At 52.3% G+C, this 46,987-nt stretch carries 48 protein-coding genes, 15 tRNA genes and 2 rRNA genes (2 of these 65 cut by a window edge); 55 read left to right on the top strand and 10 right to left on the bottom strand.

Annotated elements, in window-relative coordinates:
- From ACZ5N7_RS08195 to ACZ5N7_RS08130, 14 genes are all read left to right on the top strand, one after another.
- A 23S ribosomal RNA gene (locus ACZ5N7_RS08195) occupies nucleotides 1-1,288 on the top strand; it begins 1,638 nt to the left of the window's first position.
- 135 nt (nucleotides 1,289-1,423) lie between these two features.
- Nucleotides 1,424-1,540 (top strand): 5S ribosomal RNA (gene rrf / locus ACZ5N7_RS08190).
- Nucleotides 1,541-1,585: 45 nt separating this feature from the next.
- Nucleotides 1,586-1,657, top strand: a tRNA-Lys gene (locus ACZ5N7_RS08185).
- 75 nt (nucleotides 1,658-1,732) lie between these two features.
- Nucleotides 1,733-1,808 (top strand) — tRNA-Val (locus tag ACZ5N7_RS08180).
- A 16-nt stretch (nucleotides 1,809-1,824) separates the two neighbouring features.
- Nucleotides 1,825-1,898 (top strand) — tRNA-Met (locus tag ACZ5N7_RS08175).
- 8 nt (nucleotides 1,899-1,906) lie between these two features.
- Nucleotides 1,907-1,983, top strand: a tRNA-Asp gene (locus ACZ5N7_RS08170).
- A gap of 52 nt (nucleotides 1,984-2,035) precedes the next feature.
- A tRNA-Gln gene (locus ACZ5N7_RS08165) sits at nucleotides 2,036-2,107 on the top strand.
- A 28-nt stretch (nucleotides 2,108-2,135) separates the two neighbouring features.
- Nucleotides 2,136-2,211, top strand: a tRNA-Lys gene (locus ACZ5N7_RS08160).
- Between the two features lie 14 nt (nucleotides 2,212-2,225).
- Nucleotides 2,226-2,305, top strand: a tRNA-Leu gene (locus ACZ5N7_RS08155).
- Between the two features lie 140 nt (nucleotides 2,306-2,445).
- Nucleotides 2,446-2,520: transfer RNA gene (locus ACZ5N7_RS08150), tRNA-Gly, on the top strand.
- A 62-nt stretch (nucleotides 2,521-2,582) separates the two neighbouring features.
- A tRNA-Arg gene (locus ACZ5N7_RS08145) sits at nucleotides 2,583-2,659 on the top strand.
- Between the two features lie 14 nt (nucleotides 2,660-2,673).
- Nucleotides 2,674-2,756: transfer RNA gene (locus ACZ5N7_RS08140), tRNA-Leu, on the top strand.
- A gap of 10 nt (nucleotides 2,757-2,766) precedes the next feature.
- Nucleotides 2,767-2,840, top strand: a tRNA-Pro gene (locus ACZ5N7_RS08135).
- Nucleotides 2,841-2,854: 14 nt separating this feature from the next.
- Nucleotides 2,855-2,928 (top strand) — tRNA-Gly (locus tag ACZ5N7_RS08130).
- A 315-nt stretch (nucleotides 2,929-3,243) separates the two neighbouring features.
- Here ACZ5N7_RS08130 and nfsA read toward each other — a convergent pair.
- Together nfsA and ACZ5N7_RS08120 are read right to left on the bottom strand one after the other, a co-directional pair.
- Nucleotides 3,244-3,981, bottom strand: a complete 738-nt coding sequence (gene nfsA / locus ACZ5N7_RS08125; RefSeq protein WP_464658615.1) for an oxygen-insensitive NADPH nitroreductase — start codon at nucleotides 3,979-3,981, stop codon at nucleotides 3,244-3,246.
- A gap of 245 nt (nucleotides 3,982-4,226) precedes the next feature.
- On the bottom strand, nucleotides 4,227-5,084 hold the full coding sequence (locus ACZ5N7_RS08120; protein WP_464658614.1) for a helix-turn-helix domain-containing protein: 858 nt from the start codon (nucleotides 5,082-5,084) through the stop codon (nucleotides 4,227-4,229).
- 73 nt (nucleotides 5,085-5,157) lie between these two features.
- On the opposite strand from ACZ5N7_RS08120, the gene ACZ5N7_RS08115 reads away from it, so the two are divergent.
- Complete coding sequence (locus ACZ5N7_RS08115; protein ID WP_464658613.1) at nucleotides 5,158-5,979, top strand: phytanoyl-CoA dioxygenase family protein; 822 nt, start codon at nucleotides 5,158-5,160, stop codon at nucleotides 5,977-5,979.
- Between the two features lie 45 nt (nucleotides 5,980-6,024).
- On the opposite strand, the gene ACZ5N7_RS08110 is transcribed toward ACZ5N7_RS08115, so the two are convergent.
- The 3 genes from ACZ5N7_RS08110 to ACZ5N7_RS08100 form a co-directional block, all read right to left on the bottom strand.
- Nucleotides 6,025-6,918 (bottom strand): metallophosphoesterase, encoded by an 894-nt coding sequence (locus tag ACZ5N7_RS08110; protein ID WP_464658612.1) that lies wholly within the window; start codon nucleotides 6,916-6,918, stop codon nucleotides 6,025-6,027.
- A gap of 118 nt (nucleotides 6,919-7,036) precedes the next feature.
- Nucleotides 7,037-8,074, bottom strand: coding sequence for an anthranilate phosphoribosyltransferase (locus ACZ5N7_RS08105; RefSeq protein WP_464658611.1), 1,038 nt, complete (start codon nucleotides 8,072-8,074; stop codon nucleotides 7,037-7,039).
- Nucleotides 8,071-8,712, bottom strand: coding sequence for an ANTAR domain-containing response regulator (locus ACZ5N7_RS08100; protein WP_464658609.1), 642 nt, complete (start codon nucleotides 8,710-8,712; stop codon nucleotides 8,071-8,073). The genes ACZ5N7_RS08105 and ACZ5N7_RS08100 overlap by 4 nt, the downstream gene beginning before the upstream one ends.
- Nucleotides 8,713-9,052: 340 nt before the next feature.
- Between ACZ5N7_RS08100 and ACZ5N7_RS08095 the strand changes: the two genes are divergently transcribed.
- From ACZ5N7_RS08095 to ACZ5N7_RS07985, 23 genes are all read left to right on the top strand, one after another.
- On the top strand, nucleotides 9,053-10,318 hold the full coding sequence (locus ACZ5N7_RS08095; protein WP_464658607.1) for a nitrate/nitrite transporter: 1,266 nt from the start codon (nucleotides 9,053-9,055) through the stop codon (nucleotides 10,316-10,318).
- 30 nt (nucleotides 10,319-10,348) lie between these two features.
- Nucleotides 10,349-12,778 (top strand): nitrite reductase large subunit NirB, encoded by a 2,430-nt coding sequence (nirB, locus tag ACZ5N7_RS08090; RefSeq protein WP_464658605.1) that lies wholly within the window; start codon nucleotides 10,349-10,351, stop codon nucleotides 12,776-12,778.
- A 25-nt stretch (nucleotides 12,779-12,803) separates the two neighbouring features.
- A complete protein-coding gene (gene nirD, locus ACZ5N7_RS08085) occupies nucleotides 12,804-13,151 on the top strand; it encodes a nitrite reductase small subunit NirD (protein WP_464658603.1) in 348 nt (115 codons plus the stop codon).
- 32 nt (nucleotides 13,152-13,183) lie between these two features.
- Nucleotides 13,184-15,250: a molybdopterin oxidoreductase family protein gene (locus ACZ5N7_RS08080; protein WP_464658601.1), complete on the top strand. Its 2,067-nt coding sequence runs from the start codon at nucleotides 13,184-13,186 to the stop codon at nucleotides 15,248-15,250.
- Between the two features lie 277 nt (nucleotides 15,251-15,527).
- Nucleotides 15,528-16,286 (top strand): IclR family transcriptional regulator, encoded by a 759-nt coding sequence (locus ACZ5N7_RS08075; protein ID WP_464658599.1) that lies wholly within the window; start codon nucleotides 15,528-15,530, stop codon nucleotides 16,284-16,286.
- Between the two features lie 21 nt (nucleotides 16,287-16,307).
- Nucleotides 16,308-17,081, top strand: a complete 774-nt coding sequence (locus ACZ5N7_RS08070; protein ID WP_464658597.1) for an SDR family NAD(P)-dependent oxidoreductase — start codon at nucleotides 16,308-16,310, stop codon at nucleotides 17,079-17,081.
- Nucleotides 17,082-17,124: 43 nt separating this feature from the next.
- Nucleotides 17,125-18,030, top strand: coding sequence for a fumarylacetoacetate hydrolase family protein (locus ACZ5N7_RS08065; protein ID WP_464658595.1), 906 nt, complete (start codon nucleotides 17,125-17,127; stop codon nucleotides 18,028-18,030).
- Between the two features lie 143 nt (nucleotides 18,031-18,173).
- Nucleotides 18,174-18,521 carry a DUF3243 family protein gene (locus tag ACZ5N7_RS08060; protein WP_464658594.1) on the top strand — a complete coding sequence of 116 codons (348 nt, stop codon included), beginning with the start codon at nucleotides 18,174-18,176 and terminating at the stop codon, nucleotides 18,519-18,521.
- A gap of 149 nt (nucleotides 18,522-18,670) precedes the next feature.
- A tRNA-Ser gene (locus ACZ5N7_RS08055) sits at nucleotides 18,671-18,763 on the top strand.
- A gap of 29 nt (nucleotides 18,764-18,792) precedes the next feature.
- Nucleotides 18,793-18,868: transfer RNA gene (locus ACZ5N7_RS08050), tRNA-His, on the top strand.
- A gap of 5 nt (nucleotides 18,869-18,873) precedes the next feature.
- A tRNA-Gly gene (locus tag ACZ5N7_RS08045) sits at nucleotides 18,874-18,945 on the top strand.
- Nucleotides 18,946-19,092: 147 nt separating this feature from the next.
- Nucleotides 19,093-19,509 (top strand): organic hydroperoxide resistance protein, encoded by a 417-nt coding sequence (locus tag ACZ5N7_RS08040; protein ID WP_464658592.1) that lies wholly within the window; start codon nucleotides 19,093-19,095, stop codon nucleotides 19,507-19,509.
- Nucleotides 19,510-19,772: 263 nt separating this feature from the next.
- Nucleotides 19,773-20,633, top strand: coding sequence for a hypothetical protein (locus ACZ5N7_RS08035; protein WP_464658591.1), 861 nt, complete (start codon nucleotides 19,773-19,775; stop codon nucleotides 20,631-20,633).
- Nucleotides 20,634-20,691: 58 nt separating this feature from the next.
- Complete coding sequence (locus ACZ5N7_RS08030) at nucleotides 20,692-21,537, top strand: class D sortase (protein ID WP_464658589.1); 846 nt, start codon at nucleotides 20,692-20,694, stop codon at nucleotides 21,535-21,537.
- Nucleotides 21,538-21,619: 82 nt separating this feature from the next.
- Nucleotides 21,620-22,045, top strand: a complete 426-nt coding sequence (locus ACZ5N7_RS08025) for a Fur family transcriptional regulator (RefSeq protein ID WP_464658587.1) — start codon at nucleotides 21,620-21,622, stop codon at nucleotides 22,043-22,045.
- Nucleotides 22,029-22,271, top strand: coding sequence for a membrane protein insertion efficiency factor YidD (gene yidD / locus ACZ5N7_RS08020; RefSeq protein ID WP_464658585.1), 243 nt, complete (start codon nucleotides 22,029-22,031; stop codon nucleotides 22,269-22,271). Before ACZ5N7_RS08025 ends, yidD begins: the two co-directional genes overlap by 17 nt.
- 633 nt (nucleotides 22,272-22,904) lie before the next feature.
- Nucleotides 22,905-24,890 carry a methionine--tRNA ligase gene (metG, locus tag ACZ5N7_RS08015; protein ID WP_464658583.1) on the top strand — a complete coding sequence of 662 codons (1,986 nt, stop codon included), beginning with the start codon at nucleotides 22,905-22,907 and terminating at the stop codon, nucleotides 24,888-24,890.
- A 264-nt stretch (nucleotides 24,891-25,154) separates the two neighbouring features.
- Nucleotides 25,155-26,090: a metal ABC transporter substrate-binding protein gene (locus ACZ5N7_RS08010; RefSeq protein WP_464658581.1), complete on the top strand. Its 936-nt coding sequence runs from the start codon at nucleotides 25,155-25,157 to the stop codon at nucleotides 26,088-26,090.
- Between the two features lie 109 nt (nucleotides 26,091-26,199).
- Complete coding sequence (locus ACZ5N7_RS08005) at nucleotides 26,200-26,988, top strand: metal ABC transporter ATP-binding protein (protein WP_464658579.1); 789 nt, start codon at nucleotides 26,200-26,202, stop codon at nucleotides 26,986-26,988.
- Nucleotides 26,989-27,000: 12 nt separating this feature from the next.
- Nucleotides 27,001-27,813 carry a metal ABC transporter permease gene (locus ACZ5N7_RS08000; protein WP_464658577.1) on the top strand — a complete coding sequence of 271 codons (813 nt, stop codon included), beginning with the start codon at nucleotides 27,001-27,003 and terminating at the stop codon, nucleotides 27,811-27,813.
- Nucleotides 27,814-27,832: 19 nt separating this feature from the next.
- On the top strand, nucleotides 27,833-28,543 hold the full coding sequence (locus tag ACZ5N7_RS07995) for a cytochrome c biogenesis CcdA family protein (protein ID WP_464658575.1): 711 nt from the start codon (nucleotides 27,833-27,835) through the stop codon (nucleotides 28,541-28,543).
- A 284-nt stretch (nucleotides 28,544-28,827) separates the two neighbouring features.
- Nucleotides 28,828-29,253, top strand: coding sequence for a transcriptional regulator MntR (mntR, locus tag ACZ5N7_RS07990; RefSeq protein ID WP_464658573.1), 426 nt, complete (start codon nucleotides 28,828-28,830; stop codon nucleotides 29,251-29,253).
- A gap of 120 nt (nucleotides 29,254-29,373) precedes the next feature.
- Nucleotides 29,374-30,348, top strand: coding sequence for a patatin-like phospholipase family protein (locus ACZ5N7_RS07985; RefSeq protein WP_464658571.1), 975 nt, complete (start codon nucleotides 29,374-29,376; stop codon nucleotides 30,346-30,348).
- A gap of 14 nt (nucleotides 30,349-30,362) precedes the next feature.
- Here the strand turns inward: ACZ5N7_RS07985 and ACZ5N7_RS07980 are convergent, their stop codons facing one another.
- Nucleotides 30,363-30,638: a hypothetical protein gene (locus tag ACZ5N7_RS07980; RefSeq protein WP_464658570.1), complete on the bottom strand. Its 276-nt coding sequence runs from the start codon at nucleotides 30,636-30,638 to the stop codon at nucleotides 30,363-30,365.
- Nucleotides 30,639-30,642: 4 nt separating this feature from the next.
- Nucleotides 30,643-31,515 (bottom strand): DUF1385 domain-containing protein, encoded by an 873-nt coding sequence (locus ACZ5N7_RS07975; RefSeq protein WP_464659195.1) that lies wholly within the window; start codon nucleotides 31,513-31,515, stop codon nucleotides 30,643-30,645.
- A gap of 214 nt (nucleotides 31,516-31,729) precedes the next feature.
- On the opposite strand from ACZ5N7_RS07975, the gene ACZ5N7_RS07970 reads away from it, so the two are divergent.
- The 5 genes from ACZ5N7_RS07970 to ACZ5N7_RS07950 all read left to right on the top strand — a co-directional run bounded on the left by ACZ5N7_RS07970 (nucleotide 31,730) and on the right by ACZ5N7_RS07950 (nucleotide 36,032).
- A complete protein-coding gene (locus ACZ5N7_RS07970) occupies nucleotides 31,730-32,284 on the top strand; it encodes a YqhR family membrane protein (RefSeq protein ID WP_464658568.1) in 555 nt (184 codons plus the stop codon).
- 83 nt (nucleotides 32,285-32,367) lie between these two features.
- On the top strand, nucleotides 32,368-32,820 hold the full coding sequence (gene aroQ, locus ACZ5N7_RS07965; RefSeq protein WP_464658567.1) for a type II 3-dehydroquinate dehydratase: 453 nt from the start codon (nucleotides 32,368-32,370) through the stop codon (nucleotides 32,818-32,820).
- Entirely contained in the window at nucleotides 32,817-33,890 is a 1,074-nt protein-coding gene (locus ACZ5N7_RS07960) for a M24 family metallopeptidase (RefSeq protein WP_464658566.1), read from the top strand. Before aroQ ends, ACZ5N7_RS07960 begins: the two co-directional genes overlap by 4 nt.
- 126 nt (nucleotides 33,891-34,016) lie before the next feature.
- A complete protein-coding gene (efp, locus tag ACZ5N7_RS07955) occupies nucleotides 34,017-34,574 on the top strand; it encodes an elongation factor P (protein ID WP_464658565.1) in 558 nt (185 codons plus the stop codon).
- A 201-nt stretch (nucleotides 34,575-34,775) separates the two neighbouring features.
- A complete protein-coding gene (locus ACZ5N7_RS07950; protein WP_464658564.1) occupies nucleotides 34,776-36,032 on the top strand; it encodes an aspartate kinase in 1,257 nt (418 codons plus the stop codon).
- A 5-nt stretch (nucleotides 36,033-36,037) separates the two neighbouring features.
- Here ACZ5N7_RS07950 and ACZ5N7_RS07945 read toward each other — a convergent pair whose 3' ends face one another.
- The 3 genes from ACZ5N7_RS07945 to comA are packed head-to-tail and all read right to left on the bottom strand — an operon-like array spanning nucleotide 36,038 to nucleotide 38,126.
- Nucleotides 36,038-36,502 (bottom strand): DUF441 domain-containing protein, encoded by a 465-nt coding sequence (locus ACZ5N7_RS07945; RefSeq protein ID WP_464658563.1) that lies wholly within the window; start codon nucleotides 36,500-36,502, stop codon nucleotides 36,038-36,040.
- Between the two features lie 37 nt (nucleotides 36,503-36,539).
- Entirely contained in the window at nucleotides 36,540-37,283 is a 744-nt protein-coding gene (locus ACZ5N7_RS07940) for a 2-phosphosulfolactate phosphatase (RefSeq protein ID WP_464658562.1), read from the bottom strand.
- Nucleotides 37,284-37,301: 18 nt separating this feature from the next.
- On the bottom strand, nucleotides 37,302-38,126 hold the full coding sequence (comA, locus tag ACZ5N7_RS07935; RefSeq protein WP_464658561.1) for a phosphosulfolactate synthase: 825 nt from the start codon (nucleotides 38,124-38,126) through the stop codon (nucleotides 37,302-37,304).
- A 252-nt stretch (nucleotides 38,127-38,378) separates the two neighbouring features.
- Between comA and ACZ5N7_RS07930 the strand changes: the two genes are divergently transcribed.
- From ACZ5N7_RS07930 to ACZ5N7_RS07875, 12 genes are all read left to right on the top strand, one after another.
- Entirely contained in the window at nucleotides 38,379-38,654 is a 276-nt protein-coding gene (locus ACZ5N7_RS07930; RefSeq protein ID WP_464658560.1) for a YqhV family protein, read from the top strand.
- A gap of 76 nt (nucleotides 38,655-38,730) precedes the next feature.
- Complete coding sequence (gene spoIIIAA, locus ACZ5N7_RS07925) at nucleotides 38,731-39,714, top strand: stage III sporulation protein AA (RefSeq protein WP_464658559.1); 984 nt, start codon at nucleotides 38,731-38,733, stop codon at nucleotides 39,712-39,714.
- Between the two features lie 16 nt (nucleotides 39,715-39,730).
- On the top strand, nucleotides 39,731-40,249 hold the full coding sequence (gene spoIIIAB, locus ACZ5N7_RS07920) for a stage III sporulation protein SpoIIIAB (RefSeq protein ID WP_464658558.1): 519 nt from the start codon (nucleotides 39,731-39,733) through the stop codon (nucleotides 40,247-40,249).
- A gap of 64 nt (nucleotides 40,250-40,313) precedes the next feature.
- Nucleotides 40,314-40,517 (top strand): stage III sporulation protein AC, encoded by a 204-nt coding sequence (gene spoIIIAC / locus ACZ5N7_RS07915; protein WP_464658557.1) that lies wholly within the window; start codon nucleotides 40,314-40,316, stop codon nucleotides 40,515-40,517.
- A gap of 11 nt (nucleotides 40,518-40,528) precedes the next feature.
- Complete coding sequence (spoIIIAD, locus tag ACZ5N7_RS07910) at nucleotides 40,529-40,918, top strand: stage III sporulation protein AD (RefSeq protein ID WP_464658556.1); 390 nt, start codon at nucleotides 40,529-40,531, stop codon at nucleotides 40,916-40,918.
- Between the two features lie 61 nt (nucleotides 40,919-40,979).
- Nucleotides 40,980-42,161, top strand: a complete 1,182-nt coding sequence (spoIIIAE, locus tag ACZ5N7_RS07905) for a stage III sporulation protein AE (protein WP_464658555.1) — start codon at nucleotides 40,980-40,982, stop codon at nucleotides 42,159-42,161.
- 24 nt (nucleotides 42,162-42,185) lie between these two features.
- Nucleotides 42,186-42,884, top strand: coding sequence for a stage III sporulation protein AF (spoIIIAF, locus tag ACZ5N7_RS07900; protein ID WP_464658554.1), 699 nt, complete (start codon nucleotides 42,186-42,188; stop codon nucleotides 42,882-42,884).
- Nucleotides 42,885-42,953: 69 nt separating this feature from the next.
- On the top strand, nucleotides 42,954-43,586 hold the full coding sequence (gene spoIIIAG, locus ACZ5N7_RS07895; protein ID WP_464658553.1) for a stage III sporulation protein AG: 633 nt from the start codon (nucleotides 42,954-42,956) through the stop codon (nucleotides 43,584-43,586).
- A gap of 55 nt (nucleotides 43,587-43,641) precedes the next feature.
- A complete protein-coding gene (locus ACZ5N7_RS07890) occupies nucleotides 43,642-44,538 on the top strand; it encodes a SpoIIIAH-like family protein (protein ID WP_464658552.1) in 897 nt (298 codons plus the stop codon).
- A 169-nt stretch (nucleotides 44,539-44,707) separates the two neighbouring features.
- Nucleotides 44,708-45,208, top strand: a complete 501-nt coding sequence (gene accB, locus ACZ5N7_RS07885; protein WP_464658551.1) for an acetyl-CoA carboxylase biotin carboxyl carrier protein — start codon at nucleotides 44,708-44,710, stop codon at nucleotides 45,206-45,208.
- A gap of 36 nt (nucleotides 45,209-45,244) precedes the next feature.
- Entirely contained in the window at nucleotides 45,245-46,603 is a 1,359-nt protein-coding gene (gene accC, locus ACZ5N7_RS07880) for an acetyl-CoA carboxylase biotin carboxylase subunit (protein ID WP_464658550.1), read from the top strand.
- Nucleotides 46,604-46,748: 145 nt separating this feature from the next.
- On the top strand, nucleotides 46,749-46,987 hold the 5' portion of the coding sequence (locus ACZ5N7_RS07875; protein ID WP_464658549.1) for an Asp23/Gls24 family envelope stress response protein. Its footprint extends 172 nt past the window's final position; only the first 239 of its 411 coding nucleotides appear in the window; the start codon lies at nucleotides 46,749-46,751; the stop codon falls past the right edge of the window.

Raw genomic sequence — 46,987 nt, 5'->3', positions numbered from 1 at the left:
AAGGTGCCCGTACCGCAAACCGACACAGGTAGGCGAGAAGAGAATTCTAAGGCGCGCGGAAGAACTCTCGTTAAGGAACTCGGCAAAATGACCCCGTAACTTCGGGAGAAGGGGTGCCCCGGTAAGGTGAATAGCCTGAGGGGGCCGCAGTGAAAAGGCCCAAGCGACTGTTTAGCAAAAACACAGGTCTGTGCGAAGCCGCAAGGCGAAGTATACGGGCTGACGCCTGCCCGGTGCTGGAAGGTTAAGGGGAGTGGTTAGGTGCAAACCGAAGCTGTGAACCGAAGCCCCAGTAAACGGCGGCCGTAACTATAACGGTCCTAAGGTAGCGAAATTCCTTGTCAGGTAAATTCTGACCCGCACGAATGGCGTAACGACTTGGGCGCTGTCTCAACGAGAGATCCGGTGAAATTTTAATACCTGTGAAGATGCAGGTTACCCGCGACAAGACGGAAAGACCCCATGGAGCTTTACTGCAGCTTGATATTGAATTTGGGTACGATCTGTACAGGATAGGTGGGAGCCTAAGAAGCATGAGCGCCAGCTTGTGCGGAGGCGACGTTGGGATACCACCCTGATCGTATCTAGGTTCTAACCTGGGTCCGTGATCCGGATCGGGAACAGTGTCAGGCGGGCAGTTTGACTGGGGCGGTCGCCTCCTAAAGAGTAACGGAGGCGCCCAAAGGTTCCCTCAGAATGGTTGGAAATCATTCGAAGAGTGCAAAGGCAGAAGGGAGCTTGACTGCGAGACAAACAGGTCGAGCAGGGACGAAAGTCGGGCTTAGTGATCCGGTGGTACCGAATGGAAGGGCCATCGCTCAACGGATAAAAGCTACCCTGGGGATAACAGGCTTATCTCCCCCAAGAGTCCACATCGACGGGGAGGTTTGGCACCTCGATGTCGGCTCATCGCATCCTGGGGCTGAAGTAGGTCCCAAGGGTTGGGCTGTTCGCCCATTAAAGCGGTACGCGAGCTGGGTTCAGAACGTCGTGAGACAGTTCGGTCCCTATCTGTCGCGGGCGCAGGAAATTTGAGAGGAGCTGTCCTTAGTACGAGAGGACCGGGATGGACGTACCGCTGGTGTACCAGTTGTTCCGCCAGGAGCACCGCTGGGTAGCCAAGTACGGAAGGGATAAGCGCTGAAAGCATCTAAGCGTGAAGCCCCCCTCAAGATGAGATTTCCCAATTCAGTAAGACCCCTTGTAGACGACGAGGTAGATAGGTTCGGGGTGGAAGTGCAGCAATGCATGCAGCTGACGAATACTAATCGGTCGAGGGCTTAACCCTAATACCCAAGAAAGTGAAGAGGAAGCTGACGAAGCGGAATCCGAAATACTTTCTCGGGGCCCGAAAGAACAAACAAGCTTACGTTGAATTCGCTGCTAGTTTTCAGGGAATAAACACCCTGAAAGAAATAAAACGTTTGGTGATCATGGCGAAGGGGAACCACGCGTACCCATACCGAACACGGCCGTTAAGCCCTTCAGCGCCGATGGTACTTGGACCGCAGGGTCCCGGGAGAGTAGGACATTGCCAAGCGTTTCTTCTTTATGCCTTTATCAAGTGGGTCCGCTTTATCAAGTTGGTCCGTTGGTCAAGGGGTTAAGACACGTCCCTTTTACGGAGGTAACAGGGGTTCGAATGCCCTATAGATCAGATTGCCTGCCAAGTGGCATGATATGGAATCCAATAAAGTTTGTTTGCCGCCTGTTGCCAGTACTTCAAATATAAGGAGGCTTAGCTCAGCTGGGAGAGCATCTGCCTTACAAGCAGAGGGTCGGCGGTTCGATCCCGTCAGCCTCCACCATAGAACTTTTTAACGACGCGGGGTGGAGCAGCCCGGTAGCTCGTCGGGCTCATAACCCGAAGGCCGCAGGTTCAAATCCTGCCCCCGCAATATATTATGGAGCTGTGGTGTAGAGGCCTAACATGCCTGCCTGTCACGCAGGAGACCGCGAGTTCGAATCTCGTCAGCTCCGCCATAACTTGTCACAGATGCGAGAGTGATAAGTTCGTTGATGCGTTACCGTATAATGGGGATTAGCCAAGCGGTAAGGCAACGGACTTTGACTCCGTCATGCCTAGGTTCGAATCCTAGATCCCCAGTATCCTTACTCTATTATTCCTAGAGCATGAGCCATTAGCTCAGTCGGTAGAGCACCTGACTTTTAATCAGGGTGTCGAAGGTTCGAGTCCTTCATGGCTCACCATTTAATTTTAATTGGCGCGTATGGCGGAATTGGCAGACGCACTAGACTTAGGATCTAGCGGGCGACCGTGGGGGTTCAAGTCCCTCTACGCGCATCAATAAGAGAGAGCTTTTAACAAACCCATGTTCAAAGCTTCTTTTCTTTTTTAACAGTTATCAGCCTGTCATAAAACATTTGCAATTTCTTAAAAAAGCTGATATATTATTTCTTGCCGCTGTTAAACAGCGTGCTTATGCGGAAGTGGCTCAGCGGTAGAGCATCGCCTTGCCAAGGCGAGGGTCGCGGGTTCGATTCCCGTCTTCCGCTCCATTTATTGCTTCGCAAATGTGAAGCCTGTTATTTCAAATGACATTTGCCTCGAAGATGCCTGAGTGCCCTTAGCTCAGCTGGATAGAGCTTTTGACTACGAATCAAAAGGTCAGGAGATCGAATCTCTCAGGGCACGCCACTTTAACTCAATTTGCCGGTATGGCGGAATTGGCAGACGCGCGCGACTCAAAATCGTGAGGGAAACCGTGGGGGTTCAAGTCCCTCTACCGGCACCACATACTATATCGGGACGTAGCTCAGCTTGGTAGAGCACCTGGTTTGGGACCAGGGGGTCGCATGTTCGAATCGTGTCGTCCCGATGTTTAGTTACAATGCGGATGTAGTTCAATGGTAGAACTTTAGCCTTCCAAGCTAATAGCGTGGGTTCGATTCCCATCATCCGCTCCATACATATGCGAAAGAATCTTCGAACGATTGCTCGTTCGGGGATTTTTTAACTTCATAGAAAGTTTTGGAGGAAACAGTAGCTTCCACGCCACATTCACATTCTGTTCGGCTTACTACGTCGCGGTAAAATTGCTCCTCAGCAGGGCTGTTTTGGAACATCACACGGCGCTGGCTGTCAAACCCGCGCCACTGATGAACGAAATGGTTGAAATCGATTATACGGAACTAAAGTTTGCAAGTAGATCCGGTTACTCATCAAGTAACAGGAAAAGCTCCCTGTAATCTGCTTTCTTAATGTGTTGTCGTCCCCAGCCTTTACTGCAAAAGAAAACCTTGGCTCTCGAGGTATGATTTCATATGTGCTCTGGCCTTTACCTTCATCTTTTCCGCCATTTGCTCGGACCAGGAACGCTCCACTTTGCCGCCGGTCCGCTCCTTCATGTAATGGCGTACCACCCAATCATAGTCGTTTATATGCTCTTCTATGGAAGCCTTATTGTAACCGTTGAGGTGAAATACGGCTTCTTTGGCTAAACGGGGACGCAGCAGCGTCTGCTGGTCGGGATAGCCCATACACATTCCAAAGACAGGGTATACAAGCTCAGGCAGTTTAAGCAGCTTGGTGACCTCGGCAATCCGGTTGCGAATCCCGCCGATGTAGACTATTCCGAGTCCCTGTGCTTCTGCGGCGACCGCGGCGTTCTGGGCGGCAAGCGCGGTATCAACCGTGCCTATTATGAAATTCTCAGTCGTTTCCGCGATAAATGGTTCGCCATGCATTCGGCTTGCTTCGCGTAGTCTATACAAGTCGGCACACCAGACGAGAAAAATGGGGCATTGCTCTATGTAGGCTTGATTTCCGGACAGGACTGACAATTCTTTTTTAAGTTTGGGATCGGTGACTCCAATGACGCTGTATGCCTGGACGTTGCTCGAAGTGGAGGCCATCTGGGCCGATTGTAAAATAAGCTCCAGTTTCTCGGGTTCGACAAGCTGGTCTTTGAATTTTCGCACGGAACGATGCCGGAGCATGGTAGTGATCGTCGAATTCATGGGGTGGAGCCTCCTTGTGACTGAAATGGAATGTTTATAAAATAGCACTAATGCCTGCCGGATTCAAATTCACCTTCAAAGGAGCTTGCAACCTCGTGCGAAAATGCCACATTTCAGCTATGGTCATATACGGGGAAGTTAGAGACTGAGCCCCGTGCGAAGATGCCCCATTTCAACGATGATGGTCTTAAAAAGAGCCGGCATAGACTGAGTCCTGCGTAAATACGACAGTTTGAATCTCGTTGTTAACGGGATACTCCCTTATTTTTTCGGTAAGATGTCGGATTCATTCCATAAAACGCGGTAAACTGCTTTGCGAAATAAAAAGGGCTCTGAAATCCCACGTCTTGTGAAATCTCTCCAATCGACCGGTTCGTATATTCGAGAAGACGGGCGGCATGGCGCAGCCTAAGCTTGATGAGCGTTTCCACAATCGAGTCGCCGACCTGCTGCTTGAACAGATGAGCCAGCCGGGACGGTGACAAGGATACCATTCGCGCGAGCTCAGAGACCGATCTGTTATGCTGCAGGTTCTCCGTAAGAAATGTGAGCACTTGCTCGACCCTTGGGTCTATACTCTGCCGGGCGCGGGATGCCAACTGCCCTGAAGCGACCAGCAAGGCCTCCTCTAAGGCGTTGAGCGCGAGCTCCTCATGAAAAGCACCGGTCCTTCGGCTGTCCCCTATCATACGCAGGAAGCATTGCCTGACACGTGTAAAAAGATGCGGCTCCTGAATGTTCACATGAAGCAGACCTTTTGTGAGCTCTGGCCACTGCAGGTACCGGTTCCATCCAGGCAGAGGAACAAAATGCGCCCACATAAAATCCCACGTTATGCCTCTTTTTGTATGGTAATGGTGAGTAGTGCCAGGGAGCAGGATGATGAGATCTCCTTTGGTGCAGGGATATGCATTGCCGTCTAATAAATAGGTGCCTTCTCCGTCAAGCGTAAAGGTGATCAGCCAGTCCCTCGTTCCTTTGGAACGGTAGGTTTCATATTCGCCGCCACGAATAAAGTGGTCCGCCACCAGCAATCCGGGAGCAGGGGCCAGCGTATCCTCTAATGGTGGAAAAGCAGCAGGATCGTTATGGTTTTCAGCCATTCGCATCATTCCTTTCCCGTTTCTTTCATTTTACAATGAATATAGAACTGATAAAAGAATGAGGAGATTTAAAATGAATAACGTGAACCGGCAAAATTCCGTGTGCGAGCAGCAATTGCAGCAGTTTCAGCAGGAGGGGTATTTGGTTGTGAAAGGGCTTTTCAGCCCGCAGGAAGTGGAAGAGATCAAAATTAACTTTATGGACATGCATGCAGGCGGGCCTATCGAAGGCTGTTTTAAGCCTTCCACTCCGGAAGAAGCCAAAGGGGACATCCTCAAGCTGTATCCCCGTATGATGCACCCGCACCGTGTGAATGATTTGGCGTTCCGGTACATGATTCATCCCAAAGTACTGAATGTGCTGGAGTTATTGTTCGGTGAAGAAGCGTTGGCCGCGCAGAGCATGTTCTATTTCAAACCACCCGGCGCGAAAGGGCAGGCGCTGCATCAGGATAATTTTTACCTGAAGGTGGAACCGGGAACCTGCATCGCCGCCTGGACCGCGGTAGATGCTGCCGATGAAGAGAACGGGGGCCTGATGGTCGTTCCGAGGTCGAACGGGCTTGACATCGAGTGCCCGCACGAGGCGGACCCGAACGTATCTTTTACAACCGATGAAGTGACCGTTCCGGAAGGGATGCCGGTGATACCGGTGAATATGGCCGCGGGGGACGTTCTTTTCTTTAACGGGAGCATCATACACGGATCTTATCCGAACCAGTCGGCCGACCGTTTTCGGAGAGCGTTCATCTGCCATTACACCGGCGCTTCCACCAGTCGCATAGGTAAATATTACAAGCCGCTGTTCGATGCGGCGGGTAATGAGGTAGACATCGAGTCCAACACGGATTCGGGTCCTTGCGGAGTGGAGTATGCGGCCATGGGACCCCATTAATAGGAAAAGGACAGCCCCGTGCGGCTATCCTTTTCCTAGACCCCGCTACGCCCGATGTAAAGTGAAAACCGTCAGCTCCGGACGGCAGAGGAAGCGGACAGGGAAGACCGAAACGCCGATTCCGCGGTTGGTATACACTTGCAATTTTCCTCCGCCCAGCGTATATAGACCGTCCACATATTTGCGGCCGTACAAAGGAAGAGCCGAGGTATTGCCGATCAAAGGCAGACGCACCTGGCCGCCGTGGCTGTGTCCGGACAGCTGCAGGTCAACCGGATGCCGTACGGCGACATCAGCAAAATCCGGCGCATGGGAGAGAAGCAGCACGAATTCGTCAGGCTTGGCGGATTGCAAGGCCACCTCAAGATCCGGCTTTCCTTCCCCCATATCGTCGACACCGGCAACCCTGATTGCAGCCCCTCCGCGTTGTATGGGGAGCGATGCATTGGTGAGCGTATTAAACCCCGCTGTCCTCAGCACGCCGGCAACTTTTTTGGCACCGGCGATATAATCATGATTTCCCACAACCGCCCATTTGCCCAGAGGAGCATTCAGCTTGGCCAAGGCACCGATAACTTCCTGCGCATCCGAACCAATGGACGAGTCATACAGATCACCGGTCATGCAGATCAAATCCGCCTGCAGAAGGTTGATTTTATCCACCAGACGGAGGAGCTGCTCTTGGCCAAAGTGGAAGCCGTAATGAATATCGCTGAATTGGACGACTCGAAGTCCGTGGAAGGCTTGCGGAAGTTTTGCGAAACTCAGTAACACCTCATTCGTGACGATCCAGTTGATCTCGGCAAATCGGGCATAACCGAAGCCCAGAAAGGGGACTACTGCCAGGGCTGCGGCCCATTTAGCCCCTTTTTTCAGAAACGTCCTTCTGGTTATCTTAGAATTGAATTCCGCTCCGTTCGCATCGGTCGAGTTGTTCATCTGCAATCCTGCCCTTGTGTCTTTTTTTGTTTAGTGTAGAGAGAGGAGCGGATTGTGTCAAATGTTGTTTCCATAAAGACAAACCGCCGTACCCGGCCCGGGAAACGGCGGCTCCATTCTAAGGCTTTTGCATAATCTGCTCCTTCAGACTCTCCGTCCAACGGTTATATTTCTCAAGGGCCAACCCCTCCGCCAAAATATGCCGCGCCTTATACGCGCCTTCCTCGATGGAGTTCGCTTTGCCCGCAATCCACAGCCGTACGGCACTGTTAAGCAGCACCATATTCATAAAAGGCGTCTCCGCTTCCCCGCGGAGGACCGACAGCGTAACGGCTGCCTGCTCCTGTGCGGTCCACTCTTTTTCCGGGCAATCGGCATCCAGCTCCAAGAGCTCCGGGTCAATGATAAAAAGCTCGCTGGTTCCGTCATGAACGAGATAGGTGCGGGTCTTTCGATCTACGGCAAGGTCTTCCGAACCTTCCATTCCCTGAATAATAATCCCTTTCTGCACACCGAGCTCGATCAGCATTCTGGCCATTTTTTCAAATACGGTTCCGTGAAACACTCCGACAGCCATAAAATGCGCATCCGTCGGGCGAAGCAGCTTCTCTACACTGTTATACACGGTGCGCAGTCCCATCTCGATTCTGACGGGCCTGATTGACGCTAGCGGCGGACACCATTGTTCCGTAGGAACGAATAGAAAGCCGGATTGCCCAGCGGCCTTAATCCACGTTTCTTGCGATAGCCGCCCGGTTTCAATTCCCATCTCATGAAGCACATCCACAAAAGTGACACCCCACTTGGGGGGGAGAGAGGGGCTGCCGTGCAGCACTGCAGGTACCCCAGAAGTCGAAAGCACAAAAGAACTGGCCAGTGTAGCCATAAAAGAACGGTTTCGGCCGTCGTACGGTCCAGCAGAGTCAAAGCTTCCTTTGACGGGAAACTGCTTGGAATGCGAGCGGTAGGTGTCTATAAACGCCCTGATCTCCTCAACCGATTCCATTTTAATCCGTTCGGCTGCAAGGAAAGCCCCTATCTGTACAGGGGTTGCCGTTCCGGTCAAGATCGACTCGGCAGCCTGCAGAGCTTCCTCATAGGTCAAATCCCTCGCCCCGCGCTTGCCTCTCCCAACTTCTTTGAGCAGTGAAATCATGATCTGTACCCTCCTTTTTTCTGATCCTGCAGCAGCTGGTACACCTTCACAATAGAGGCTGCCACATCGACGATACGTTTTCTTTCATTCATAGCCTGTTTGCGTAAAAATTCGTAAGCTTCGGCTTCGGGAATTTTCTTGATTTCGCTAAGAATCCGCTTGGCCTGCTCGATCCATTTCCGTTCTTCCAGCTTCGATAAAAGCTGCTCCCGTTCCTGCCTCCACTCCGAACGCTGAAAATAGTGATTGAAAGAAAGCATCAGGGCGCAGTGAATATCGGCGGGACTCATACCCGGGGACAGCATGCCGTCAATATCCGTATCCAACGTGCACTCTCCGGGAACATAGGTCCATTCGTCACACCACCAAAGGATGGGGACTCTTCCGTTCTCCTGAATTTTCTGCCTCCATCCGGAAATATGCTGTGCCGGTACGGAAAGAATAGCGGCGTCCGCTTTGTGAAGATGCAGGTTGATCTCTTTATAGGAAGTAACCATATGAATACGATACCCCAAATGGCTTAATTTCGCTTTCGGCGAATAATCCGCGGTGGGCGGCTGCTTCCCGGACGAACGGGAAGACACGGTCTGGAGCCGGGTTACCGCTAAATCATCGATAAGTACTAAAGATTGAAGCATATAATAACCCCCAACAAAAGATTTGGTGCGGGAAGACACGGCCTGTTGAAGAAGCATAACAGTAGATGTTAATTTTTCTACAAATAATAGTAACATAAGGCTTCTTTTTGTCAATTGAAATCAATTTATATTATTTGCAATCAAAATTTATGTTATATTTATTGACATAAACATGATGCGCACATATAATAAAAGTGTCACAACAATCGTGACCACAACTGTTATAAACGATATTGGCACACCGGCGTGTCATTTTTCGGGCAACGAAGCCTAATTGTGTGAGTTTTATTCACGCGTGAGGGCTTTTTTTGTTAACTAAAAGATAAAGGAGAGAGTGGAGATGGAGAGTAAAGGCTTTCTGCAAAGCGGTCACAAAGGGTCTTTGTTCAGCGCGTTCTTATATTTCGACCTGAGCTTTATGGTATGGGTGCTGCTGGGGCCTTTGGCCGTCATTATAGCGAATGAATTTCATTTGGATGCGGCCCAAAAGGCTAATCTTGTCGCTCTTCCAATTCTGGGCGGTTCTATCCTGAGGCTTGTGTTAGGTTACTTGACAGACGCCATAGGTCCTAAACGGACTGGGCAAATCGGATTGAGTTTGACTTTGCTGCCGCTCATATTGGGCTGGCAGTTCGCCAACACCATGTCCGGGCTTTATGCGGTGGCCCTGCTTTTGGGAATAGCCGGCGCCAGCTTTGCCGCTGCGCTTCCGTTGGCAAGCCGATGGTATCCGCCGCAGTATCAGGGCTTGGCAATGGGGATTGCCGGAGCGGGCAACAGCGGAACGATTCTGGCGACCTTGTTCGCCAACCGGATCGCTGAGCACTACGGCAGCTGGCATGTTGTTTTTGGTCTGGCTATGATTCCGATCGTTTTGACGCTGGTCGCTTTTACATTGCTGGCCCAAGACAGTCCTAACCAACCGGCCCCCAAGAAAATGAAGGATTACGCGAATGTCCTGAGGCAAAAGGATTCCTGGCTCTTCTGCATTCTATACAGCGTCACCTTTGGAGGATTTGTGGGGATGTCCAATTATTTGACGATCTTTTTCAATACCCAGTATGGGCTGTCTCCGGTTAAAGCGGCGGATTTCGCTACTTTGTGCATCATCGCGGGGAGCTTTTTCAGGCCGGTGGGAGGCTGGCTGTCCGATAAATTGGGCGGAATCCGGATGCTGATCGTGCTCTATGCGGTGGTATGCGTCATGATGGCCGGAATTTCCACCTTGCCGAATATGACTTACACGACGGTTATGCTCTTTATCGCGATGATGTGCCTCGGAATGGGCAACGGCTCGGTGTTCCAGCTCGTGCCTCAGCGTTTTGGCGAACAAATCGGGATTGTGACGGGAATTGTGGGAGCCGCAGGAGGGCTGGGAGGCTACTTTCTGCCCAAAATCCTGGGCAACCTGAAGCTCGCCACGGGCAGCTTTTCCTCAGGTTTTATGATCCTTAGCGGGATTGCGCTGCTGTCAGTGTTTATAGTAGCTGTTGCCCAGGTGAAGTGGAAGCGTGCCTGGATCGGCGAAGGGGGAAAGGTGAAACAGGCGGGCGAAGGTATTTTAAAAGACGGTTCTCTCGGGCAGGATTCGAAAGCTGTTGTCTGACATCGTTACCTATAAAGGGAGGAATTCATCATGGCAAACAAAGAAAAATTGGTTCTCATCGGCAACGGTATGGCAGGCATGAATACGATCGAGCATCTGGTGAAGCTTGCGCCGCACAAATATGAGATTACGGTTTTCGGGGCGGAGCCGCATCCCAATTACAACCGGATTCTGCTCTCCCATGTGCTTGTCGGGGATTCCAAAGTAGACGACATCGTGATTCATCCCTATGAATGGTACGAGGCCAACGGGATACGGCTGTATACAGGGCAAAAGGTGACGGACATTGACACGGAGGCCCGTACGGTCACCGGCGAGGAAGGTGTGACGGTATCTTACGATAAGCTCATTCTCGCTACGGGATCGAATCCGTTCATGCTTCCACTGCCCGGTGCGGATAAGGAAGGCGTAATGGCTTACAGGACGATAGGCGATTGCGAACGGATGATGGCTGCGGCCAAAAAATACAAGAAAGCGGTCGTCATAGGCGGCGGACTGCTTGGGCTGGAGGCGGCCAGAGGCTTTCTCAACCTGGGAATGCAGGTCGATGTCGTACACATTACGGACATGATCATGGAGCGCCAGCTGGATCCGCCCGCATCGAGAATGCTCCGGGAAGCGTTGGAATCGCAGGGAATGAACTTTTTGCTGGAAAAACAATCTGCGTCAATAATCGGCGGGCAGAGGGCAGAGGGGTTGAAATTTAAGGACGGCACCGTGGCAAAGGCCGATTTAATCGTGATGGCTGTAGGAATCCGGCCGAATGTGGAGCTGGCAAAGCGCGCAGGCTTGGCTTTGAATCCGGGAATTGTCGTAGACGATTATTTGCAAACGAGCGATCCGCACATCTACGCTGTAGGAGAATGCGCCCAGCACCGCGGTGTCGCCTATGGCCTGGTAGCACCGCTTTACGAGCAGGGCGCCGTCCTGGCGAAGCGTCTGGCCGGAGCGGAAACAGCTCCATATGAAGGCTCCATCGTCTACACGAAACTAAAGGTATCCGGCGTGGATGTGTTCTCCGGAGGACAATTCAACGACAGGGAGGGAACCAAAGCGATTCGCGTGCACGATGAATTCAGCGGCATTTATAAAAAAGTAGTGATCAAGGATAACAAAATCATCGGGGCGGTCCTTTTCGGCGATACCTCGGACAGTACGCGACTGATGCAAATGATCCGCAGCGGCACGGATGTCGCCGGTATGGAGAAAACGTCCATTCTTCAGGACGGAGCGGCAGGGAGCGCGGGAGGTTCGAATGCGGCCGGTTTGCCGGATGATGCGATCATCTGCGGCTGCAACGGAGTCAGCAAGGGAACGATCTGTTCCGCAATCAAGGACCAGGGATTATCTTCGGTGGAAGAGGTCAGAAACTGCACGTCCGCTTCCCGGTCCTGCGGAGGCTGTAAGCCGCTTGTCAGCGAACTGCTGGCGGCCGCGCTCGGAGACGGATTTAAGCAATCGGTGAAGGAAACGATGTGCGGCTGCACGGATCTGTCGCGTGAGGAAATTGTGGAAGCGATCCGGACGAAGGAGCTGTCGCATGTCAGAGAAGTGATGAATGTACTCGGGTGGAAGAAAGAAGAAGGCTGTTCCAAATGCCGTCCTGCAATCAATTACTACCTGGGCATGGTTTCTCCTGAAACATACAAGGACGACAGGACATCCCGCTTCGTCAATGAGCGGATGCACGCCAATATTCAGAAGGACGGCACTTATTCCGTAGTTCCCCGTATCTACGGGGGTGTCACGAACCCTTCCGAGCTCAAGCGGATCGCCGAGGTGGCGGAGAAGTACAATATTCCGACGGTGAAGTTTACAGGGGGGCAGAGGATTGACTTGCTGGGAGTAAAGAAAGAGGATCTTACAGCGGTGTGGGAGGATCTCGGTATGCCTTCCGGATACGCGTACGGCAAGGCGCTGCGCACCGTGAAAACCTGTGTGGGCGAAGACTACTGCAGGTTCGGCACCGCCGATTCCATGGGTATGGGAATACGGCTCGAGAAGCGGTTTGAGCGGTTGAATACGCCGGCCAAGGTGAAATTGGCTGTATCCGGATGTCCCCGAAACTGCGCCGAATCCGTGATCAAGGACCTTGGAGTAGTGGCGATCGACGGAGGCTGGGAGCTTTATGCGGGCGGCAACGGCGGCGTTAAAGTGAGAGCGGGCGACCTGCTGCTGACGGTTAAGACGGAGGACCAAGTCATGGAATACAGCGAGGCTTACCTGCAGTATTACCGGGAAACGGGAATTTACGGCGAACGCACATCGGAATGGGTGAAGCGCCTTGGAATCGAACAGATAAGGAACACGATACAGGACGAGGAACAGCGCAAAGCGCTCCGCGCCAGAATGGATACGGCATTATCGGTTACGCAGGATCCATGGAAGGAAGCGGTGGAGAGCAGCAGGCTGCGCAAGGAACTGTTCGAAGTGGTCGAGCTCGCAGGCGACAAACAATAAAGAAATTACGAAAGGGGAAATTAGTATGAGTAAGCACTCCGATTTGAAATGGATCAAAATCAGCGCCATAGACGATCTGCCTATCAATCTGGGAAAAACGTTCCGACACGACAATATCGAAATTGCCGTCTTCCGGATGGCCAGCGGCAAAGTGCATGCGATACAGAACCGCTGTCCGCATAAGCAGGGAGTATTGGCGGAAGGCATAGTGTGCGACGATCACGTGTTCTGCCCGATGCACGACCGTAAAATCCATCTGCCAAGCGGTTTGGTGCAGGCTCCGGATACCGGATGTGTGGAAAAGTATCCGGTTCAGATCAATGAAGGAATCGTGTATATTGCTTTCCCGGTAAAGAAAGAGCTTGCGAGCTGACAAAGAGAGATGCAGTCGGAGGAGTGATGGAAATGGGGAGCCTAACGTCCCATTGCTGTTTTTGCTCAATGCAGTGCGGCCTTCAGCTGGTACCTGGAGAATCCGGCTGGAAGGTGAAGCCAAGTGCGGATTTCCCTGTTGCCACCGGCCGGCTGTGCCAGAAAGGGCTTAATTCGCTCGAGCATGTAGTCCACGAGGAAAGAATCACGAAGCCCCGGCAGAGGTCCGGCAGCGGCTGGATTGACAGCACATGGGATTCGGCCATCAAGTCGATCGCAGGCGAAATCCGCCAAATCCAGGAGCAACACGGGCGTAACGCCATTGCCGTATATGGAGGAGGCTCGCTTACCAATGAGGTTTGTTATTTGCTGGGCAAGTTTACTCGCGTAGCGCTGCGCTCCAAGTATGTCGATTATAACGGCAGATACTGTATGTCCTCAGCGGCGGCAGCGGGACTGAGAGCTTTTGGAACCGACAGGGGCATGACGATGCCCTTGTCCGAAATACCGCATGCGAAGTATATCATGCTGGCGGGCACCAATATTGCGGAATGCCAGCCGACGATGATGCCCTATCTGCTGGAGGCGAAGAAGAACGGAGCGGTCGTTGTGACGATCGATCCGAGGAATACGATGACCTCCAAAATCGCGGATATTCATGTCCGGCTGCAGCCCGGATTCGATTCCGTGTTTGTCAACGGACTCCTTCATGTGATTGCGGCTGAAAATTTATACGATGAGGTATTTATACGTAAGCGGACGGAAGGAATGGAAGCTGTCCGGCAAGCGGTAAAAGACTACACTCCGGACCGGATTGAGCAGCTGACGGGAATCCTGCCGGAAGTAACCCGAACTATAGCGAGAGGCTTCGCCAAGGCGAAGTCTGGGATCGTGCTGACGGCGCGCGGACTGGAACAGCAAATTAATGGCGTAGAGAACACGTTGAATTATATTAACCTTGTCCTTCTGACCGGCAAAATCGGGAAGCCGGGCTGCGGCTACGGCGCGGTGACCGGACAAGCGAACGGGCAGGGGGGCCGGGAGCACGGGCTGAAGGCGGATCAGCTGCCGGGCTACAGACAGATTGAAGATCCCTCAGCGCGCGCGCACGTTGCCGCTGTATGGGGAATCGATCCCGAAGAGCTGCCGGGAAAAGGGGTCTCCGCTTATGAAATGCTGCAAAAAGCCGGCGAAGGCGAGATCAAGGCGATGATCGTGCTTGGATCCAACCCGCTCGTATCCAGTCCGAACAGCGAAAAAGTGCGGGAAGCTTTGAAAAAACTGGAGCTGCTGGTCGTTGTGGACTTGTTCGAGACGGAAACCGCCGAATACGCGCACTGGCTGCTGCCGGGTTCTTCTTTTACGGAGGCGGAGGGCACTTTAACCAATCTCGAAGGGCGTGTGTTCCATCGTCCCCAAGCGATGCAGCTGCCTGGCGACTCCCGGCTTGATATTAATATTCTATGCGATTTGGCGGAAGAGCTTGGAAGAGGGCAGTATTTCCGCTATTCGGGGCCGGAAGATATATTCAATGAATTGCGGACCGCTTCCGCCGGCGGAAAGGCTGACTATAACGGAATCACCTATGCCAGGCTGAGGAAGGAACAGGGGGTTTTCTGGCCTTGTCCGTCGGAGAATCACCCTGGAACACCGGTAATGTTTGCGGAAAAATTCGATCATCCCGACGGCAGGGCCAGACTGTTCGGGATAACGCCGAAAATGCCTGCGGAGCCCATAGACAGCGATTATCCTTTCGTATTGACTACAGGGCGGCTGCCGAACCAGTATTTAAGCGGAGCCCAGACCCGCCGCTCAGCCGCATTAAACAGGAAGGCGCCGGTGCCGCTGGCCGAGCTTCATCCGCGGTTGGCGGAAAGGATAGGGCTGGGTGTGGGTGACAGGGTGCGGATCACAAGCCGCCGCGGTTCCATGGTGTGCGCTGTGAAGGTGACCGAGTCAATTCAACCGAGGACGGTGTTTGTGCCGTTTCACTGGGGCGGGGAGCAATCCGTAAACCGGGTGACCGTGGACGCTCTGGATCCTGCGAGCCGTATGCCGGAGTTCAAAATATGCGCTGTGAGAGTAGAGCCTGCAGAGTAGGTATTTTGGTGTTTACTTGTCCCAACGCGCGCTGGGAGAACCGCGTGTTGGCAAGAACAATCGCATCTTCCGGCCGCAATCCGAATATGTCGAAACAATGCGGTCAGGGATGGATTAAGCGGCTTCAAAGCGCTCGCCTGCAAACTTTGGGCTGCTCCGAAATGGAGACAGCTCATTTTTTTTATTTGACGGGGAGAGGGCGCGGTGATACGATGAAGGTATCAAAATTATAAACCTTAGTTTATTATAATGAACCATATTTTTCGGAAGGATGCTAATGGAAAAGAAATATTGGGTTCCGGCGCTGGAAAAGACCAATGCCATTTTATTGCTAATCGCCGAACAACCCGGCAGTATGCGGCTCATCGACCTCTCGAAATCGCTGAATATCAATAAAAGCTCGATGTTCTCCCTACTGCACACTCTGGAAAAGCTGGAATGGGTGGTAAGGGAAGAAGACGGGGCCTATTCGCTTGGATTCGCTCTGGCTTACTTTGGAACGGCGTATTTTAACCAGTTTCAATTGATTGAACAGTTCCACAAAGAAGCAGCCGGCACGAAACAGATTCTGAAAGAGACGATCCAGCTTGCCGCACTCGAGGGCAGGGATGTCATCTATCTGGCCAAAGAAGAGTCGCCTTCCCAGGTGAAACTGGCGTCCGGCCCCGGCAAAAAACTGCCAGCCCACGCAACCGCATTGGGCAAGGTGCTGCTCGCGGCATTGGACGACGAAGCAGTCGCCGCTTTGTATGCGGAGGAAGAGCTTTTCCCCAAGCTCACTCCTTACACCCTGCCGACCAGATCGGCGCTGCTGGAGCAGCTTGAAGAAGTCCGGCAGAACGGGTTTGCCATAGACGAACAAGAGGCCGTAGTCGGCTTCAGCTGCCTGGCCGCGCCGATTAAGGACGCCAAAGGCCGGACCGTAGCCGCCATTTCCTGTTCGTTGCTGCTACACGAATGGCATAATAAGCGGGAGCTCGTGGAGCGGGAATTGCTGGATTTGGCGGGCAGGCTCTCAAACAGGCAAGGAGACTAACGATAAAGGAGAGATCAGTCCATGAGATTAGCTGGAAAAATCACGCTCATTACCGGTTCCGGCTCGGGAATCGGCAGGAGCTCGGCGCTTCTTTTTGCCAAGGAAGGTGCGACAGTGATTGTCAATGATCTTCAGGAAGACAAAGGGCGGGAAACGGTGGAGCAGATCAAGCAGGCCGGCGGGCAAGCCGATTTCTGCCAGGCCGATGTGACGCAGCCGGAGTCCGTGAAAGCGATGGTCGATGACATTCTGGCAAAATACGGCCGCATCGATGTGCTGTTCAACAATGCCGGGGTGAGCGGCGTAGGCGCAATCCATGAGGTCGAGCCCGAGGCGTGGGACCGGGTGATCAATATCAATATCAGGGGCGTCTATTTGCCCAGCAAATACGTGCTGCCTTCCATGATGGAAAATAAAAGCGGTTCCATTATCAACATGTCTTCCTGTATCGCTGAAATTGGCTTGGCCAGAAGGGCTTCCTATTCCGCCACCAAGGGAGCGGTCCTTGCTTTGACCAAGTCTATGCAGGTGGATTACGCCCCGTACGGCATCCGCGTAAACGCGCTTTTGCCTGGAACCATCCTTACTCCTTTTGTTGAGGATTATTTGAAAAAATCGTACGACGACCCGGAAGAGGCTTACGCTTCGCTGAGAAGCCGCCAGTTGAGCGGCGATTTGGGAAGGCCGGAGGATGTTGCGAAAGCGGCGCTGTTCCTGGCCTCGGACGAGTCCAAGTTTATGATGGGCTCCCCGCTGTACATTGACGGCGGTGTCGTTTTCGGCAAGAACGCTTGATTTTACATATGTGATATTAGATCCAGAGGAGGCCTTATCATACATGAAATTGCTTACTTTTATTGAGGGCGGCGAGTACCTTCTAGGGGTGGTTACCGACAAAGGAATCGTTGATGTCAAAGCGGCGGGCCAGGCACTGCAGCCGCAAGCAAATGTTCCTCTAGATGTGCATGAAGCGATAAAAGGAGGCGCCGCAGCTCTTGCAGCTTTACGCAAAACGGTGGACGCCGCGCTGGTGTCTGACAACTGTGCCGCTTTTTTGCGACAGGAATCGGAGTTGACCCTGGGACCCTGTGTTACGCATCCGAACAAAATTATCTGCGTAGGCTTGAATTACCGCAGACACGCGGAGGAAACGAAGGCGGCAATTCCGCAGTACCCGATCCTGTTCAACAAATTTAACAATACCCTCACTGGGCCTGGCGCTGACGTACCGCTTCCCAAGGTCTCCGAAAAGGTGGACTATGAAGCGGAGCTTGTCATCGTTATCGGCAGGACGGCAAAATATGTGTCCAAAGAAAATGCCCTGGATCATGTTTTCGGCTACTGCAATGTGAACGACCTTTCCGCACGCGACCTGCAGATGAGAACGCAGCAGTGGCTGCTTGGCAAAAGCTGCGACGGTTTCTCCCCGTTAGGCCCGTATCTCGTATCGGCGGATGAGGTAGGCAACCCGAACGGCCTGGGCATCCGCTGTATAGTGAACGGCGAAGTGCGCCAAAACTCCAACACGTCGGATATGATATTCAAATGCGACGAGATCGTAAGCTACATCTCCCAGCACATGACCCTCATTCCAGGGGATATCATCCTGACCGGTACACCGGAAGGGGTGGTGCTCGGCTATCCGAAGGACAAACAGGTATACCTGAAAGACGGTGACGTCATCACGATCGAAATCGAAAAGCTCGGCAGCTTGACCAACCGCATGGTGGCGGAGCTCGCTTGATATTTTATCGATACACAATGGGAGAAGAGCCTGGCTGTGCCGGGTTCTTTTTTGGTTGGGAATGATTCAGACAGTAAAGGGCGGGTTAATAAAGCGGTGTACTAATTTACGGATTGTATCCAAATCGAAGGAGGCGCTTCCGAATGGCTGAACATAACCATATGATCGAAAAAGACGGGGAACTGCAGACCGGGAAAATTGGAGAAACGATCGAACGGATGGGCTCCAAGCGCATGGAACAAATTCTATCCGATTTCGAGGAATTTACCGCTTACTTGGCGCGTCGGATCGAGATGGGCAAAAGTATCGGTTTGAACGAGGAACAGCTTGCCATGACGGCAGAGAAGGTGGCGAAATACTTGTCAAGTCATGAAGAACCCCGCAATTCGGAGGAAAAATTGTTACAGGAATTGTGGACGGTCGGCCGTGAGGAGGAGCGGCACATGCTGGCCCATATGCTGGTTCGGCTCGCTCAATCCACGAAGCATTAAAAACTATACATTGAGACCCGGCGCAAATCGAATGCGATTTGCGCTTTTCAACTTGTCACGGCACATAAAGCTTACATTTATGGAAAATACTAATGCTTGTTTGCGGAGTTTATTTTATGGTATAGTAGTTGTCGTTCCGTGAGCGACATGGAGAAGTGTCCGAGTCTGGTCGAAGGAGCACGATTGGAAATCGTGTAGGCGTCACAAGCGTCTCGAGGGTTCGAATCCCTCCTTCTCCGCCATAATGCGGATATGAGATAAACTGTAAATGGCGGTCGTGGCGAAGGGGTTAACGCACCGGATTGTGGCTCCGGCACTCGTGGGTTCAAGTCCCATCGATCGCCCCATATATGCGGAAGTGGCTCAGCGGTAGAGCATCGCCTTGCCAAGGCGAGGGTCGCGGGTTCGATTCCCGTCTTCCGCTTCAATAACAAAGATCCCGGTCTGATTAATTCATCGGACTGGGATCTTTTTTTGCTGTCTTCACAATAGATGGAGTTTCAAAGGCGATGGGGAAGATTAATAAAGTATGTCGCATGGCAGTCAAATTTGTTCAGGGAGGATGATGGAAGTGGAAACGATGTACACCGCTAAAGCAACTTCTACCGGAGGAAGGGACGGAAAGGTTGTCTCCCCGGACGGAATGATTAATTTACAGCTGAAGAGGCCAAAAGAAATGGGCGGCGACGGGGGACAAGCCACTAATCCTGAGCAATTGTTCGCTGCGGGATATTCAGCATGCTTTAACAGCGCCTTGGAACTGGTAATGAAGAAGAATAAGGTGGACGCACCCGGCTCTGAGGTAACGGCAAACATCTCTATCGGCAAAGAGACGGACGGAGGGTTTAAGCTTGCCGCGCGGCTGGATGTGAAAATCGAAGGAGTGGATAAGGAAACGGCCAAAAAGCTAGTCGAAGAGGCACATCAAGTGTGTCCTTACTCCAAAGCGACCCGAGGAAACATTGATGTAGAGCTGAACGTCATTTAACAACGCCATAGACAGCCGGTGTCGATCAGATGCCGGCTTTCTCAGTATATGCGGAAGCGGCCGGTGTCGATCAGATGCCGGCTTTATTAGTGTTAGCGGAAGCGGCATATGTCGTCAAGATTCCGGCTGTCCCACAAATGAACAATTTTAATTCATCCGGTTTAATGTCCGGCAGACGGTTTAAATACTTTTCAAGAAATGTCAAAAACGGCCGCAGCAGCTGAGTCAGTGCAAAACGAATTCATAGAGCGAAGAGGTGACTCATGAAAAAGGCAGAAAAACGACCCGGATATTTCATTTTGGCAGGCATCCTGGCATTCTTCAGCTTCGCTTCTCCAACGTTCGCTGAGATGACGACAGGACTACATACGCCGGTTGCAAAAGATGTCGCGTATATAAAATCAACAGAGGCTAAGGTGTCTCCGGCCGTAACATTCAAAGATTCCAAATTCAGTGACACCGGCGAGAGTACCCGTTTCCGCTACAGTGTGACGGTGGGTGAGAACCCGACGCTGAGCCACTTTATTCTTGGTATTTGTCCGGAAGCGGAAGTAGTCGGAGCATCGCACCCCTATGAATTAATGACGGATACAGCAGATCCCCCGACCGGGATCAAGGGGATAAAATTCAATAGTCCCGGCGGACCGGCAGGAAACGTGAGCGTAGACTACTGGATCGATGTAAAGGGAAAATGGACGGAAGAAGGGCTGATTGATTCTGCGATTACAGCCGGCACTGCCACATGGAGCAATAAAGTGAACGGTCCCGCATGCAGCACTCACGCGGCCGCCGGAGCCCTTTCTACAAAAGCCTCAAGCTCAATCCCTGATACAGCGAACACAGACCAATCGCAGAACCCTTTTAGCTCTAAAATAACCCATACGGCAATGAGGAGCGAAGCGGCTAAACCGAGTGCGTTGCCGGAGAACAGCTCCAATCAGGGGACACCGGCAAAATGGAAAGCCGCGGATTCGCCTCAAACGACAATCGATTTGAGCGACAAGTCAAACGCTTATATGTCGGCTCCCCGGAGCGGAGCGTCGGAGCCTTACGGCCTTTATGCGGCGGGTTCGCTTGCGGCAGTGATCGCTTGTGTTATCGCCAGAAAGAAAAAGGCAAATTAATAGACTTTGGTTCTCTTGTCTTATGTAATCCAATCCCTAAAGTAAAGAGAGTGATCTCATGAAAAAAACAGCTATTGGGCTTATTGTTATAGGACTGCTGCTGTTCGCCTTGCCTTCGATTATCCACTGGAGAGAAGATAACCTCCAAAAAAAGCTGCTTGACAGCTGGGATGCTTCTAATCCATCAGCCTTGATGGAAACTTCAGCATCCTTAATGGCTATGGAATCGATCGAGTCAGCGAACAGTGATCTCACCCGGATTTTTGCAGAAGAAAAGGGACAGATTGCTGCTGCTCAGCAGCCCGATTCCAACAAGGCGGAAGCCAAGCTTGCTGCGGAATCCAAGCCAATGGCGGAAGCGAAGGCAGCCGCAGAAGCCAGGTCCGCAGCTGTGATGGACAACAAAGCCAAGACAGATCAGAGCAATCCGCCGACCGGTCGTGAAGTGAAGACCGCTCCGGTGAAAACCGTCAGCCCGATCGTCAAAGCAACCCAGCCGGAAGTAAAACCCTCATCACCCTCAATGGTCGGAGTCATTGAAATTGACGATATCGGGCTTAAGCTTCCCGTGCTGGAGGGCGTTTCTTCTCAGAACCTGAAGATTGCCGCCGGCCATATCCCGGGTACTGCGCTTCCCGGACAGGCGGGAAATTCAGCTATTGCCGCGCATAACAGCTATTCTTACGGACGGATGTTCAGCCGTCTTAAGGAGTTGAACCGGGGTGGCAAGGTGCGTGTCAAAACGGCCGCCGGAGATTGCGAATATACTATCTATGAGATCAGGACGGTCGAGCCTTCCGACACCTCCGTGCTTAACCGGAACGCCAAGGACAAAGTGCTGACACTGATCACCTGCGACGATGAAGGCAGCAACCGTCTGGTGCTGCACGGGAAATTGAATTAGCGGGAATGGGCCTTTCGTTGACGCGCTTTGTTTTTTGTAGCATTATTAGGGGAGAAAGCGTAGGCAGGAAGGGGTGTCCAGCATGAACGCCGAAGAGATAATTGAAGTAATGGGAAAGCAGGGAATGCGAATCACCGACCAGCGGAGGACACTGGCACAGCTTTTTGCCGGGACTGAAGGATATCTGACCGCTAAAGCGGTATATGAGCATATGGGCCAAAAATATTCGGGCTTGAGCTTTGACACGGTGTACCGCAACCTGCGCCTGATGCACGAAATGGGGGTTTTGGAGCAATTCGTTTTGGAGGACGGAATTAAATTCCGCGCCCGCTGTGACGAGCATGACCATCACCATCACCTGATCTGCATGAACTGCGAAAAGACCTATCCCGTCGTTTTTTGTCCGATGGACGCGGTAACGCAGGTGCCGGACGGTTTTGACATCGTCAAGCATAAATTTGAGGTTTATGGTTACTGCAAGGACTGCACAAATGAAAAAGATCGCTAAAGCACCTGTACAATTTTACCGTAAATGGATTTCTCCTCTCAAACCGCCGACCTGCAGATTCTATCCTACGTGCTCACAGTACGCGCTTGACGCAATTGAACTGCATGGTCCGCTGCGCGGCGGTTGGCTTGCCGCAAAGAGGATTTGCCGGTGCCATCCTTTTCATCCCGGCGGATTCGATCCGGTGCCTCCCAAAACACGGGATCAGACATCGGGCAAGAGCTAACCGGCTCAGCGGGATGTGCGCGGCTGCGAGAATGACCTGGAGCCAGGCTGATAAGCGCGGTTGCGAGATCGGGAGTGGAAGCGGGCGGATTCCCCTCGTGCAGCGCCGCAGATTGCGCCGGGAGAGGCTGGCGTCAGGCAGACCTTGACACGGTATGCTGCTTTTCGTTATATTTGGCATAATTAAAGAAAAACAAACCGATGAACGGATGTGTACAAGGGGAGGCCTACACAGAGAGCCGGGGAAGCTGCAAACCGGTTAGGGCGAAGCTTGGAGTATGGTCCCGGAGGGAATGCTTTCGAGTTGTTCGGCTAATAGAGCCGGAAGAATAAGACAGCATCGTGGTCCAGCGTTAATGGAGGAAGTCTCGTTTGCGCCCTGCGCGGATTCGAAGACTTGCTGAGCCCCGTTGTTCGCGAGAAACGGGGGAAACCGGGTGGTAACACGTGAGCACAAGCTTTCGTCCTGTAAAGGAAGAGGGCTTTTTTTTGTGAACGTTAAAGAAAGTTTAAAAATTCGCTAAATGATAAAGCGAAATGGTGTTACCAAGAAAACCTGCCTTTAATTCGCGGTCGCTCATCCTTGAATGGCCTCGGGTAGAGGTTTTCTTTAAAAATTCAGGAGGTTTTGACGATGCCGGAAAATAAAAAAACGTTTTACATTACAACCCCGATCTATTATCCAAGCGACAAGCTTCACATCGGCCATGCTTATTCCACCGTGGCGGGCGACGCGATGGCCCGTTACAAACGGCTGCGCGGCTATGACGTGATGTATTTGACGGGAACGGATGAGCATGGGCAGAAGATCGAAAGGAAAGCGAAGGAAGCCGGTAAAGATCCCCAGCAGTTCGTCGACGACATTGTGGCGGGCATCAAAGAGTTGTGGATAAAGCTGGACATCTCGTATGACGATTTTATCCGCACGACCGAGCCGCGGCATAAGGAGGCTGTGGAAAAAATTTTTACGCAGCTGATGGAGCAGGGGGATATTTACCTTGACACATATGAAGGCTGGTACTGTACACCCGACGAATCGTTCTTCCCGGAGAGCAAGCTGGTCGACGGCAAATGCCCGGACTGCGGGCGCCCGGTGGAAAAAGTAAAGGAAGCTAGCTACTTTTTCCGCATGAGCAAATATGTGGACCGTCTGATGCAGTATTACGAGGAGAACCCCGAGTTTATCCAGCCGGATTCCCGGAAGAATGAAATGATCAACAATTTCATCAAGCCGGGACTGGAGGATTTGGCGGTTTCCCGTACAACGTTCGATTGGGGAATCAAAGTCCCCAAGGATCCCAAACATGTCATCTACGTATGGATTGACGCGCTGTCCAACTATATTACCGCTCTGGGCTACGGCAGCGGGGATGATGGCAAATTCCGGAAATATTGGCCTGCGGATGTCCATTTGATGAGCAAGGAGATTGTCCGCTTCCACACGATTTATTGGCCGATCATGCTGATGGCGCTGGGACTGCCGTTGCCGAGGAAGGTTTTTGCGCACGGCTGGCTGCTCATGAAGGAAGGGAAAATGTCCAAATCCAAAGGGAACGTCGTCGATCCGGTCACTTTGATCGACCGTTACGGCCTGGACGCGCTGCGCTATTATCTGCTGCGCGAGGTTCCTTTCGGGGCGGACGGAACGTTTACTCCGGAAGGATTTGTGGAGCGGCTCAATTATGACCTGGCCAACGATCTGGGCAACCTGCTCAACCGCACTATTGTAATGATCGACAAGTATTTTCACGGAGTTGTCCCGGCTTACGTCGAAGGAGCTACCGAATTCGACGCCGGTTTGATCGAGACCGCTTCGGAGACGGTGAAGCAGGCAGAAGCGGCGATGGAGAACATGGAGTTCTCCGTAGCGCTTTCGGCGATCTGGAACCTGATCCGCCGCACGAACAAATACATCGACGAGACCCAGCCGTGGTCGATGGCCAAGGATGAAGCCCTGCAAGCGAAGCTTGGTTCGGTCATGTACTGCCTGGCTGAAGCCCAGCGGATTTCATCCGTTATGCTCCAGCCGTTCATGACCCACACCCCGCAGCGCATGTGGGCGCAGCTTGGCATCTCCCGCGCGGAGCATACCGCGTGGGAAAGCGTGCGCACCTTCGGCCTGTACCCTGCGGGTACGAAGGTGCACAAGGGCGAGCCGATGTTCCCCCGGCTCGACGTGCCTGCGGAGGTGGCGTACATCGTATCGACGATGTCCGCCGCCTCCGCGCCCGCCGCAGCCGAAGCGCCGGCTGCGGAAGACAAGGCCGTCCCGGCACAGCCGGCGGCCGAGGCGAAGCCCGAAATCGGCATCGACGATTTCGGCAGGGTTGACCTGCGCGTAGCGCAGGTCACCGCGGCGGAGCCGGTCAAGGGCGCCGACAAGCTGCTGAAGCTGCAGCTGGATCTCGGCGGAGAGACGCGGCAGGTCGTGTCCGGCATCGCCAAGCACTACACGCCGGAGCAGATGGTTGGACGCAAAGTCATCTGCGTCACGAACCTCAAGCCGGTCAAGCTGCGCGGCGAGCTTTCCCAAGGCATGATCCTGGCTGCGTCCCAAGGCGATCAGCTTACACTCGCCACAGTGCCGGACGATATGCCTAATGGCGCTGTCGTGAAATAAAAATAGTTCAGCATTGAGCAGGCAGTTCCCGCGGGAGCTGTCTGCTATTTTATTCTCTACCAGGAAAACCTGCCATCGAACCGCGCTCGCTCATCCCTGAAAGACTCCGATACCTGGCAATATCTTCGAGCAGACTCCGGGAGTATTTTTCTTAATCGTAATTCTTATTATTCTATTGACATCCTCTTCTGTGTCCGTTTATAATCAATAACATTGAATAAATAAAAATTATTACGATTTACAGAGCGGGGGAATTATCGAATCATGAATAAGAAAACAGTTAGTTTTGCAGCCGTCCTGGTGCTGTTAACCGTCGTTTTGGCCGCTTGCGGATCTTCGTCCAAAGGTCAGTTTGTAAAAGGAAAAGTGAACGTGGTAACCAGCTTTTATCCTTTATACTTCTTTACACAGTCCATCGGCGGAGACCATGTAAATGCAATCAACCTCGTACCGGCGGGAGTGGAGCCCCATGAATGGTCACCCAAAAGCAAAGACCTCAGCAATATGACCAAAGCGCAAATGTTTGTGTACCAGGGCGCCGGCTTTGAAGGCTGGGTCGACGATTTCCTGTCAAGCTTAAAGAAGGACAGCGGGCCCAAGGTGGTTGAAGCGAGTAAAGGCGTGAACCTGATCAAAGCGGACAATATCCACCCGGATCAGAAGAAGAGCAACGAAAGCGATATTGATCCCCATACGTGGCTTAGCCCGGTGAACGCCAAGAAAATGGGGGAGAACATCCGTGACGGACTGATTGCGGCGGATCCTGCCAATAAAGCGGACTATGAGGCCAATTACAACAGCTTCGCCGGGAAGATGGACGCACTGGACGCCAAGTATAAAGAAACTTTAGCCAAAACCTCCAAAAAAGAAATCGCCGTGACCCACCAAGCTTTTGCTTATCTGTGCAGGGATTACAGCTTGGTCCAGATGCCGATCATGGGGCTGGCACCCGATTCCGAACCGACGGCCAAGGATCTGCAGCAGGTGAACCAGTTCATAAAAGAGCACAACTTGAAATATATTTTCTTTGAAGACCTGGTATCGGACAAATTGGCCAAAACGCTCGCCAAAGACGCGAATGTGGACACTTTGGTGCTGAATCCGCTGGAGGGCCTGACGGAGGAGCAGCAGAAGGCCGGAGAGAATTACATTACAATCATGGAGAAAAATTTGCAAACTCTGACAAAAGCGCTACAATAGTTGTATATAGGCACCGGTGTTAAGATGTTTCCTCCTGGAAGCATCTTAACTTATTCAGGGGCTGTTTAATCGTCGACGGTCATATTCACAGACAGTAAGGAGGGAGCTCATGTCAGCTGAGAATCTGTCAGTGGGCAAGGATTATTGCCACCAAAGCATCGTTTCGCTGGAAGGCGTTTCTTTTTGCTATGAAAATAAAAAGGTCATCGAGAATTTAAATTTCACTGTTCTGGAGCGGGATTTCGTAGGGCTCATTGGTTCCAATGGCGCGGGGAAAACCACGCTGCTCAAAATGCTGGTCGGGCTGCACAAGCCCGAGAAGGGCATGGTAAAGCTGTTCGGCCAGCCGATCGAGCAGTTCGGCGAGTGGGGGCGGATAGGGTATGTCCCGCAGAAAAACTCGTTTAATCCGCTCTTTCCCGCCACCGTCAAAGAGGTCATCCAATCCGGCTTATACGGCAGGCAAAAGCTGTACCGGCGCCTCACCAAGGATGACCTCGAACGGGTCATAGACGCGCTTCATGTGATGAAAATCGAGGATTTGGCGAACCGCAGAATCGGACAGCTCTCGGGCGGACAGCAGCAGCGGGTTTTTCTGGCCAGGGCGCTTGTAAACAATCCCCAGCTCCTGATCCTGGATGAGCCGACTGTAGGGATCGACGCGGAGACGCAGGCCGGCTTCTTCCATATGATCCGTCATATGCACCTGCGCCATCCGATTACTTTCATTATGGTTTCGCACGATATGGAAATGATCCGCAGCTATTTGGGCGAAAGTCCCGTGCAGGAGTCGGGCAAGCTGAAGTTTTATGTCAAGCACACCCATGATCCGGAGGATTGCGGTGAAACCAATTTAACACACACGCTAAAAGAGCTTCGGTCCACGATCGGAGTGTAAGAGGAGAATCTTGTGGAATCGTTAGATATTTTCAATGAATATTTTTTTCAGAGGGCGCTTCTCGGGGGCATCCTGATAGGTCTCACCGCCCCCTTGATGGGTGTTTTTCTTGTCCTGCGCAGGCTGTCGATGATCGGGGATACTTTGGCCCACGTCTCTATCGCCGGCGTTGCCCTGGGCTTTCTTATCAACGTCTACCCGGTAGCCGTCGGTTTGGTATTTGCGCTGCTTGCCTCCTTTGGTATCGAGAGGTTGAGAAAAGCTTACAAGACCTATGCAGAGCTGTCGATCGCCATCCTGATGTCGGGCGGCATCGCGTTCGCTACGCTGCTTTTTACATTGGGCAAAGGCTTTAACATGAATGTGATGAGCTACTTTTTCGGCAGTATTTATACGCTGGATGCCTTGGATTTATGGGTTGTTTTTGGGGTGACGGTGCTGGTGGCGGCAGTCATCGGGGTACATTTTAAGGAGATGTTCCTCATGTTCTTCGATGAAGAAGCGGCGGCGGTCAGCGGCCTTCCGATCAAATTCTACAATATCGCGATCACCATGCTGACGGCGCTCGTGATTTCCGTTTCCATCAAGATTGTAGGAGCCCTGCTCGTATCTTCCCTGCTGACGATACCAGTAGCCTGCTCGCTTATTCTGTCCAAAAGCTTCAAGCATTCGGTATTTCTCGCCATTCTTTTCTCGGAGATTTCTGTCGTGCTCGGTCTGGTTGCCGCCGGAATTTGGAACTTGGCTCCGGGGGCGACGATTGTGCTGTTCCTTATCGCGCTGCTGATCGGAGTTTTGATCGTCAAACGGCGAATCAGGGTGTGAGCGGGGAAAGGAGAAATTGATGCAGCATCTCACTGTTGGAATAGCTTTGTTTGCCGGCGCCGCTTCGTTCGTATCTCCGTGCTGCCTGCCGTTGTATCCGTCTTATCTTTCTTACATTACGGGTGTTTCGGTGAATCGGCTTAAAACGGAATCAAGCGGGGAAATCAGGCGGAAGACGGTTCTGCATACGCTTTGCTTTATCGCAGGTTTCTCGATCATCTTTTATTCCCTGGGGCTCAGCGCAGGACTGGTGGCGGATCTGTTCATCAAGAACAGGGTGCTTCTCAGACAGCTCGCTGCGCTGCTTATTTTTGTGATGGGATTGTTCTTGCTGGGCATTTTTCAACCTCAATGGTTAATGAGGGACGTCAAATTCCAATGGAAATCAAGGCCTGCGGGGTATGCGGGTTCAGTGCTGGTAGGAATGGGCTTTGCCGCCGGATGGTCCCCTTGTGTCGGGCCCATTCTTGGGGCGATCATCACTTTATCGGCGACGGAGTCCGGAGCATGGCTGCCGCTCATGACAGCTTATTCCCTTGGCTTCGCGGTTCCTTTTTTCATCCTGGCCTTTTTTATCGGTTCCACCAAGTGGATTTTGAACTATTCCAACACGATTATGAAAATAGGCGGGGGCCTCATGCTCGTCATGGCCGTGCTGCTGTACACCGACCAAATGACACAGATCACCATCTGGCTGCAGGGGAGAACTCCCGGATGGCTGAAGTTTTAAAGTAGAAAGCAATTGACACTCCACGTACTTCTGCAGGTCCGTCTCTCCCGTTTCAAACCTGTGCACAACCGAGGCAGATGCCGCCTTCCCCCGTGGTGCAATTGGGTTGTAAGCACAACCGAAACATATACCGTTCGTCCCTGCGGAGCAGTCAGAAAGAGCTCATGCCCGTCGTGATCGCGGCTTGCTTTATTATTCTGCAGGGAGTATCATACTTACTGTATGTAAAGAGTGTTGATAGCTTGCACAGCTTTGTTGTCCCGGCTGCAACAGGGGGGAAAGAAATGGCAACACCCAGTATGGAAGATTATTTGGAACGTATTTACAAACTCATCGAGGACAAAGGCTACGCCCGCGTGTCTGATATTGCGGAAGGGCTGGAAGTTCATCCTTCCTCCGTGACCAAGATGATCCAGAAGCTCGACAAAGACAATTATCTGGTGTATGAGAAGTATCGTGGCTTGGTGCTTACTTCCAAAGGTAAAAAGATGGGAAAAAGGCTCGTTGACCGCCATCAGCTGCTAGAGCAATTCTTGAACGTGATCGGTGTCCAACAGGATAATATTTATAAAGATGTGGAAGGAATTGAACATCATCTCAGCTGGGATTCCATTACTTGCATTGAAACGCTGCTGGAGTACTTTCGCAGAGATCCGGAGCGCTCTACCGAGCTGATGCTGATCAAGAGCGAACTGGAATCAGATTCATAGCCTTGCTACTAGTACATCGGCACCTCTCCAACCGACAGGTGCTTTTTTCATGCGTCTAACATAGAAACAACCCTCGCCCGCATAGATACTCACTAGAAGGATTACAGGGGAGAGGGTTCTATGAAAGTCAATGCGGTGTTCGAGGGGGGCGGGGTCCGTGCGATCGGGCTGGTCGGCGCGGTCCATGAAGCGGAGAGGCGGGGAATTCAATTCCATCAGGTGGCCGGCACCTCCTCCGGAGCGATTGTAGCTTCCTTCCTGGCAGCGGGATACAAGGCGGACGCGATGGAGAAAATGATCCAGCAAACTCCGTTCAGCCATTTCCTGGTCAGGTCTCCGATCTTTAACGCCAAGCTGTTCGGACCGGCGGCCAGGCTGCTCATTAAGAAAGGGCTCTATTCGGGCGAGGCGCTTGAACAGTGGGTATCGCAGAAGCTTGCTGCCAAAGGAATCCGCACGTTCGGGGACCTCAAACCGAATTCTTTAAGAATTATCGCATCCGACATTTCCCAGGGCAAGCTTCTGGTGCTGCCGGACGATATAGAGCAGTACGGAATAAATCCCGCCAAGTTTCCGGTGGCCAAGGCGGTGCGGATGAGCACCAGCATCCCTTATTTCTTCGATCCGGTCGTGATCCGCAAACCGGTAACGATGCGAAGCAAAGACGACGATTTCTTCAGCCAATTCATTTATATTGTGGACGGGGGGCTGCTGAGCAACTTCCCGCTGTGGATTTTCGACAAACCCGAAATACAGCAAGGGCAGTCCATTCCGACGATTGGATTTCAGCTAGTCGGCCGGCAGCACAAAAAGCCCCGGAATATCCGGGGCCCGCTCACGATGCTCACCGCCTTGTTTGCCACGATGATGGACGCCCACGATGAACGGTATATTTCGCAGAATAACGATTTCCGTACGATCAAGATACCGACCTTGGGCGTCCAGGCTACCGATTTCCATATTGATCTGAAATCGGGGAGCAAGCTTTTTAACTCCGGCAGGTCGGCGGCTTCCTCGTTTTTTGACAAGTGGAGTATGGAGCAGTATGAGAATTATTATTTCGAATATGTCCTGCGGCGAAAGAAAAAGAAGTGAAACAAGAACAACCATTAGTGGTATTTCGGGATGTTATCTTCATCATCGGGCTTGCTGCCTTCGATCACACGAAAGGAATGCTTCCGGCGCTTGGGTTTGGCCGACCTGCTGCGGGAGTAAGACGACGTTTTTCTTCTAAACCACCTGTCGGGCGGAAATTTGTAGAGCAGATAGATAACGCCGAAAACAATAGCCGGAATGATCAGCGTGCCGATAAAGCTGTTGATCTGGGTCACAATCCCTATGAGCAAAAACACGCCTATAATGTAGGTCAAGTAGGAACGTTTCATTACTCTATCCCTCCACTGTTCGTCTGTCCAACTCTCTCACACGGTTAAAAGAAGCGATCGACACTTCCACCTGGGAATCTTCGGGTTCTTTCGTCGTCAGCTTTTGCAGCCACAGCCCCGGATAGCCTAAATATTTGAGCACAGGAATGTCCCTCAGCGAATTCGTAAAGCGCAGCACTTCATAAGATACGCCGATCACCACCGGAAGAAGAACGATTCTCTGTACGATTCTTTCGACAAAGCTGTCATAATGGAAGAACGAGTAGATCAGGGCCCCGATAATGACGGTAAAAACAATAAAAGAGCTCCCGCAGCGGTAATGCAGCGTGCTGAATTTTTGCACGTTCCCCACCGTGAGTTCGACCCCGGCTTCGTATGCGGAAATCACTTTATGCTCGGCGCCGTGGTACTGGAACAGCCTTTTGACGGTCGGTGTCAATGAAATAGCGTACAGATAGGCTACAAGCAGAACGATCTTGATAACGCCTTCGATCAAATTATGGACGATCTGGTTTTGGAACAAATTGGCGAACAGGAACTGCTCAATGGCCGTGGGCACCAGGGTAAATACGAATTTGCCGAACAAAAAGGACAGCACTCCCACGAACGCCACACCCAGGACTAGGGACAGCTTGCCCATGACAGACGGCTTCTCTTCCCTGAACTCGGAGTCTTCTTCGGCGAATTTTTCTGCGGAAAAATTCAAATGCTTGGCCCCGTGCGCACTGGCTTCTATAATTCCGACAATGCCTCTGACGAAAGGGATTCTTTTGAACGGCCGGAGCCATTCGATTTCTTTTTTCGGTACCTCGAAGTAATCGATACCGTTATTTTTTCGGCGCACAGCGGTAACATGATGCGTCCGGCCTGCAAACATGACCCCTTCAATTACCGCCTGCCCTCCGTAAATAGCTGTCTGTGACAAACCCCATTCCACCTTCACCATGAAGTAAACAAAAAATTAAGCCTTCTTCTATTGTAACGAATTCCGGCTCTGATAGCTACTTGTTTTACATTGCCCGTAATTGTGCATAATAACCATGCATAAACGGCGCGATGCCGAAAAAACGGAAAGATGGAAGGTACAAGGAATGAACCAGCAGACTAGAAATAATCGTGCGCAGGGCAAGAAGCCCGGAAAGAAAATACGAAGCGTCTTCATGAGCTGGCGGGTTATTATTGAAGTGGGTTTCTTCGGCGGGCTCCTCGGGGGGGGCATTAAGCTGCTGGAATATTATTTTCAGTTCACGAAGATACCGCCGGGGTTTCTTGTCGCTTCTTTTCTGGGACTCACTTTTCACAAAAACTTGCCGGGGTTTTTCCTGGGCTGGGGGGTTTTTATAGTATTATCCCTGCTGGCCAGTGCGCTGTACGCGCTCCTGTTACGCAAAGCGAAAAGCCCTTACTACGGCTTGTTATACGGCGCGGCGTGGTGGGTGCTGCTTTACCTGGTGGTGAGGCCCCTGGCCAGAACGAACTATCCGGTCGAGCGGATGGACTTGAACACTCTGATCAGCGATTGCTGCCTGTTTCTGCTGTGGGGGCTGTTTATAGGGTTTTCGATTTCCTTTGAATATACGGACCAACAGGCCTATGAGCCGACAAAAGAGAGCTCCATGCCAAAAAAAAGTTTCTCAAGGAGCTGAAAAATATGGTAAAATAACTAGGGCAAACGCGCGCCTCAAGGGCTGTGCATCCGCCAATATCCTCTATAAAGCGGAGGCTTTCGATGAAAAACGTGCTGGTCGTGAACGGACCGAATTTGAATATGCTCGGCATCCGCGAACCTGGAGTTTACGGGACCTTGTCCCTGTCGGCTATTGAGCGCAAGCTCAGGGCATTCGCGGATTCCCTGCAGCTGCAGCTGGAATTTGTGCAATCGAACCACGAAGGTGATATAATTGACTCGATTCAGGCAGCTTACGGAACGAAGGAAGGCATCCTGATCAATCCGGGCGCTTTTACCCATTACAGCTACGCGATCCGGGATGCGATAAGCGCAGTGGGCCTGCCCGTCGTTGAAGTACATATGTCCAACATCCACAAGCGGGAAGAGTTCCGCCATCTATCCGTAACTGCGCCGGTCGCGGTTGGACAGATCAGCGGCTTCGGAGCTTACAGCTATGAGCTGGGACTTCTTGCCCTGTACGAGCATATTAACAAGGCAGGTGAAGCGGAATGAACGGGCGCCGGATCGACAAATTAAGGGCGGCTTTGAAGGCAATGCAGTTGGAAGCGATGCTCATCACCAGCGGATTCAACCGCCAGTACATCTCCGGATTCACCGGATCCTCCGGGTACGTCCTCGCCACGCAAGATAAGGCTTACCTGCTGACGGATTTCCGCTATATGACTCAGGCTCCCGAACAAGCAAAGGATTTTGAAGTGGTGGAGCATAAGCCCAATGTCATGCTTTCGGTAAAAGAACTGCTTGAGAAGAGCGGTATCAAGCGGCTCGGATTTGAACAGAATGACCTTTCTTATGGAGCCTATACCCGCTATTCGGCGGATTTGGCAGGCATTGAGCTAGTGCCGACTTCCGATGCAGTTGAGAAAATCCGGCTTGTCAAGGACGACGCGGAGCTGCGGATTTTGCAGGAAGCCTCCGATCTTGCGGACGCCACCTTCTCACATATTCTTAGCGTTCTTAGGCCCGGACTTACGGAGCTTGAAGTGGCGCTGGAGATTGAAATGTTTATCCGCCGCAATGGAGGAACTTCCACTTCCTTCGAGACGATTGTAGCGTCGGGCGAACGATCCGCACTGCCCCACGGCAAAGCAAGCGAACGCATGTTAAGGAACGATGAGTTTGTCAAAATGGATTTCGGCGCGTACTACAAAGGCTACTGCTCCGACATTACAAGAACCGTTGTGCTCGGCAAGCCGACAGACAAGCACAAGGAAATTTACGGCATTGTGCTCGAAGCCCAGCTCGGCTGCCTGAACGGCCTGAAGCCCGGCATCACCGGCAAAGAAGGCGACGCTCTTGCGAGGGATGTCATTGCAAGCAAGGGATATGGCGAATATTTCGGGCATGGAACGGGTCACGGCCTTGGCATGGAAGTCCATGAGGCACCTCGTCTTTCACTGCAGGGGGATACGGTGCTGGAGCCGGGCATGGTGGTCACCGTGGAACCGGGCATTTATTTGCCGGGCTTCGGCGGCGTCCGCATCGAAGACGACGTAGTGATCACGGAGTCGGGTATCAAGATATTGACCCATTCTACCAAAGAATTGGTTATTATAGATTAAAAAGGTCCATGGCTTCTTAAGCCTTATTATTGGGGCTCCCCGCAAAGTAATCGGAATCAGCTTCGAAGGCATACGTCACTTTGTGGGGTAATTTTCAGTGTCATTTTATTCAGGAGGGATTAATAAGTGATCTCAGTTAACGATTTTAAAACAGGCTTGACCATTGAAGTTGAAGGTGATTTGTTCACCGTCATCGATTTTCAACACGTAAAACCGGGCAAAGGCGCGGCTTTCGTCCGCTCCAAGCTGAAAAATCTGCGCAACGGCAACACGGTTGAGCGCACCTTCCGCGCAGGCGAAGGCGTGGGACGAGCCCATATCGAGAACCGCGAGATGCAGTATCTGTATAACAGCGGCGAAGAATATACTTTTATGGACACCGAAACTTACGACCAGATTTCACTGACCCGTGCACAACTGGAATGGGAGCTCAACTTCCTCAAAGAGAACATGATGATCAACATCATGAGCTATCAAGGAGAGATCCTGGGGATCAACCTTCCGAACAGTATCGCCTTGAAGGTGGTTGAAACCGAGCCCGGCATCAAGGGCAATACCGCCACAGGCGCAACGAAGAACGCGAAGGTGGAGACCGGATTAAACGTTCAGGTTCCGCTGTTTATCGAAGAAGGAGACGTGCTGCTCGTCGACACGCGCGAAGGCAAATACATTTCCCGCGCGTAAGTGCATTACCGGAGGGCCTTGAACTCGTTATGGAGTTCGGGGCTTTTTTCCGTCAAGAGCGATTAGTAAAGAATTTAAATTGCACTGCGAGAGCTTGCAGCTGTTTTGGGGGAATGTGCCAGTATTTTTTTCGTGCCTTTTCGCCGAATTATGCTATAATTTTAATAAATTTTGGTGAATGAAGATGGGAGAGGAACAGCTTTGTCTTTGATTGTGATGAAGTTCGGGGGGAGCTCCGTCGGCGACGCCGAGCGCATGAAGCGTGTAGCGCAGCGGATCGTGGAACGCAAAGGGGAAGGGAATCAATGTGTGGTGGTCGTTTCCGCGATGGGGGATACAACGGACGATTTAATCGACCTGTCCAGGCAAATTTGTGACGTAACGCCGCCAGCCAGAGAAATGGATATGCTGCTTACGACCGGGGAACAGGTTTCTGTCGCCCTTTTGTCGATGGCTATACAGAGCCTGGGAGTTTCCGCCGTCTCTTATACCGGTTGGCAGGCTGGAATGATAACGGAAGAACTTCACGGCAAAGCCAGAATTACGAATATTGAGCCGAGCCGCCTGTTAAGCGCGCTGGAACGGGACGAAATTGTGATCGTAGCTGGCTTTCAGGGCATGACGGAGGCGGGAGAGATCACCACCCTCGGCCGCGGAGGCTCGGATACTACGGCCGTTGCTCTGGCAGCCGCAATCAACGCCGATTTATGCGAAATTTACACCGATGTGGACGGCATCTACTCTACTGACCCACGGATTGTCAAAGTAGCGCGCAAGCTGGAGGAAATTTCGTATGACGAAATGCTGGAGCTGGCCAACCTGGGCGCAGCGATCCTGCATCCGCGGGCTGTGGAATACGCCAAAAATTTCAACGTCCGTCTGTGCGTAAGATCCAGCTTTACCCGCAACGAAGGTACTTATGTCAAGGAGGAAGCCGTGATGGAACAAGGAATTACAGTGCGCGGAATAGCTTACGATAAGAATGTGGCCCGGATCTCCATTCTTGGAGTGCCGGATAAAGCAGGGCAGCTCGCCGGCGTATTTACCGCTCTTGCCAAAGAGCAGATTGACGTGGACATTATCGTCCAGAGCGGAGTGCAGAACGGCGAAGCGGACTTCTCCTTCACCGTCTCCCTCGACGATGTGCAAACAGCGCTGAGCACTCTGGAAGGAATCCAGGCGCAAATCGGCTACCGGGAAGTGACTTCCGAGCTGAATCTCGTCAAAGTTTCCATCGTTGGCGCCGGCATGGTCAGCACTCCGGGAGTGGCGGCCCGAATGTTCGAAGCGATCTCAGGCCTCGGGATTTCCATTAAAATGGTTTCTACCTCCGAAATCAAAACGTCCTGCGTAATTGACAACTCCCAATTGAAAGAGGTTGTCCGGGCTCTGCACACGGCTTATGGGCTCGACGCTGCCGAGCAGGCTTTCGTAGGCGGGCCGTCCGAAAGAAGATAGTGCCCTTATTTTAACTTATCGAATAAAAAATAGGAGACCTTCAGCAGAAATGCGGTAATGCCGGCGGCCATCAGCGGCCCCACAGGAATTCCGCGCATGAACAGAATGCCGAAGATCGAACCGATGACAAGGCCCACAATTAATTGCGGGTCTATTTTTAACAGCTCCAGCCCCTTGCCGTTCATATAAGTTGCAATGGCTCCCCCTGCCAGCGCGACAATGCCGGGCCAGGTCGTAAAGACGGAAATAATGTCCTTGGGCGAAATTTTCTCGGAAGCAAAGGGGACAAGCACTCCCATCGTCAAAAAAAGAAGACCCAGCTCCAGGCCCCTTCTTTCGATTGCAGGCAAATACCTGTCCAGACTGATCAGTTTCACCACAAGCAGGACGCAGGCTGCGGTAGTAATAATATTGGACCGGCCGATCATCCCGATAATGATGAGAACAACAAGCAGCAAATCTCCGTTCATAAAGGAAAACTCCCCGTCTCATAGTTTCTTTCCTATTCTATGAGCGGACAACCTTTTTAGAACCTCCCGGCAAATGGGGCACCAGAGTGCTGTCCACAAGCACAGGAACCATCTCCGTAACATTAAACTGCGAGCAATAAATTACATCTTCGCGGAATCCCAGCTTCATCAGCCTTTTGCCGTTGCTGCAGCCCAGGAGGACGTCCTGCAGCTGCCCTTCCGTACGGAGAAAGGCATAATTCATCGCCAGCCCGAAATCGTTCACTTCAATCCCTTCTCCATAAAGTTCTGTCAGAGCATGGACCAATGCCCCCGCACATAAACCGTCTTCCAGGGCGTATACATCCTGAGTGCCGGAACATAAAATAACGATGTCTTTCTTCATTTCAAAAGCGGTCCGTGCGCATGCGCCTGCATTGAGGAACGCTCCGATGAGCACGCGGCTCGCTTTATGGGCCTTTTGTACGGCCCGGGTGCCGTTGGTCGTGGTGATGATCAGCTTTCTGCCCTTCAAATCGTCCGCCGTATATTCCAGAGGGGAATTTCCGTAATGAAACCCGGGAATTTTACGGCAAGAGCGCTCTCCGCCCAATCTGTCTTCCGGATGCTGCTGCGCTTTGGCGCCATTCACGGTCTCCGTGGCCAGGACTTCCGCACAGCCATGGTTTAGAGCTGTAATGATAGTGCTTGTCGCGCGAAGCACGTCGATCACTATGACGGTCCGGTTCGTTAATTCCTCAGTTCTCGCCTCATTGACACTGGAGATCACATCGATCAGCATGCTTCCCGCCTCCCCGGATTATTGTATTTCCAGCTGATCTTCCTTCTTGATGCCTAATCCAAACGTATCGGAACGAAGTCCCCTGCGCAGCGCCTCTACAGAGATAATGTCCTGCGGTGCAATATTGCCCAAATGGATCTCAGGGCCGAGTAAATTCATCAGGTGAACCTGCTGCTGTTTTTGGGGCGCTTCCCATAGAATCATATGCGGATTAGGCACGTGTTTTAGAACTTGTTCCAGTTCTTCGTCCTTGCAGTCCCCGTTTTTATCGAAAATGCCGACCCCGGCTCCGGACTCCCGTCCTTCCATCGTCACCAGCTCCGCGCCGTAATGAAGGTCCAAAGCCACGGTTTCCTGCAGTTCATGCATATCTATCGACGAGCCGAAGCATTTTTTTCCATATTCGGTGTATACGATGAGTCCCTGCTCCACTCCTTGGGAGATCAGCTCATTCCTCTTTTTGCGGGGCAGTTCGATCGTGCCGTCGGATACCTCGATACCGGTGAAGCCCAGGGAGGAAATCAACCGGAAGAAAGAGCCGACCTCATTTTGCTGCACGGCCACTTCCAGAAACGTCCCTCCGGGGAATACGCAAATACCTTGGGCTTTAGCCATCTCGATCTTGGCGTTCAGAAGCTCCACCGGGTACAACGGAGAGGTGCCGAAGCCTATTTTTAGCATATCGATATGATGTCCGGCGGTTGCAAGCAGATCTTCGAACGAATGGATGCCCAATCCTTTATCTATAACCATCGTTTTTCCTAACGTTCTCGGTTTGGCCGTCCTGCGGCCTGAAGGATCGGAAAGCACCGGTATCCATTGAGCTTGGGAAGTGGTCTCCATCACAATTCTCCTAACTGTTGGGTTTGTTTGTGTGGGTTAATCTCAAGTTCATCATATGCACCTCATGGTGGGTATGTGCCCCGGTAAGTGCGATCCTCCTTACTGCATTCCGGCAGCAAAAAAATAACGAACCTTGGCAAAGTCGGAACCTAAAATGAGACATGCCCGCATAAGCTAGGATGTAACGGCATTGAAGCAGGCGAGGGCTTCCTGGTCGACCCGCCTGCGGAACATGAATAGGGGGTCATATGAATGTGGGATGCGGTAAACAAAGTAGTTCTGAGCATGGCGACATTAAGGATGCTTTCGGGCAGTCTCGAGGTGATCGCGGCGCTGCTCATGCTCAGGTTAAATCAGGTGGAGAAGGCGCTGCTCGTGAACTCGGGCCTTGCCCTGGTAGGGCCTCTGGTGCTGCTGACAACAACGACCATCGGCTTGGTGGGTATCGCGGAGAAACTATCATTAGGCAAAATGATATGGGTACTGGCGGGAGTGGGGTTCATTTTCATAGGCATATTAAAAAAATAACGGGCGACATATTTTAAGAGACTCGGCATATGTATGAAAACAGGTGAATTCAGGACAACCAGGAGGCTGCCGCCATATGATAGAATCCATTCTCGCCGTTCTCCCTCCGGGCCTGCGCAGAATAGTAGACAAACTGCCGGGCACCGTCTCCTCCCGGACAGAAGAGCTGCGCATCCGCCAAGGCCGGCCGCTCGAGATCGTGTACGGCGGAAGCTACGCTTTTATCGGCGCCGACGGCCTCCTCACCGACAATCCTGCGGCCGCGTACCGGCCGGACAAAGAGGACGCCGTCAAGCTGCTGGAGCTGCTGACAAACCACTCGGTGTACTCGTTTGAAGAGGAGCTGAAAAGAGGGTTCATCACGGTCGCCGGAGGCCATCGGGTAGGACTGGCCGGGCGCACGGTGCTCGAGCAGGGGAAAGTGAAGCAAATCCGCGACATCACTTCTTTCAACATAAGAATCGCAAGGGAGATCCGGGAGGCATCCAGGGAAGTCCTGCCTTACCTTCTCGATTCTTCGGGGACGGCCATGCACCATACGCTGGTCATCTCCCCGCCGCAGCACGGAAAAACGACACTGATCAGGGATTTGGCAAGAAACTTGTCTTATGGCAGATGGCAGGGTGCCAGGGCGGGGCCGCGCGGCTTCAAAGTGGGCGTCGTCGATGAACGCTCGGAAATCGCAGCCTGCGACAAGGGCGTTCCCCGATTCGACCTCGGACCCCGCACCGATGTGCTGGACGGCTGCCCGAAGGCGGAGGGGATGATGATGATGATCCGCTCGCTTTCTCCTGAAGTGATCGTTGTGGACGAGATCGGCAGGGCGGAGGATGCGGGAGCCATCCATGAAGCGGTGCGCGCTGGAATACGGGTACTCGCAACTGCCCATGGAAGCGGTCTGGAAGATGTGAAAAGAAGGCCCGTGCTGCAAGCGCTGCTGGAAGACGGCATGTTTACCCGGTACATCGTGCTTGAGCGGCGGAAAGGCGGTAATCCCTTCTTTGCGGTGCTTGACGGCAAAGGCACTCGTCTGGAGGCGGCAAGAAACGGAGTTTATTGACTGGAGGAGGAGATTCATGCTCAAGCTGATCGGAGCCATGCTGATCCTTAGTGCCGGAACCTTGTTCGGATTCTTTCAATCGTTCCAGTATTCGAGACGCCCCAAGCATCTGCGCAGCCTTATCCAGGCACTGCAAAGGCTGGAGACGGAAATCGCCTACGGGTTTACGCCGCTGCCCGACGCGCTTGCGGCGATTAGCCGGCAAAGCCCCAAACCGCTGTCCGCTTTCTTTGAACAAGCTGCATCGCGGCTGGAGGGAAGAGACGCGCCTTCCATCAGGGAAAGCTGGCGCAGCGCGGTGGACAGCGAGTGGAAGAATACAGCGATGAAAGAGAATGAGAAGCAGATTATGAATGAGCTTGGACTCACCATCGGCATGACCGACCGGGAGGACCAGGTGAAGCACCTGAGGCTCGCCGTGCTGCAGCTGCAGGGGGAAGAGGAGCAGGCGCGCGAGGAGCAAAGGCGGTACGAAACGATGTGGAGAAGCCTGGGGGTTCTCCTTGGCGTATTGATTGTGATTCTGATTTACTGACAGCGCCAGAAATTATAACAGCCGGCCGGTGGCCGGACGGAAAGATTTGGAGTGAGGTGCGCCCATGAACGTGGATGTAAACCTGATATTCAAAATAGCCGGAATCGGCATCATCATCGCAATGCTGCACACGCTGTTAAAGCAGTCCGGTAAAGAGGATTTCGCCCACTGGGCCACGCTCATCGCTTTTGTGTTCGTACTGCTGATCGTGATCCGGCAGCTCAACATTTTGTTCAGGGAAATCAAGACAATCTTTCTTTTCCAATAGGTGAACCCCCCATGGAGATCATTCAAATCGTAGGGATCGGCCTCACGGCCGCCGTCTTGTCTTTAGTCGTCAAGGAGCAAAAGCCGCTGTTCGCGTTCATGCTTTCGGCGTTTACGGGAATAATCATCTTCCTGATGCTGATCGGCAAAATCGCGTCGGTCATCGCCATTTTGGAGAGCTTGGCGGCCAAGTCCAACATCAATATGATCTACCTCAAAACGATACTGAAAATTATCGGCATCGCTTATATCGCGGAATTCGGCGCCCAGATCGTGCGGGATGCTGGACAGGAATCCATCGCAGCCAAGATAGAGCTTTCCGGCAAAATCCTGATCATGGTCATGGCGATTCCGATTATATCCGTCATTATCGAGACGGTGGTCAAGCTGCTTCCCGCTTAATCGTATAGATCCGGCAGCCAAGCCATGAGAACCCACCAAAGTACCCGGGAGTGAATCCATTATGCGCCAGCGGTTTTTCCAATGCTTTCTCATCGTATGCCTGTTCATCCTTACTCTTCTCCATTCCGCTGCACCGGCCTTTGCGCAGGAACCGGCGGATGCGGTAATCAAGGAGCAGGCCCGGCACGTGCATACGGACGGAGTGGAGAAGTATTGGAACGACCTGATGCAAAAGTATGGAGGCTACTTCCCGGACAGCAAGCCGCCGAGCTATATGGACCTGCTGACCGGAACCGGAGGGTTCAGCCTGAAAACGGTGCTCAAAGGATTGGCCCGGTACTTTTTGCACGAATTGATTTACAACGGCAAGCTGCTGGCCTCGATCGTCATTCTCTCGATCTTCAGCCTTATCCTGGAAAACATCCAGAGCTCCTTCGAGAAAACGACAGTGAGCAAAATCGCTTATGCCATCACATTTATGGTGCTGATGATTATAGCGATCAACTCGTTCCAGGTTTCTGTAGGCTACGCAAAAACGGCGATTACAGGGATGATGGACTTTATGCTCGCCGTCGTCCCGGTCATGCTCACGCTGCTGATGTCCATGGGAAGCGTATCATCCGTCGCCGTCCTTCATCCGCTGATCGTGTTTATGGTGCATACGGTGGGGACGCTCATCTATTTTGTCATATTTCCGCTGTTATTTTTTTCCGCCGTCCTGCATATTGTTTCTTCATTAACGGACAAGTATAAGGTCACCCAGCTTGCGAACCTTCTGCGCTCCGTAAGTATAGGGCTGCTCGGCACCTTCGTGACGATATTTCTTGGAGTGGTTTCGGTGCAGGGCTCGACCAGGGCGGTGGCGGACGGGGTAACGATCAAAGCAGCAAAATACATTGCGGGCAACTTTGTCCCGGTCGTAGGCAAAATGTTCGCGGACGCTTCCGATACGGTGATAGGAGCCTCTCTGCTGATGAAGAATGCGGTCGGGATCACAGGCGTGGTCGTCATTTTGTTCATGTGCGCCTTTCCGGCCCTCAAAATCCTTACTCTTGCCTTTATATATAAAATGTCAGCTGCGGTCATGCAGCCGCTGGGGGACCATCCCATGGTAGCGTGCCTTGAAACGATCGGCAAAAGCATGGTGTACGTTTTCGCTTCTCTGGCGATTGTTTCTCTCATGTTTTTTCTGGCGATAACGATTATGGTCGCAGTGGGCAATGTGTCCGTCATGATGCGGTAAAGCTTCGACTCCTGGAGGTGCCTGATGCTGTGGATAACCGGTTGGCTGAAAACTATTATTCTAGTGATTCTGCTCGCTACGGTCATCGATCTGCTGCTGCCGAACAAAGCGATGCAGAACTACGTAAGGACGGTGATGGGGCTGTTCATTCTGCTGACGCTGATGACGCCGCTGTTCGATCTGTTCCATCGCAAATGGAACGCGGAGAAGCTGCTCTCCATGGCCGAAACTGAGCAAACCGCAATAGCGGGCTTGCCATCCGGAGCGTCGCTTGACGCAATCGCAAAAGACGCGGGACAGCTCGCGGCCGCGGGCCGCAAGCAATCGCAGGCAATGGTGGAAAAGCAAATCGCTTCCCAGGTCAAGGACCAAATCGAGAAGGAGAGCGCCTTACAGGTGAAGGAAGTCAAGGTCCGCACCGAAGTGGATGCAAAAGGCCAAGCCGTAATCGGTCTGCTCGCCGTACGGCTTCAGCCCGGCTCGCCGGACACCGGCGGCAAGACCTCCGCCAAAGCATCGGCAGTGGAGATAGAGCCGGTCAAGCCGGTCACGATCGGCCTGGAGAAGAGCGAAAGCCCGGTGAAAGAAGCGGCGCAGCCGCAATTCCTCCCTGCGTGGGAGCGGGAAAAGCAGACGATACAGCAATCTTTGCTGCAGAGGTGGCAGCTGAAGCCCGAACAGGTACAGGTTGTCGTCCTGGCGGACAGCAAGCTGAGTCCATAATTTTGCAAGAAAAGTTGGGCTCCTGCACCTTCCAATGTATACAGAACATTCGCAAAAGGGGGAATCGCCATGGGAGCTTGGCTCAAATGGCTGCTGGGACTCGCGGGCGGCGGCCCGGAAGGAAGCAAGCGCAGCCAATCATTACGTTGGCTTTTGATTGTGGGACTGATTGGGGTGGGGCTCATGCTTGTCAATTCTTTTCAGGTAAAAACAGTCGAACCTGCCGTCCAGGGGCCCGCCGGCGGGGGGCCGGAGGCCAAACCGGCTATGAAAGGCTTGAGCTCCAAGGACAAATCGCCATACAAGGAGGTGGAGGATGCTTATCAGAGCCAACTCAAAGAAATACTGCAAAAAATCGTAGGGGTTGGAGATGTGGAAGTGCTGATCAACGTGGATGGAACAGAGGAAAACGTAGTCGACCGCAATACCAAGAACACGCAGCAGCTTACAATAGAAAAGGATTTAAACGGCGCCACCCGCAACATAACGGACGTAACACAAAGCGGAGATATATTGCTCTACCAGGTATCGGGCAACCAGCAGCCGCTCGTGCTGAAGACGATTAAGCCGAAAATAAGGGGAGTGCTCGTTGTCGCTAAAGGCGCGGAGAATTTGACCGTCAAGAAAATGATTTCGGAGGCAGTGGAGAGGGGGCTCGAGGTCCCGCCCCACAAAATCTCCATTCTGCCGAGAAAGCAGTAGGCAATAAGCAGTTCTTTCAAATAAATGATCTTATTCCATTAGGAGGAATGTATCAATGAACGCAAAAAGACAAACAATCTGGCTGGTTTCCATGCTTAGTTTGATGGTGGTCCTCTCGGCGTACTACCTGTTCACCGAGGATGTCAACACTATGAATGTCGCAGCGGACACGCAAGCTCCGAAGGAAATCAAGATTGACGCCAGCGATATCGCAGCTATGAAGAATGACCCTAAAAACGGCACAACCGGCGCTAAAGCCGCCGACGCAAAAACCGGCGATGCAAAAGATGCCAAAGCTGCGGACGCGAAAACCGGCGATGCAAAAGATGCCAAAGCTGCGGACGCGAAAACCGGCGATGCAAAAGATGCCAAAGCTGCGGACAGCAAAGCTGCCGCAGGCGCTAACGCGAAGGATTCAGCGGATAATCCGGCCGATGCCAAAGCTGCAGACGCCAAAGCGTCCGCAGCCGCAGGCAAGGATGCCAAGTCCGCCGGCACAGCTAAAGACGCCAAGTCCGCTGCTCAATCGGGCGCATCGGGCGACAGCGCTCTGACAGACAGCCAGGTGATGAAGAAGATCCAGGCTCAGGCCACGGCTAAGTCAGGAAGCGACTATTTTATCGATCAGCAGATGAAACGGAGCGAAGCGATGTCAAAGAAAATGTCCGAGCTGCTGACGATCATAACGGATAAAAACAAGACCCAGGACGAAGTAACCAAAGCGCACGAGGAGCTGTACAAACTCCAGGATAAAGACGACAAGATCAGCAACCTCGAACAAGTGCTGATGAAGGATTACCCGCAGGTGTTCATCACCGAAGATTCCAACAAATGGAAAGTGACGGTGGAAAGCAATTCGCTGCAAAAGAGCCAGGCAGTCAGCATTGTAGATCAAGTAATAAAGGAAATGAATGTAGGTCCCGAGAAAGTGGTCGTCCAGTATCTGCCTTAATTCAAAAGATAAGACAAAGAGTCCGGTTGAACTGGACTCTTTCCATTTTTATGGTTTGTGATATAATACTAACGTTGTAGTGGGCAAGTACATACATAATCGAATCCTTGACGGACATACTTCCGCGCCATGCCGGCGGCCCCACAAACCTTGAAGGAGTGACTTTCGCATGTTTAAGTTAAGTGAGATAAAAGAACTGATCAAGCTTATAGACGGATCTTCCGTTCAGGAAATCGAAATCGAGAACGAAGGAGCCCGGCTGTTGATCCGCAAACCCAACAAAACCGAAGCAGTCGTGGTAGCCTCCGCTCCCGTCCACAACGCCTATATTCCGGCGGCTGTGTCTGCGGTGCAGGAAATCCAGTCCTCTGCCGTCCCGGTTCAAGATGCCGCTTCGCGGGCACAGACCGACAAAACTCAGGACAGTTCTTTACATAGAATCGTTTCACCAATGGTCGGAACCTTCTACTACGCTCCGTCTCCTGACGCTGCGCCTTTTGTAAAAAAAGGCGACCGTGTGAACGAGAAGACGGTCGTCTGCATTGTCGAAGCCATGAAGCTGATGAATGAAATAGAAGCGGAAGTGAAAGGCGAAATTGTAGAAGTTCTAGTAGAGAACGGCCAACTCGTCGAATATGGCCAGCCTCTGTTTCTTGTGAAACCGCAATAGGCGAACGTATCAACCGTTGACAGGAGGAAACCGCATATGAAGTTTCATAAGATACTTATTGCCAACCGCGGGGAGATCGCCGTACGGATCATCCGCGCCTGCCGCGAGCTGGGGATCGAGACCGTAGCTATATATTCGGAGGCGGACAGGGATTCCCTGCATGTGCGGCTCGCGGACGAGGCTTACTGCATCGGCCCCACTTTATCCAAAGACAGCTATTTAAACTTTACCAATATAATGAGTGTCGCTACGCTAACGGAAACGGACGCGATCCATCCGGGTTACGGCTTTTTGGCGGAGAACGCCGATTTTGCGGAGATATGCGAATCCTGCGGCATCACCTTTATAGGTCCCTCTCCAAAAGCGATTTCACGGATGGGCGACAAGTCGGAAGCGAAATTAACCATGAAATCCGCCAAGGTACCGATTATCCCGGGCTCCGACGGACTGGTTGAGAATCTGGACGATGCGATGGCCATTGCCAGGGATATCGGATACCCCGTTATCATTAAAGCCACTGCGGGAGGCGGGGGAAAAGGCATCCGGATCGCCGAGGACGAAGAGTCGCTGGTGAAACAGATTACGACCGCCCAACAGGAAGCGCAAAAAGCGTTCGGCAATTCCGGAGTTTACCTGGAGAAGTATTTGACCGGAATGAAACATGTGGAAATTCAAATTATTGCCGACAAGCACGGAAACGCGGTGCATCTTGGCGAGCGCGACTGCTCGGTGCAGCGCAGAAGGCAGAAGCTCGTCGAAGAAGCCCCATGCCCCGTGCTTACTCCCGATATTCGCCGGAAGATGGGAGAAGCGGCAGTACGCGCCGCACTGGCTGTAGAATATTCCGGAGCCGGAACTCTGGAATTTCTGCTTGGCCCGGACGGGGATTTTTATTTTATGGAAATGAACACGAGAATCCAGGTGGAGCACCCTGTAACCGAAATGGTCACCGGAGTCGATATTATCGCCGAAATGATCCATATCGCCGAGGGAGAGCCTCTTTCCTTTACACAGGAGGACGTTAAGATCAACGGCTGGGCCATCGAATGCCGGATCAATGCCGAAGACCCTGACCGCGGATTCATGCCTTCTCCCGGCAAAATCCAGTTTTACCTTCCCCCCGGAGGTTTGGGAGTGAGGGTGGACAGCGCAGCTTACCCCGGATATACGATCTCTCCCCACTACGATTCGATGATTGCGAAGCTGATCGTCTGGGGCAGCACCCGGGACGAAGCGATCTCCCGCATGCAGCGGGCGCTGCAGGAGTTCGAGATCGAAGGGATTTTCACAACGATCCCTTTCCACATGAAGCTTCTTCAGCACAAAAAATTTCTGGCGGGCGATTTTGACATCAAGTTCCTGGAAGAGCACGATGTGAACGATCCGGAGTCCTGACGACCGCTAACCGCCGCCAATCTTGATTAGAAATTTGTACTATTTTTACCAAAATGGTATAGTATTAAATTAGTACAAGGTGAGATAGCAAGTGGGTGAAACGGCACAGCGGTTCATTCATTTCACTTTTTAGGAGGTTCGTACAATGAGCACAATAGCTCCGGATTATGAGAAAACGGAAATCGGCAGCATACAGATCGCACCCGAGGTCATCGAAGTGATTGCAGGCCTGGCTACGGTGGAAGTAGAGGGCGTCGCAGGGATGAGCGGCGGTTTTGCCGGAGGGATTGCTGAGCTTCTTGGCAGAAAGAACTTGTCCAAAGGCGTGAAAGTTGAAGTCGGCAACCGCGAAGCTGCAGTGGACGTTTCCATTGTGATGGAGTA

Source organism: Paenibacillus sp. JCM 18996, from assembly GCF_055392555.1.
Note: the sequence above shows the minus strand (reverse complement) of the source record. Positions and strands in the feature narration are given on the sequence as shown.

Bases quoted from the DNA above. Each gene is read 5' to 3' on its own strand.
- ACZ5N7_RS07930 (WP_464658560.1), top strand. From the start codon at position 38,379: ATGTGGGATGCGGTAAACAAAGTAGTTCTGAGCATGGCGACATTAAGG.
- ACZ5N7_RS07980 (WP_464658570.1), bottom strand. From the start codon at position 30,638: ATGAAACGTTCCTACTTGACCTACATTATAGGCGTGTTTTTGCTCATA.
- ACZ5N7_RS08075 (WP_464658599.1), top strand. From the start codon at position 15,528: ATGGAAAAGAAATATTGGGTTCCGGCGCTGGAAAAGACCAATGCCATT.
- ACZ5N7_RS08025 (WP_464658587.1), top strand. From the start codon at position 21,620: ATGAACGCCGAAGAGATAATTGAAGTAATGGGAAAGCAGGGAATGCGA.
- mntR (WP_464658573.1), top strand. From the start codon at position 28,828: ATGGCAACACCCAGTATGGAAGATTATTTGGAACGTATTTACAAACTC.
- spoIIIAC (WP_464658557.1), top strand. From the start codon at position 40,314: ATGAACGTGGATGTAAACCTGATATTCAAAATAGCCGGAATCGGCATC.
- nfsA (WP_464658615.1), bottom strand. From the start codon at position 3,981: ATGAATTCGACGATCACTACCATGCTCCGGCATCGTTCCGTGCGAAAA.
- ACZ5N7_RS08115 (WP_464658613.1), top strand. From the start codon at position 5,158: ATGAATAACGTGAACCGGCAAAATTCCGTGTGCGAGCAGCAATTGCAG.
- ACZ5N7_RS07945 (WP_464658563.1), bottom strand. From the start codon at position 36,502: ATGAACGGAGATTTGCTGCTTGTTGTTCTCATCATTATCGGGATGATC.
- nirB (WP_464658605.1), top strand. From the start codon at position 10,349: ATGGCAAACAAAGAAAAATTGGTTCTCATCGGCAACGGTATGGCAGGC.
- ACZ5N7_RS07985 (WP_464658571.1), top strand. From the start codon at position 29,374: ATGAAAGTCAATGCGGTGTTCGAGGGGGGCGGGGTCCGTGCGATCGGG.
- ACZ5N7_RS08120 (WP_464658614.1), bottom strand. From the start codon at position 5,084: ATGGCTGAAAACCATAACGATCCTGCTGCTTTTCCACCATTAGAGGAT.
- nirD (WP_464658603.1), top strand. From the start codon at position 12,804: ATGAGTAAGCACTCCGATTTGAAATGGATCAAAATCAGCGCCATAGAC.
- ACZ5N7_RS07995 (WP_464658575.1), top strand. From the start codon at position 27,833: ATGCAGCATCTCACTGTTGGAATAGCTTTGTTTGCCGGCGCCGCTTCG.
- yidD (WP_464658585.1), top strand. From the start codon at position 22,029: ATGAAAAAGATCGCTAAAGCACCTGTACAATTTTACCGTAAATGGATT.
- ACZ5N7_RS07970 (WP_464658568.1), top strand. From the start codon at position 31,730: ATGAACCAGCAGACTAGAAATAATCGTGCGCAGGGCAAGAAGCCCGGA.
- ACZ5N7_RS07940 (WP_464658562.1), bottom strand. From the start codon at position 37,283: ATGCTGATCGATGTGATCTCCAGTGTCAATGAGGCGAGAACTGAGGAA.
- ACZ5N7_RS08005 (WP_464658579.1), top strand. From the start codon at position 26,200: ATGTCAGCTGAGAATCTGTCAGTGGGCAAGGATTATTGCCACCAAAGC.
- ACZ5N7_RS08035 (WP_464658591.1), top strand. From the start codon at position 19,773: ATGAAAAAGGCAGAAAAACGACCCGGATATTTCATTTTGGCAGGCATC.
- ACZ5N7_RS08060 (WP_464658594.1), top strand. From the start codon at position 18,174: ATGGCTGAACATAACCATATGATCGAAAAAGACGGGGAACTGCAGACC.
- accB (WP_464658551.1), top strand. From the start codon at position 44,708: ATGTTTAAGTTAAGTGAGATAAAAGAACTGATCAAGCTTATAGACGGA.
- spoIIIAE (WP_464658555.1), top strand. From the start codon at position 40,980: ATGCGCCAGCGGTTTTTCCAATGCTTTCTCATCGTATGCCTGTTCATC.
- accC (WP_464658550.1), top strand. From the start codon at position 45,245: ATGAAGTTTCATAAGATACTTATTGCCAACCGCGGGGAGATCGCCGTA.
- ACZ5N7_RS08105 (WP_464658611.1), bottom strand. From the start codon at position 8,074: ATGATTTCACTGCTCAAAGAAGTTGGGAGAGGCAAGCGCGGGGCGAGG.
- spoIIIAA (WP_464658559.1), top strand. From the start codon at position 38,731: ATGATAGAATCCATTCTCGCCGTTCTCCCTCCGGGCCTGCGCAGAATA.
- ACZ5N7_RS08010 (WP_464658581.1), top strand. From the start codon at position 25,155: ATGAATAAGAAAACAGTTAGTTTTGCAGCCGTCCTGGTGCTGTTAACC.
- ACZ5N7_RS08110 (WP_464658612.1), bottom strand. From the start codon at position 6,918: ATGAACAACTCGACCGATGCGAACGGAGCGGAATTCAATTCTAAGATA.
- ACZ5N7_RS07975 (WP_464659195.1), bottom strand. From the start codon at position 31,515: ATGTTTGCAGGCCGGACGCATCATGTTACCGCTGTGCGCCGAAAAAAT.
- spoIIIAD (WP_464658556.1), top strand. From the start codon at position 40,529: ATGGAGATCATTCAAATCGTAGGGATCGGCCTCACGGCCGCCGTCTTG.
- ACZ5N7_RS07890 (WP_464658552.1), top strand. From the start codon at position 43,642: ATGAACGCAAAAAGACAAACAATCTGGCTGGTTTCCATGCTTAGTTTG.
- aroQ (WP_464658567.1), top strand. From the start codon at position 32,368: ATGAAAAACGTGCTGGTCGTGAACGGACCGAATTTGAATATGCTCGGC.
- ACZ5N7_RS08070 (WP_464658597.1), top strand. From the start codon at position 16,308: ATGAGATTAGCTGGAAAAATCACGCTCATTACCGGTTCCGGCTCGGGA.
- spoIIIAF (WP_464658554.1), top strand. From the start codon at position 42,186: ATGCTGTGGATAACCGGTTGGCTGAAAACTATTATTCTAGTGATTCTG.
- ACZ5N7_RS08030 (WP_464658589.1), top strand. From the start codon at position 20,692: ATGAAAAAAACAGCTATTGGGCTTATTGTTATAGGACTGCTGCTGTTC.
- ACZ5N7_RS08095 (WP_464658607.1), top strand. From the start codon at position 9,053: ATGGAGAGTAAAGGCTTTCTGCAAAGCGGTCACAAAGGGTCTTTGTTC.
- ACZ5N7_RS07960 (WP_464658566.1), top strand. From the start codon at position 32,817: ATGAACGGGCGCCGGATCGACAAATTAAGGGCGGCTTTGAAGGCAATG.
- spoIIIAB (WP_464658558.1), top strand. From the start codon at position 39,731: ATGCTCAAGCTGATCGGAGCCATGCTGATCCTTAGTGCCGGAACCTTG.
- comA (WP_464658561.1), bottom strand. From the start codon at position 38,126: ATGGAGACCACTTCCCAAGCTCAATGGATACCGGTGCTTTCCGATCCT.
- ACZ5N7_RS08065 (WP_464658595.1), top strand. From the start codon at position 17,125: ATGAAATTGCTTACTTTTATTGAGGGCGGCGAGTACCTTCTAGGGGTG.
- metG (WP_464658583.1), top strand. From the start codon at position 22,905: ATGCCGGAAAATAAAAAAACGTTTTACATTACAACCCCGATCTATTAT.
- ACZ5N7_RS08100 (WP_464658609.1), bottom strand. From the start codon at position 8,712: ATGCTTCAATCTTTAGTACTTATCGATGATTTAGCGGTAACCCGGCTC.
- spoIIIAG (WP_464658553.1), top strand. From the start codon at position 42,954: ATGGGAGCTTGGCTCAAATGGCTGCTGGGACTCGCGGGCGGCGGCCCG.
- ACZ5N7_RS08080 (WP_464658601.1), top strand. From the start codon at position 13,184: ATGGGGAGCCTAACGTCCCATTGCTGTTTTTGCTCAATGCAGTGCGGC.